Below are 57,671 nucleotides of genomic sequence, written 5' to 3'. Positions count from 1 at the left end.
ATACGCTGTCGCTGTATTGGTTCAGAATGTATCTTCCGATGGTTCTCATCAGGCTACATCTCTATTTCGCAAAGTTTTGGACTATCTGGAAGAATGTTCGTGATTTGTTCATAGGAACAGATCACGAACATATCATCTACTGATGTTCTGTTCTCTCTGAAACATCAGAGGCAGGAGGATCAACCACTAAGGGTGACGATTCGAATTCGTCATTGGGCAGATGAATCCATTTTTGCAGATACCCTTGCTGTAACAGTTCTTTTAGAAGGATCAGAAGTATAGGCGATAACACAACACCTGCAAGTCCGAAGATCGACAGGGAGATCAGCATAAACGAAAGCATCAAATAAGCAGAGGAAACACCGATGGAATTTCCTGAAATTTTAGGTTCCAACAGTTGCCGCGTCAGCATCGTCACAGCCAGTACAACAATCAAACCAATGGCAAGCGTACTGTTGCCCACGATAAACAAATAAACAATCCACGGAATAAATATCACTGGAACACCGAGCAGCGGCACCAAATCAAAGATGGCACAGATGGCTGCGATGGTAAAGGCATTGGAGGTTCCCAGAATCAACAACCCCGCATATATCAATACAAAAGTAATAAGCATCATGATCAATTGTGCCTTCATATAGGAACGGATCGTTTTGAACACGTGTGTGCGCATAAATTCATTCGCCGTTTTTAATGTTTTGGGTGTTTTGGCACGAGCAAACTTGCGCCAGGATTCAATCTCAATACTGAGAAAAAATGCTAGAATGATCGCGATCCCGAAGTTTGTAATGAATGTGGAGAATGAGCTGAGAAAGCTGATAATAAACTGTGCCCCACTGGTTACCCAGCGAGACAGGATTCCGGACAACGTAGCAAAATACTCATTTAGTTTGTCCAGCATTCCTTCAGGTAGCGCATTGGACTTTTCCTGTATGAGCAAGACCAGATTCGTGAACTCATGCTGGATCATCTCAACATACACCGGGAAATTGAGCTGAAGATCGGAAATTTGTGAAATGATAAAAAATCCTAGACCGAAGAAGGCAGCCACGATGAGCCCGAGAAACAATAATACAGATATGGCTGTTCCGGCTGTTTTGGGTAATCCTTTTCGATGAAGGAATTTGGCTAATGGCTCAATCATCCAAAAGACAATAAATGAAAGAAAAACGGGTGCAGCGATATGATACAATTTACTAAAAGCAAACATGATCACATACACGGTTAACACAAGCAGAGCGATATCAAAGACGGTGCGCCCGTACTTTTTATAAAGCGGCAACATGGGCATAGACTCCTTTACAGGCAGAAATTAGATTGTATTTATTGTACATGATAGTGGGGATTTGAGGAAATAGCATTTAATAAAAGAGCTAACTATGATAAAATTAAAGGCGGTTTATTTTAGAAAGTGCCATATGGCCGTAAATTAGCAGGAGAAGTGGGGAATCGACATCATGACAACGATGCTTCAGAGTATTTTACTGTGGTTATTGTATCTATCCTCTTTTTATGCTTTTATTCCAAGTCTGATCAGCAGACTGTTCGGATTTCGTGTGTTCAGGAGAGGGAAAAGTGAGATATACTATGCCCTGACATTTGACGATGGACCTGACCCTTTTTATACGCCCCGGTTGCTTGAACTGTTACGTAAGTACAATGTGAAAGCAACTTTTTTTGTTGTGGGAGAGCATGCGGCAAGTCATCCGGAGCTAATCAGACGTATGCATGAGGAAGGGCATTTAATCGGAATTCATAATTATATCCACAAAACAAACTGGTTGATGCGTCCACGAACGGTTCGGGATCAGATCGATCGAACAGGTCAGATCATTCAAGAAATTACAGGTGAAAAAACCTGTTATTACCGTCCGCCATGGGGCATTATGAACCTGTTTGATTTTTTCAGTAAAAAAGATCGCAAGATCATTCTGTGGTCTGCCATGTTTGAGGATTGGAAATGCAGCGTAGGTGCGGAGCAACTAAAAAAACGTATGCTGAACAAATTAAAGGGCGGAGAGGTTATGCTGCTCCATGATCGCGGCACAACCTTAGGAGCAGATGCACACGCACCAGAGCAGATGCTTGAGGCGTTGGAGGCCTTGCTACAGGAAGCCAAGCGACGTGGCTTGGAAAGTGTACGTGTGGACACGTTGATGAATGGTAGCACAATAATCGAATCGTCATCAGTGGTTTCACGGCAAGAAGTGGAACCCCGGTTGAAGCTGAAGCTGTGGAAACGTGCCGTGGTTGCTATGTGGTTAGGCTGGGAAAAGCTGTTTCACTGGGTATACCATCTGCGATCCGCTTCACCTAAAGATCCGATGCTGCATTTTCGTTCACGTGTGTACCACGGTGCACGAGTTGAGATGGAGCATGGTTATGTGATGCAGAACGGAGATCCGATTATAGAGTTACATTTTGATAATCAAAAATTATTCGAACTTGGTGTTACGTCCCGTTCAACGATGCATTTGGCTATTCGTATGATTCGTATGATGGAACAACAACTACCGGATCTGGCACAGGTTGTTGCTGCAGATCCCAAGTTACGTTCAGCAAAGGCGCTCTATGGCGTTAGCATGATTAACCGTGGTCCTGAAAAATTTGGGTTCACTGTACATGAGCTCGCACCAGGCCCGTTCAGCCTGGCTTCCAAGTTATATCTGAGGCTGTTGCTCAGCGTTATTCATCCGGCAGGCCAAAAACGCCTAAAACAGCGGACAGATCAATTGGTGCCTAAAATGATTGTGATGCCTGTCGAGGAGCTGTTGCAACGTTATGGACAGCAACACCATACAATTGCCTCAGGTGTAGCTGAAAAAGCAGAAGAAGAGGCCTTTGTCATAGAAAATGAGGTCTTAACAGAACAGAACTGAATTCATAGATGAGAACAGAATTCCCTGATTTATTGTAACGGATTTATACTCAAGTTTAATTATTCATTTGAATATTGCAATTTTTCTGAGGATATCGTTTGTACGTACTTCCAATCAAAAAAAGGATGGACTATGCCAGTGTGGCATAGCCCATCCTTTTTAGTTTTATATACTTGGTTCAGAGTACGTATGGCTTCTTCATCCAAACTAGATTTTCAGTACGCCACCGTTGCTTGCATTGGTTACAAGTTTGGAGTAGCGAGCTAGCAGACCGGTTTTGACTTTTGGTTCAAAACCTTTCCAGTTCGCACGACGAGCTTCGAATTCCTCATCGCTAATTTGCAGCTCAATCGTACGGTTGTTCAGGTCGAGTTCAATGATATCTCCTTCTTCAACAAAGGCAATTGGGCCGCCTTCTGCTGCTTCCGGAGAGATATGGCCGATACTGATTCCCCGAGATGCGCCGGAGAAACGTCCATCCGTGATCAGACCCACTTTGGCACCAAGTCCCATACCTACGATCTGAGAAGTTGGCGCGAGCATTTCAGGCATACCTGGTCCGCCTTTTGGTCCTTCATAACGAATAACCACGACATGTCCTTCTTTAACTTTACCGTTAGCAATGCCTTCAAGTGCTTGCTCCTGGGAGTCGAAGCAGATGGCAGGACCTTTGTGATATCCGCCAACAGAAGCATCAACCGCACCAACTTTGATGATAGCTCCTTGTGGTGCAAGGTTACCGAACAATACAGCTAGTCCACCTTTTTCGGAGTGCGGGTTGTCCAGCTTGTGGATTACGTTTGTATCTTGAATTTCCTGGCCTTCCACGTTCTCACGGATGGTTTTACCTGTAACCGTAATACAGTCCGCATGGATCGCGCCTGGTTTCTTGAGCAATTCATTCAGGACCGCACTTACGCCACCTGCATTGTGAACATCTTCGATGTGCAGGTCAGAAGCAGGTGCCAGTTTGGCCAGATGCGGAACACGGTTAGCAACTTCATTAATACGCTCGATCGGGTATTCAATGCCAGCTTCATGTGCAAGAGCTAGCGTGTGCAGTACGGTATTGGTCGAACCACCCATCGCCATATCCAGAGCAAACGCATTGTCGATTGCTTCTACAGTTACGATATCACGTGGTTTCAGATCCAGTTTGATCAGTTCCATCAGCTGTTTCGCAGATTGTTTAACAAACTCGCGGCGCTCAGGTGCTACAGCCAGAATGGTTCCGTTACCCGGCATAGCGAGTCCCATAGCTTCTGCAAGGCAGTTCATAGAGTTCGCGGTAAACATACCGGAGCATGATCCGCAAGTTGGACAACCAAACTGCTCAAGCTCAAGCAAGCTCTTGTCGTCGATTTTACCCGCTTGGAAAGCACCAACGCCTTCGAATACGGAAGTGAGGGAAAGAGCTTTACCATTGCTGTCACGGCCCGCTTTCATCGGTCCACCGCTTACGAATACGGTAGGGATGTTACAGCGCAATGCGCCCATCATCATACCTGGTGTAATTTTGTCACAGTTCGGGATACAGACCATGCCATCGAACCAGTGAGCAGATACAACCGTTTCTACGGAATCCGCAATAATGTCACGGCTTGGCAAGGAGTAACGCATACCGATGTGTCCCATCGCAATCCCGTCATCAACCCCGATGGTGTTGAATTCGAACGGAACGCCGCCGGCTTCACGAATGGCATCTTTAACAATTTTACCAAACTCTTGCAAGTGAACATGACCAGGTACGATATCGATGTACGAGTTACAAACCGCGATAAATGGCTTGCCAAAATCCTCTTCTTTTACGCCCGCTGCACGGAGCAAGCTCCGGTGTGGTGCGCGGTCAAACCCTTTTTTGATCATATCGGAACGCATTTTATTGGCTGACATGGTGTATTCCCCCCAAAACTATAATATTGAGCAACATGAATGGAAAAATAAATGGCAGTACATCTGTCGTTTAAATTCATCCGTACTCTAGGGCGTGTCTTGAAACCTACTGAAGTGTATCTTTTACCGCCTTTTCGCCCCTTGCTGCGTCACTTTTCCTTGACGTGCCCCGGCACGCCTGCGGAAAACTTCCTAGCTTGGAACGAAAATTCAGCAAAATCTGCTTCCTTCAGAGTTTTCAGACACACCCTAAAAAAAATAACCCGTGGGCTGGTGTCTGGCTCCCCGCAGTTTGTGAATTTCTTTGCTGCTTTAAACCCGTGAACACCCAGTTTTTCTATAGAGTCTATCACAACCATCGTCATATTTCTACAATCAATAGACATATAGAAAAGAAGCCTCATTCCATTGACATGGAGTTTGGCTTCTGAATTCATTTAAAAGCAAGGTTCGCCTTGAATGGTATATGTCTTTATAAGCTAAGATTAACTACTTCCACCTTTGCGGCCAATCTCGCGATAAAAATCTTTGCTGTGAGTTTCTGAAGTGGCCTCACCGCCTTTGCGCCCGATTTCCTTATAAAAATCTGCATCATGCGCATCTGAAGTCGCCTCACCGCCCTTTTTACCAATCGTCTGGTAGAAGCTACGGTCATGGTTTCTCGATGTAGCCTTTCCTCCTAATCGTCCGGCTTCTTCTCTACTCATCTTGCGTTCTGACGTCTGACCTTGTGCCATCACAAATCACTCCTTACCATGATAAGTTGTTTTTTGCAGCTTGTATCCTGAATTACCACAGTTTTTCCAGCCTGAAACAAAATAAATGGGATCTTCTGGGTATTAGGAGTGATCTGGAACATTATGCAGAACGCTTGAAAACACTGTGCCGGTGAAATGAAATCCGCGAAATATCCGGCTCAATGAGAGCTTTAAAGGTCTGTCGTACAAGAGGGTGAGCCAGTGTAATGGAAAACAGCACAGCAACAACAAGGATAACAGGGATAAACATTGCACTTCCCATGTAACTGTATACCCCTGACCAGATCGCAAGCCGCACAAGGAAGCCGTGCAAAAGGAAGACATACAGTGTACGGCGACCCAGATCTGTCAGTCTGGAGGTCAGGTTGGGAACCCAGGCAAGGAAAAGCGTTGCGGAGATGATCTCCAGCATGTACACGCCAAGCCGGTAAATTCCGGCATACCATTCCTGATGACCCAGTTCAGCATAAGTCTTGCTTCCAAACAGCCATCCTTGCGAGATGTTTAATTCGCCAAATGCAATATAGATCAGCAGAGCAACAGATAGGATAGCGGCTACTCTACGCCCCCAGCCTGGGAGCAGGTGAGCACGGATGGCTGCACCATAGTCATATCCAATAACAAAGAATGGCAGAAACACAAAGGTGCGGCTGCAACTGAGCCAAAAACCGTCGACAGGTAGATAACCGGCAATGACCCCCAGTGCGATAGAAGTAATCAGCCGATACACAGGTTTCCAGGAGATGGTGAGCCGGACAAGTAACCTCCAGCAGAAATGGCTGGCAAGGAACCATAACAGCAGGTACGGTGCAAAGAAGGATAGGCGCATATGAGGTGTATGAAACACGGTCGCATCCATCAAAGCATATAACGTTTGGAACAGAAGATATTGTAGTGCAATCTGTTTCAGCACGTTGCGCCCCGAGACACCCTGGATAGAAGGTTTGGCAAAATATCCGGTAACCCAAACGAACAGTGGCATATGAAACGTATAAATCCATAGAAACAATGCCTCTGCTCCGGCAAAGCGGGTAATGAGTGGTTCCAGTGCATTTCCCGCGAGTACACATACAATTAATATAAAGCGAAGATTGTAAAAGAAAGATTCCTGATCATGCTGAATCAGTATCTGTTTACTCATGATGTAGCCCCCTCGAAAACTTCGTTAGAAAAGCGATCTATGTGCATTCGTTATATACATCTGTACTAAGGTTAATATGGATTCACTCTAATGATTGTGATTTAATTCACAACAGTAAGCGTTATCTTTTCTCAAAGATGTGACAACAAAAAGAATGCTTCGGGATTGACAACGGTTGCATACGGGATGACAATGGTAGAAGAAGATGAGGTAGTCAATATTAAGGAGGAAGGCAATATGTCAACGAGTCCCTTTCAAAGCCCTGATATTATTACAYTCGGGGAGAGTATGGGGTTGCTGACGGCCAGAGATACGAGAGGGCTTGAATATGCAGCTACACTGGACAAGACATTCGGAGGAGCGGAGAGTAATCTGGCTATTGGCGTAGCAAGGCTTGGACATACCAGTGGCTGGTTTGGACGCCTCGGCAACGATCCGATCGGTAACATGATTCTGAAAGCCATTCGCGGCGAAGGTGTAGATGTATCCCGGGCCAAATTAAGTGATCATGAACCTACAGGTCTGATGATTCGTGAGAACGCTTCCGGGAAAGCCTCGGTGCATTATTATAGGAAGTTATCCGCGGCAAGTGCGATGACACCGGATGACCTTGATCCGGAATATATTGCCGGGGCCAAGATTTTGCATGTCACAGGTATTACCGCAGCCATCAGCGATTCAGGACTTTCCACGGTTGAAGCCGCCATACATATTGCCAAGCAGGCAGGGGTGAAAGTGAGCTTCGATCCGAATCTGCGTCTCAAGCTTTGGTCAGCAGAGAAGGCTCGCCCTGTATTACTGCGTTTGGCAGAACAGGCTGACTACTTTTTACCAGGTTTGGATGAGATGAAACTGTTATATAACGAAGAAAGTGATCAAAAGGTACTTGAACGCTTAGCTTCCATGAATGCAGTATGTATTGTTAAAGGCGGTCCTGATTTGACCTACGTACTTGCGGATGGTACCCTAACGGAAGTTCCGTACTTTAAAGCAGATCAGGTTCTTGATACTGTAGGGGCTGGAGACGGATTCTGTGCAGGCTTCTTAGCTGGTCTGTTAAAAGGGTACACCCCGCAGGAAGCGACCAGGCTTGGTAATTTGAACGGATCAATGGTTATCCAGGCTGTCGGGGATTGGGAAGCACTCCCGACATGGGCACAGGTCGAAGCCAAGCTGAATAATGTTGCTCACGTCGAGCGTTAAGTTCCGTTTAAATCAGGATGACTCATCTTCGTTCTTCAAAATGTAAAGTTTGTATACACAACCACCACATGGACAAGGGAGAGAATGAAATGAAGAAGCTTCAACTTTTGCAAAAGATGACGGACAATGGTGTGGTGGCAGTTCTGCGCGCAGATTCAGCTGACCAGGTCATTGCTATGGCCGAGCAGGCAATCGCGGGTGGGATCAAGGTTATTGAGATTACGATGACCGTTCCAGGTGCGCTTAAAGCGATTGAAAAATTAAGCCGCGTGTATCATTGGAATACCCAAGATCCAGAGAAATTCGCCATTATTGGAGCAGGAACTGTGCTTGAGGCGCAAACGGCGAGAGCTGCAATTATGTCCGGTGCTGAGTTTGTGGTAGGACCATCTCTTAACCCTGAGACGGTTCAGATGTGTAATTTGTATCGCGTGCCGATCCTGCCGGGTGTCATGACGATTGCTGACGTACAACGTGCACTGGAGCTTGGCGTCGATATTATCAAGCTGTTCCCTGGAAATCTGTATGATCCTTCGATTATCAAAACGATGAAAGGCCCTATGCCACAGGCGAACTTTATGCCTACAGGCGGAGTGTCTTTGTCCAATCTGGGCGAATGGATCAAAGGTGGAGCTGTAGCTGTCGGGATTGGATCTGATCTGACGTCAGAAGCTGTGAAGACGGGAGATTTGAGTCATGTCCGCCGCAAAGCGGAACAATATATGGAAGCTTATCGCAAAGCCAAGGCTGAATAAAGTTTCAAACATGGAGGGGAGCCTGGCACAAGCAGGCTCCCGCTTCCATAAGCCGCGGTATTTGCGGAAGTGTAGAAAGGTGAATGATGTTGAGAAATCGTTATAATACGGGGCGCAAGAAGAGGGGCATTGGCAAGTTTCTGCTCGTACTTCTGGCGCTCATTGTCATTGGTTGCGGATATGTTGCATGGAAGCTGTTTACGCCTTACGGGCCTCAGGAGGCTGCCCAAGCTGCGATGGAAACATCGGGCGGAGTTACTGTCAGTGAGCAGGAGAAGTGGATTGATTTTAAGCCGGATAAACCTAAAGCAGGTGGAAAAAGTGTGCTTTTCTATCCTGGCGGTTTAGTGAAACCGGAAAGTTATGCGCCTCTTGCTCATAAACTTGCTGCAGCTGGTCATCATACCATTATTGCTAAGATGCCTTTCAATTTGGCTGTAATTAAGCCTAATTTAGCCGATGATATTTTGTCAGCCTACCCGGAAGAGAAGTTTGTCATGGGTGGTCACTCGCTGGGAGGCTCCATGGCTGCACGATATGTAGTAGCACATCCTGATGTCCTTCAAGGCATTTTTTTCCTGGCATCCTATCCTGATCAAAAAGGAAGTGTGCAGAAGCTGGGTATTCCGGCGTTATCCATTCTCGGCACGAATGATGGCGTGGTGAATATGACCAAGTATCAGGAAGGACGCATGTATTTGCCACCAGATACCGTGTATTACACCATTGAAGGAGGAAACCATGCTCAGTTTGGTGACTACGGTCATCAAAAGGGAGACGGTGAGCCCACAGTCAACGAAGAGGACCAGTTGAAACAGACGGCCAAAACGTTATTATCCTGGTTAGATACGATCAAGTAGTCTAATTTCAGCGGAGGTGAAGGTGAGTGGCTTTCCTACAGGTGCAGGGAAAGAATATCCTCTGCAGGGCAATTCTGTTTGACAAAGATGGAACCTTGCTGGATTTTCTTCAATTATGGGGGCCTTGGGCTGAGAGTATGCTCATGCAAATGCAAGTATGGATGCGAGAACGTGATGCCTCCTTTACCGTGGAACTCGAACATGTGCTTGGTACGGTTCATGATTCGGAAGGTTATCTCAGCGGCTACGATGTGCAAGGGCCGCTCGCCATTGCAACTGTAGATGAATGTAACGGCTGGCTGGCAGGACAGCTCTATGCTGCCGGTACGCCATGGAATGAAGCCATTACAACGATACGCCGGTTTTCAAGCATAGCGATGAAGTCTGTAAGAGCGCGGAAATCCGCTGAACCTATGCCTGGATTACTGGACTTACTGCAACGTTGTAAGGAAGCAGGCATTCAGCTTGCAGTGGTGACTTCCGACAGTACATCAGCGGCTGAAGCACATCTGGACTGGATGGGCATTCGTTCCTTTTTCAGTACAATTGTAGGCTGTGACCGGGTAAGTCGTGGCAAACCCGATGGGGAATCATTCCTGCTAGCTTGCCGGGAATTATCTGTTCCGCCTCATGAGGCTGTAGTCATTGGAGATAGCAACGGTGATATGCAAATGGGACGCCATGCAGGAGCAGCATATTCATTGGGGTACTGTCCGGAATTGAATCAGGGCGCGCATTTACATGACGCTGATGTCGTATTACGTCACTATGATGAATTAAGTGTTTTATTATAGATGCTGTTCTGTGTTCGTATAATTTAAGGGAAATCAAAGGAGGAGAGAGAGGATGAATGAAACAGAGCAACTGGCTGCCTGGATTCAGGAGAGTTCACGCATTGTTTTTTTCGGAGGAGCCGGAACTTCAACGGAAAGCGGGATTCCCGACTTTCGCTCGGCAGCAGGACTGTATCAGACAGAACAGCACTCCCCTTATCCTCCGGAGGAACTGTTAAGCCGACATTTTTTTGATCAGCATGCTGATATTTTCTATGACTTTTACCGTGGGAAAATGCTTCATCCCGATGCGGAACCGAATGGCTGTCACCGTTTACTCGCCAAGCTGGAGCAAGAGGGCAAACTTCATGCTGTCATTACTCAAAACATAGATGGTCTACATCAAAAGGCAGGCAGCAGTCACGTGCTGGAGCTTCACGGTTCGGTTCATCGCAATGCTTGTATGGATTGCAAACAGTTCTATTCGTTGCATGACATTATTCAATCCAAAGAGGTTGTACCTCGCTGCACCTCATGCGGCGGCGTCATCAAACCGGATGTCGTACTATACGAAGAAGAACTGGATCAGACAACGTTATATCATGCCATCGATGCCTTGTCTTCAGCAGATTTACTGCTGGTAGGAGGAACATCACTGACAGTCTATCCGGCGGCTCAATTGATTACGTATTTTCAAGGAAAACATACCGTTCTGCTTAACGCCACACCAACCGCTTACGATCATCGTGCAGACTTGTTGATTACAGAGCCCATTGGAGAGGTAATGAATAGGGTAGAACAACTTCTGCGCTAAAAAATGGACTGAATTACTGCATCCTCGGGCTAAGGCTTGGATCCGGATGTGCGAACCTGTAGAAAGAAGGGATTCATAATGGTCTATGTAGCTGCTGATACACGCTATGAAACGATGAAATATAACCGCGTGGGACGTTCGGGCCTCAAGCTGCCAGCGATTTCACTCGGACTGTGGCATAATTTTGGTGGAATTAACAGTGTAGAGAATGGACGCAACATGATTACACGTGCGTTTGATCTAGGCATTACACATTTTGATCTGGCAAACAATTATGGCCCACCTGCAGGCTCAGCAGAGCAGATGTTTGGCCAGGTGCTGGCTCAGGATTTGAAATCTTACCGCGATGAATTGATTATCTCCACCAAAGCCGGATACTATATGTGGCCTGGGCCTTATGGTGAATGGGGTTCTCGCAAATACTTGATTTCCAGTCTGAATCAAAGTCTGACTCGAATGGGACTAGATTATGTGGATATATTTTATTCACATCGTTATGATCCGGATACGCCGCTTGAAGAGACGATGATGGCACTCGATCATATTGTCCGTTCAGGCAAGGCACTCTATGTTGGCATTTCCAATTATCCTGCTGAGCAAACGAAACAGGCGGCCGAGATACTGAAAAGCCTGGGTACACCGCTGCTGATTCATCAGCCAAGGTACTCCATGCTGGATCGCTGGATTGAGGATGGGCTTCAGGATGTGCTAGATGAGTATGGAGCAGGTAGTATTGCGTTCTGTCCATTGGAGCAAGGTGTGCTCACGAACAAATATTTGAACGGCATTCCGGAAGATTCCCGCGCCAAAGGGCCTTCTGTATTTCTGAATGAAAATAATATTTCTCCAGAAACACTGCGTAAGGTACGTGCCCTGAATCAGATTGCGGCAGCCCGCGGACAGAGCCTCGCCCAGTTCGCACTGGCATGGGTACTGCGCAATGGAAGAGTCACGTCTGCGTTAATTGGCGCAAGCCGTCCGTCTCAGATTGAAGAGAACGTAGCTGCGCTTAGTCAGCTGGAGTTTTCCACAGAGGAACAGGAACGGATTGAGTCGATTTTGCGACCGGAGTCTACGAACAAAAATAAGGATTAGAACCTGTCCCATATGTGGGGAGTGTTCAGAAATAAATCATACACAAAAGGTGCATCTTAGCCATAAAGGCAAGATGCACTTTTTCATTTTAAACAGGTGGTCCTAATTCAGTTATTCCGTTTTTTGTTCATACTTACGATGTGATATGATCCTCTCTTTTATGTGAATAAGTGGTTTACGTACCCTTTGAAGGTGACGGACGCGCAAGCAGTTTGTCCCGGTAGAGGCTTGGTGCCTCCCCGTGGAATCGTTTGAACTGTTTGGAAAAATATAAGGCATCGGGCATACCCACAGATGCGGATACTTGCTCGATAGACAAGTCTGGACGTTCCCGCAGCAATTGACGTGACTTGTCGATCCGAAGTTTCAACAAATAGGTTACAGGGGTGAGTCCGGTTTCCTGTTTGAAAATTCGTGAAAGATATGCACGGTTATATCCTAGGCTCTCCGACATTTGTTCAATGGATACGGGGTAAGCGTACTGCGTGGACATATATTGAATCATCTGTTTCACCGTGCGCCGTATGGAGGATTCTCCTGATGTCAACGGTTGCCCTTCGGAAAGGTGATTCTGAGCCTCAGCTAAAATCATATACAGTGTACCTAGTGAGGTATAATGGGCACTTTCCTTACGCTCGGCAAAAGCATCCTGCATGACGGACAACCAATTGGATATGTCACACGATGTACCAGCGTGAAAAACAGATTTCTCGGGCCTGAACCCGGCCTGTGCGACATGCTGTGCCGCTTCACTGCCTGTAAAGGCAATCCAGCGGTATTGCCACGGCTTGCGGGCATGGGACTGGTAGCTTACCAGTTGGCCCGGATGGATCAAAAAACAATCACCTGCGGCGAGATCGTAGGTGTGCCGTTCCGTACGGAACGTGCCGGCTCCCTTTTCTACATAATGCAAAAGATAATAATCATATAACTTCGGTCCGAGCGCGTGTCCTGGAAGGGTCTGGCTTGCACCGGCAAACAGGACATGCAATCCCCCTTGGTTGTGATAGACGGGATTCGAGGCAACGGAATAACTAAGTGCTCCGCTTTTGCCTGTGGGTGTTTCCTGCTGTGAGGAACGGAGGCTGGACGAATTGCTAATGTTATGGGATGTTTCAGCCGCGTTAGCTTTGGATTCCTTCATATATGTTCCTTCTTTCCATGATATCAAGCCTCAGTCATTAAACTCATTATAGGATTAAAGGTCACATTTATCCATATGAATCACACATGGTTTCATTTCAAGAGAGATCGCTCCATTGTATAATAACATTAAGAAAACCACAACAAAGAGGCGAGGTGCATCAGCTTTGAATGCAACTGATTTGCAACAAAAGTTTATTGAGAAGTACGGAGAAAGTGGAGCGGACATCCGTGTGTTCCATGCCCCTGGGCGTGTGAACCTGATCGGTGAACATATCGACTATAATGGTGGTTATGTGCTCCCGGCCGCGCTAGAGTTTGGTACAACGTTACTCATTCGTGAACGTACGGATAACCAATTACAGCTGGCTTCCACCAATATGGCTTACGAGGGAACTCTGGACATGACCTCCATTGGTCAGGAGAGAACGGGAGAGTGGACGGACTACCCGGTAGGTGTCATGGCACAACTGCAGGGGAAAGGTGTCCAAGTGACAAGGGGGTATGATTTCCTATACCATGGCGAGATTCCGAATGGCGCAGGACTTTCCTCATCAGCATCTCTGGAGGTTCTCACCGGGTATGCGCTTCAATCCATGGAAGGGGTACCCGACATTGACACCGTGCAGCTTGCGCTTTTGTCCCAGAAAGCAGAGAATGAGTTTGTTGGTGTCAACTGCGGTATCATGGATCAGTTTGCTGTAGCCAACGGGGCTAAGGATCATGCGATTCTCCTGATGTGTGATACGCTGGAGTACGAGAAGGTTCCTTTCCGTACAGGTGCTTACAAATTGATTATCGGGAACACAAATAAACGTCGTGGTTTGGTCGATTCGGCATACAATGAGCGGCGCTCCCAATGCGAGCAGGCACTTGCCATTTTGAAGGAACAGCTGCCTGCACTGAATTACCTGGCTCAATTGAAGCCGGAGCAGTTTGATACCTTACAGGATCAGATCAAGGATGAGAAAGTCAGACAACGTGCTCAGCACGTTGTGGAAGAAAACGCGCGTGTGCTCTCCTCAGTCGAGGCTTTGCGGAACGACGATCTGCATACGTTTGGACAATTGATGAATGCTTCGCATGAATCGCTGCGTGACTTGTATGAAGTTAGCTGTAGCGAACTGGATGTTATGGTGGAAGAAGCTCAGCGGATTCCAGGGACATTAGGGGCACGTATGACGGGTGCTGGTTTTGGCGGATGTACGGTGTCTCTGGTGCATGAGAAGGATGTTGAACGTTTTGTGAGTGAAGTCGGAGCAGCGTATGAAGCACGTACGGGTCTCAAAGGTGATTTCTATGTGTGTGGAGTAGGCGAAGGTGTTAACGAACTCAAGGAGGCGAAGTAAAATGGCAATTTTGGTAACAGGTGGAGCAGGATATATTGGTTCGCATACGGTGGCAGCATTGCTTGAACGTGGCGAAGAAGTCGTTGTACTGGATAACTTGCAAACAGGACATCGCGAGGCATTGCTGGGCGGTAAGTTGTATGAAGGTGATTTGCGTGACAAGGAAATCTTGACGAAGCTGTTTGCGGAAAATTCAATTGATGCCGTCATTCACTTTGCGGCGAATTCGCTGGTTGGCGAGAGCATGAAAGAACCTGCTAAATACTACGATAATAACGTATTTGGCACACTTTGCCTGCTGGAAGCGATGAATGCAGCGAATGTACGTCGAATCGTCTTCTCTTCTACAGCAGCAACCTACGGGGAGCCGGAGAAAGTGCCAATCGAAGAGAGTGACCGTACAGAACCTACGAATGTTTATGGTGAAACCAAATTGATGATGGAGCGCATGATGTCCTGGTTCGACAAAGTGCAAGATATCAAATACGTTTCCCTGCGTTACTTCAATGCAGCCGGTGCACACGAAAGTGGCAAAATCGGTGAAGATCATCAGCCGGAAAGTCACTTGATTCCGCTTGTATTGCAAACTGCACTGAAACAACGTTCGCATATCGCCGTATTTGGTGATGACTATGCAACAGAAGATGGCACATGTGTCCGTGACTATATCCACGTTAGCGATCTGGCTGATGCGCATCTGCGTGCAGTAGATTACCTGCGCAAAGGGGAGAACAGCAACGTGTTCAACCTGGGTAACGGCACTGGATTCTCCGTGAAACAAGTGATCGAAACAGCGAAAAAAGTGACAGGCTTGGATATCCCGGTTGTTCAGGAGCCACGTCGTGCAGGTGATCCGGCTGTGCTGGTGGCATCGTCTGCGAAAGCCAGATCTGTTCTGGGATGGAATCCGAAATGGACAAATCTCGAAGATGTGATTCAAAGCGCATGGAACTGGCATCAATCCCGTCCAGAAGGCTACGGAAAAAACTAGGAGGCGAACATCTTATGTCACAGACTCAACCTGGAGCAGAGGCCACAGAGCGTACACCCGAGCAGCAGGAAGCACTGCATGCCATTGAGCGTCTGGTTGCATTTGCCTTACAGAAAAAACTGATTGAGGAAGCGGACTATGATTATAGCCGCAACCTGCTGATGGAACAGTTCGGATTCTCGGAGCCATACGCCGGTGAACTTGATACATCAATCCCTGATAGTCCGCAGACCATGCTGGACACGTTAATTGATTATGGATATACCATTGGACTTATTCCTGAAAATAGCGACACGTTCCGTGACCTGCTGGATGCAAAAATTATGGGTCATCTGATGGCACGCCCATCAGAAATTGTGCGTGCTTTCCGCCATACGGAGCAGGCGGAAGGCATTGAGGCGGCAACATCGCAATTTTATGACTTGTCCATTAACTCGAACTACATCCGAATGGATCGCGTATCCAAGAATGTCTATTGGACACGGGATACCGCTTATGGCGAGATGGAGATCACGATCAACCTTTCGAAGCCGGAGAAAAGTCCGAAGGAAATCGCTATGGCGAAGCTGCTTCCCCCTCCGGTATATCCGAAATGTCAGCTGTGCCGTGAAAATGTAGGTTATGCTGGTCGTGTGAATCACCCGGCTCGCCAGAACCTGCGTGTCATTCCGCTACAGCTTAACAATGAGCCGTGGTTGTTCCAATACTCACCGTACGTGTATTACAATGAGCACTGCATTATTTTCCATCATGATCATGTGCCGATGAAACTGACGAAGGATACCTTGCGCAGACTGCTTGCTTTTGTTCAGGAATATCCACATTACTTTATCGGGTCTAACGCTGATCTTCCGATCGTGGGCGGTTCGATTCTGACCCATGACCACTTCCAGGGTGGACGTCATACGTTTGCCATTCAAAACGCACAGCCAGAGGCGGTCTTCCGTCACGCGGATGCACCAGGGCTGACACTTAGCCTTGTGAAATGGCCGATGTCCGTGATGCGTCTGCATTCACATGATCCTGCGGAATTGCTAGAAGCAGGTAACGCGGTCTACGAAGCATGGAAAGTCTACAGTGACTCCGCAGTAGAGATCGAAGCATTTAGTGAGATCGATGGGGAAAAGGTACCTCATAACACGGTAACACCGATTGTTCGCCGCAGTGCGGATGGTGGGTTTGAGATGGACCTCGTTTTACGTAACAACCGTACAAATGACGAGCACCCAGAAGGCATTTTCCACCCACACCGCGAGATGCATCATCTGAAAAAAGAAAACATCGGCTTGATCGAAGTCATGGGGCTGGCTATTTTACCGGGACGTCTTAAAGAAGAACTGGATGGTATTGCTGACATCTTGGCGGGAAATACAGAGCTTGCTGAAGCCGCCCAGGCAACAGATCATGAACTGAACAAACATTTACCGTGGACAGAAGAGTTGAAGCAGGAGCATGGCTCCAGCTTGACGAAGGAAGAAGCGGTTGCACTTGTACAACAGCAGGTTGGTTTGAAATTTTCTGAAATTCTTGAGCATGCAGGTGTGTACAAACATGATGAAGCAGGACGTCAGGCATTCCGCCGGTTCGTTAGCAGCATGGGGTATACCGAGTAAGAAGATCATTTGGCATCCGTTCAATAGCGAACGGGTGCTTTTTGGTATGGATTGAGGTGTATAATGGAGTAAGGAAACGATAGAAGAATAGAGTAGAACGAAGAACAATCCAATACATAGGAAAAAGGGGACATTCATATGGAAAAGCAGCCGCTTAATCTTTCATTTATTTCAGATGCCAAGGAACTTAAAAGCATGGTTGGAGAATCCAGCGAACGTGTCCGTAACAAAGTAATACCATTTGTCGATTCGCATGTTCAGAATTTTATCACGAAGTCACCGTTATTTTTCTTGTCCACTTCGGATCAGGGTGGGAAAAGTGATGTATCTCCGCGCGGGGATGAATCCGGATTCGTTCGTGTATTGGACTCGCATCGATTAGTTTACCCGGAACGCCCAGGAAATCGACGGATCGATTCCTTGTTGAACATCTTGTCAGATCCAGGGGTAGGTATGTTATTTGTAATCCCAGGTTTGAATGAAGTACTTCGTATTAATGGAACAGCTCGGATTACAAAGGATGAAGAATTTATCACAAGCATGAACTGGGAAGGTAAAACGATTGGAGCAGCCGTCATTGTTGAAGTCGAGGAATGTTTCATCCATTGTCCGCGGGCTTTCAATCAGGCAGGGCTGTGGGACGCCTCAACTTGGGCAAAATCGGAAGAATTGCCATCCGTCAATGAGCTTTTTCAGGCACATTTGAAGATTAACGGCTTGAACTAAAGTGAGCAGCTATCGATTTGTTTTTCTGTAAAAGGGGTACTATAATTGAGGTTGCACTAAAAATTAAACTCCCTTGGAGGCGATTATAGATCATGAGATCTTTTCAATTTTATAACCCAACTCGTCTAATCTTCGGTAAAGGCCAGCTCGAAGCGCTGAAAACCGAAGTGCCGAAATACGGCAAACGGGTTCTGCTTGTATATGGCGGTGGAAGCATCAAACGTAGCGGACTGTATGATCAAGTACTTGGTTTGCTCAAGGAAATCGGAGCAGAAGTAACGGAGCTCGCAGGTGTAGAGCCGAATCCGCGTCTTTCTACTGTTCACAAAGGGGTAGACCTTTGTAAAACGAATGATATTGAGCTCATCCTGGCTGTTGGTGGCGGTAGTGTGCTCGATTGTGCCAAAGCTATTGCCGTTGGAGCGAAATACGATGGGGATATGTGGGACTTTGCACAGCGTAAAGCTGTTGCACAAGACGCACTTCCACTCGGCACAGTGCTTACCATGGCAGCAACCGGTTCAGAGATGAACTCCGGTTCCGTAATCACAAACCAAGAAACACAAGAGAAACTGGGATGGGGCAGTGCGCATTCTTTCCCTGCATTCTCCATTCTTGATCCTGTAAATACATACACGGTACCGAAGGATCAAACGGTATACGGTATGGTGGACATGATGTCTCACGTATTGGAGCATTATTTCCATCTCGATCCGAATACACCTGTTCAACTCGGCTTCTGCGAGACGATTTTGCGTACAGTTATGGAAGCAGCTCCTCGTTTAGTGGATGACCTAGAGAACTACGAACTTCGTGAAACGATTCTGTATTGCGGAACGATGGCGCTTAACGGTGTGCTGAACATGGGACTTGCAGGAGACTGGGCAACGCACAATATCGAACATGCGGTATCAGCAGTTTATGATATCCCGCATGGAGGCGGCCTTGCAATTCTGTTCCCGCACTGGATGAGACATAACCTTGATGTGAAGGTAGATCGTTTCAAACGCCTTGCGATCAACGTGTTTGACGTGAACCCTGAAGGTAAATCCGACAGACAGATTGCCGAGGAGGGCATTGATGCGCTCAGCAAGTTCTGGACATCCATTGGTGCACCAAACCGTCTGGCTGACTATGATATTGATGACAGTCAGATCGAGGTTATGGCGGATAAAGCGATGCTGTTTGGGCCGTTCGGTAACTTCAAAAAGCTGCAGCGTGAAGATGTGGTATCCATTTACAAAGCCTCGCTATAGTTGAAATGAGAAGCTTGGCATGAAAGCTTAACATCCATTGGAAAATACGGACATAAACGCAAGTCTCCTTTTGGAGGCTTGCGTTTTTTATATTGGACTATTGTGAATACTTCTGTCATTCCGAACCTTGAGTTTGCATGGACAAGAGAAATGGAGCATTCCTGAATATTATATTGCTAATACCCATTAGCGGTTCCTCAAGACATCTAAGGAAAGATTTTGAAACATTTTGCCTGGATGTACGTATTTATTTACATGTGGAATGCACAGTTGGGAGAATTTGCAGCAGAGAGAGGAGGAAGAGGGGATGGAAGCAATCTATTGGGGATGTCTCATCGGAGGTGCTGTTTTTGCTATCGTTAGTCTGGTGCTGGGTGACTTGATTGACGGTTTGCTCGACGGTGCTTTCGAAATGCCTGGTGTTGATTTTTTTAAACCTGTTGTACTGGCGGGTTCCATCACTGCTTTTGGTGGAGCGGGCATATTACTGACGCGGTACAGCTCTCTTAGTGTGACGTCGAATCTGATCTTATCCCTGTTGATCGGTATTGCTGCAGCCATGCTGGTATTCTTTGCATATATCAAGCCGATGCGTAACAGCGATGTTTCTATTGGTTTTTCTATGAAAGAATTATCCGGAAAAATCGGAGAAATCACCATTCCGGTGCCGGAACAAGGGTTTGGTGAAGTGATGATCCGTTTCGCTTCCGGTAGTACAACTCAAACGGCGTCCAGTTTTGAACAGCTCCCCATAGCGGCGGGAGCGCGAGTGGTCGTCATCGATGTGGTGGATGGCGTATTACGCGTATCGGAGTGGGAAGAAAACGTACTTAATGAAGTCTAATGTCACAACAGAAATGTAAAGGTTGAAGAGCCTTGACGGTGGAAGAGGTTCAAATACTTACGAGATAAGGGGAGAGATGTGAATGATTGAAAATTTGGATTGGGATGTATTGTTGATTCCTGTAATTGTGGTGGGAGTTATTCTGATATTGGGTTTGGCTTTCTGGGCCAGATATAAGACGGTTGGGCCAGATGAAGCCATGATCGTGACAGGTTCGTTTCTTGGAAATAAAAATATATCGGATGACGACTCAGGTCGTAAAATTAAAATTGTTCGTGGCGGCGGTGCATTTATCCTGCCGGTGTTCCAGCAATCCGAGTTTATCTCATTGTTATCCCACAAGCTGGATGTCTCCACTCCTGAGGTATACACGGAACAAGGTGTTCCGGTAATTGCTGATGGTGTAGCCATTATCAAGGTCGGGGGTGCTGTTGAGGACGTTGCTACGGCAGCCGAGCAATTCATCGGGAAACCTGTAGAAGCGCTGAGAAGCGAAGCACAGGAGGTGCTAGAGGGGCATTTGCGGGCCATCCTCGGTACAATGACGGTGGAAGAAGTGTATCGGAACCGGGATCGATTTGCGCAAGAGGTTCAAGGCGTAGCAGCTAGAGATTTGAAAAAAATGGGACTGCAGATTGTCTCTTTCACGATCAAAGATGTCCGTGACAAGCAGGGCTACCTTGATGCATTAGGTAAACCAAGAATTGCAGCCGTGAAGCGGGATGCCGAGATTGCTGAAGCGGAAGCGATGCGGGATGCACGTATTCAGAAGGCAAACGCGGAAGAACAGGGTCAAAAAGCGGAGTTGCTGCGTGATACCAATATCGCCGAGGCTGCCAAAGAGAAAGAACTGAAAGTGGCGACATTTAAGCGGGATCAGGATACTGCAAAAGCGGAAGCCGATCAGGCCTATCACATTCATGAAGCTCGTGCTAGACAGACCGTAGTGGAAGAAGAAATGAAAGTTGAACTCGTACGTAAAGAACGGGAGATTGACTTGCAAGCAAAAGAAATTATCGTACGCGAGAAGCAGTATGATGCGGAAGTGAAGAAAAAGGCCGAAGCAGATCGTTATGCAGTCGAGCAGGCAGCGGAGGCTGACAAAGCGAAAAGAATGCGTGAAGCCGATGCAGTACAGTATTCCATTGAAACACATGCCAAGGCTACAGCTGAACAAAAGCGTCTGGAAGGTCAGGCTATGGCGGACGCGGAACTTGCCAAAGGTACAGCAGATTCAGAAGTTATTCGTTTACGTGGTCTTGCAGAAGCTGAAGCGAAAGAAAAACTGGCAGAAGCATTCCAGAAATTTGGTGAAGCAGCAGTACTCGATATCATCGTCAAAATGTTGCCTGAACTTGCTGGTAAAATTGCTGAGCCAATCTCGGCTATTGATAAGTTGACGGTAGTAGATACAGGTAAAGGCGAGGGGGCTACACGTGTCAGCAACTACGTTACGGAACTGATGGCTACTGCACCTGAGATGTTGAAAAGCGTGTCAGGTATCGACGTGGAGCAGCTGATCAAAGGGCTGACCAAACCGAAAACAGCTACACCAGTGGCTGTGCCATCGAGTGAAGCTGTAAAAGAGACGTCACCTATTATCGAGAGCTTTGTGGAGCGTAGCGATAGTAAAGAGTAAGAAATGGTAGCGTAATTACATGGCTGGTCTATTGACCTTAAGGCGAATTTTTGTTACTTTTTAAGCGAGACGTCCGGCGCGGTTTGCCCGCTCCGGATGTTTTTTTGATTTAGTTTGAAGATGTGTCAGACACATCCAAGATGGTGTGAAAAAAGAGGTGCAAAAATGAGCAGCCTGCATGTAGCTAAAGCGCTAAATAATAATGTAATTATTGCACAGCATCCTGAGCATGGCGAGGTTGTTGTCATCGGCAAGGGGATCGGCTTTAATCGGAAGCCGAGTGATGGCATCCCGCTGACCGCTGTGGAGAAGATGTTTATTTTGAAGAACCAGCAGGAACAGGAGCAGTACAAACAGCTTCTTCCGCAGGTAGATGAAGCTTTGATCGAGATTATTAATGAAGTCATCACGTATATCGCCGAGCGTACAGACGTTCAGCTTAATGAACATATTCATATTGCCTTAACAGATCATATCTCATTTGCGCTAAAACGCAAAGAACAGGGGATTGTCATTCAAAACCCGTTTTTATATGAAACAAGGGAGATTTACCCGGAAGAATACCGGATGGGTGAATATGCAGTTCGTCTAATTAAGGAAAAAATGGGTGTGGACCTGGGGCAGGATGAGATTGGTTTTGTGGCTCTGCATATCTACAGCGCGATGACGAATCAGAACATTTCCCAAGTGCGAGAGCATTCTCAATTAATTACGGATTTGGTAAACCTGGTTGCAGACCAACTGGACTATTCTTTTGAAACACAGTCACTGGACTATTCCCGTCTGTTAACTCATCTTCGGTTTGCTTTGGAGCGCATACGCCGTGGAGACAAAGTGGAAGAGCTGCACAAGCTCGATTCTTTGCTCAAATTGGAATATCCCGAAATGTACTCGCTTGCATGGAAGCTGACCAAAGTGATGGAAAAACGCTTGAAATTGCCTGTGTATCCGGCAGAAGTTGGTTATCTAACGATACATCTGCAACGACTGAATCAGCGGAAAGAAGAAGAGAATAAGTGAAATCATGTCAGAAATTTTAACAAAATTACGTTTTTCTCTGTAAAGGCTTGCAATGCGTTTGAAGTGGTGCTACAATGGTGACCGTAATCAAGCAACTGAATAAACATAAGCGACGTGTTACTGACTCGATCAGGCATGAGTTAATTAGAGTGTGATTGTTCTACCTTATTAAGGGTATGCTATACCCTAAGGTTGGCACAGCTCACTTTTATTAGTTCATGCCTTTTTTGTGTTCCCTTGCTTGCATCACGACATACACATTTGAAATTGAAAGGAAGAATACAACGCCATGTTTAAGAAGCTTTTTGGTGTATTGCAAAGAGTAGGTAAAGCTCTCATGTTGCCTGTAGCGATTCTTCCAGCCGCAGGTTTGCTGCTCGGAATCGGTAACATGTTGGTGAATCCAGATTTCTTGCAATATGCGACTGCGCTTGATACCCCTTGGGTAAACTCGATTGCAACTATTATGATGAATGCAGGTCAGATCGTATTTGACAATCTGGCATTGTTATTTGCTGTAGGGGTGGCAGTTGGACTTGCTGGTGGTGAAGGTGTTGCAGGACTTGCAGCGATCATCGGTTACCTAGTTATGAATGTGACTTTAGGTTCTGCGGTAGGTGTTACGCCTGCTATGATCGGCAAAGTACCTGGGTATGCAAGTGTCCTGGGTATTCCTACATTAAGCACAGGGGTGTTTGGGGGTATCATTATTGGTATCGCCGCAGCACTGTGTTACAATCGGTTCTTCAAAATTGAACTACCATCTTACCTTGGATTCTTCGCAGGTAAACGTTTTGTTCCTATTGTCACTTCAGTAGTTTCCCTGCTGTTAGGGTTGCTGCTCGTGGTCATCTGGCCACCAATCCAGAACGGATTAAATGCTATTTCTCACTTCATGGTAGATACCAGCCCGACCTTGTCGGCCTTTATCTTCGGTGTTGTAGAACGGTCACTGATTCCGTTTGGTCTGCATCACATTTTCTACTCCCCATTCTGGTTTGAATTCGGTGAGTATGTGAACAAAGCGGGTGAAGTGATCCGCGGAGACCAAAAAATCTTCTTCAGTCAGTTGCGTGATGGTGTAGCGTTGACTGCGGGAACGTTCCAAGTGGGTAAATTCCCATTCATGATGTTCGGTTTGCCAGCAGCCGCACTTGCGATGTACCATGAAGCAAGACCTGAGCATAAAAAATATGTTGCGGGTATCATGGGTTCAGCTGCACTGACATCATTCCTGACAGGGATCACAGAACCACTTGAGTTCTCTTTCCTGTTCGTAGCACCGATTTTGTTTGCGGTACACTGTATCTTTGCTGGTCTGTCTTTCATGACGATGCAATTGCTTGATGTCAAAATCGGGATGACCTTCTCAGGCGGTTTCATTGACTTCCTGATCTTTGGTATCATTCCAAACCGTACACCATGGTGGGACGTTATTATCGTCGGTTTGATTCTTGCTGTGATCTATTACTTCGGATTCCGATTGATCATTCGCAAGTTCAATCTCAAAACACCTGGACGTGAGGAAGCATCTGCGGAAACAGCATCCGGCGGTTCTTCAGGTTCCACGGACGATCTGCCTCACAATATTCTTGAAGCCTTTGGCGGTAAGGAAAACATTAAACATCTGGATGCATGTATTACTCGTTTGCGGATTGAAGTGAATGAGAAATCAAATGTACAAAAAGATCGTTTGAAACAATTAGGTGCATCTGGTGTGCTTGAAGTGGGTAATAATGTTCAAGCCATCTTCGGAACACGTTCCGATACGATTAAGTCCCAAATGCAAGATATCATTGCAGGGCGTACACCTGCGCCGACTCCAGCTGCTGATGTTAAACCTACTCCTGAAGAGGAGAAAGCACAGGGAGAACAAGGTGAACGCATTGTAGCAGAGGATATCGTGATGCCAGTCAATGGTGAGCTGATGGATATTACGAATGTACCTGATCCGGTCTTTGCTGAAAAAATGACAGGTGACGGGTTCGCCATTTTGCCACATGACGGAACGATTACTTCTCCTGTGTATGGTAAAGTATTTAATGTATTTCCAAGCAAACATGCCGTGGGCATTATGTCTGACGGTGGTAAGGAAGTGCTTGTTCATATAGGTGTGAATACGGTGAAACTGAAAGGTCAAGGTTTCAACGTACTGGTTCAGGAAGGGGACCTGGTATCAGCAGGTCAACCGATTATGGAAGTGGACCTGGAGTATGTGAAAGCCAACGCTCCATCGATCATTTCTCCTGTCATCTTCACCAACCTGCCAGAAGGCTCCACCGTCACTTTGAAAAAGAGTGGCGTGCTCAAAATTGGCGATCAGCCGATCATTGAGATAAAATAAGAACTGTTCCAACGATGGCAAGCAAGTGTAAATATATGCAATGCCTAAACTAAACTACTGAAAGCGAGATGATTGTAATGCAACAAACATTCAGAATTACAGACGAAGATGGTATCCACGCACGTCCGGCAACTGCCCTGGTTAATACAGCAAACAAATTCAAAGGTGCTGAATCCTTCGCAGAAGCTAACGGCAAAAAAGTAACATTGAAATCCATTCTGGGCGTTCTTTCCCTCGGTCTGGAGCAAGGTGACACCATCAGCATTATCGTTGAAGGTGAAGGCGAAGCTGAAGCACTTCAAGCTTTGACAGATGTTATGGTGAACGAAGGGTTGGGCGAAATTAATGCTTAATGTTTCCGGGATCGCGGCTTCGGCGGGTATTGCTATCGCCAAGGCGTTTATCTTGGAGCATCCTGACTACTCTGTAGAAAAACGCCAGATTAACGACGTTGACGCAGAGATCGCTAAACTTGACTCAGCGCTGGGTAAATCCCGCGCTGAGCTTGAGGCGATCAAAGAGCGTACTTTACAAGAGCTTGGCGAGAAGAAAGCGGAGATTTTTGCATCACATTTGCTTATCCTAGATGACCCGGAACTGATTGATCCGGTGAAAGCGAAGATTGCTGATGACATGATCAATGCAGAATTCGCATTGAATGAAACAGCTTCCCAGTTCATCTCGATGTTCGAAAACATGAAGAGTGCATACCTGCAAGAGCGTGCTGCGGATATGCGTGACGTTACGAAGCGTGTGCTAAATCACTTGCTTGGCATCGACTTCATGAGCCCGGCTGAAATCAGTGAAGAAGTGATTGTGCTTGCAGAGGATTTAACACCTTCTGACACAGCCCAATTGAACCGCCAATATGTTAAAGGTTTCGCGACCAACATTGGTGGACGTACTTCTCACTCGGCCATCATGGCTCGTTCCCTTGAGATTCCGGCTGTTGTTGGAACGAAAGACATCCTGGCTCAAGCGAAACAAGGAGACCTGATCATTGTTGATGGTCTGGATGGTCAAGTCCTGGTTAACCCTACGGACGACGTCGTTGCTGAATACCGTGCCAAACAGGAACAGTATGATGCACAGCGTGCGGAGTGGAGAAAACTGCGTGACGAACCAACCGTAACGGTGGACAACGTTCATGTGGAACTGGCTGCAAACATCGGTACACCGAATGATGTAACAGGTGTATTGGAGAATGGCGGCGAAGCGGTAGGTTTGTACCGTACCGAGTTCTTGTATATGGGCAGAGACAAGCTTCCTTCCGAGGATATTCAGTACAATGCTTACAAAGCGGTACTTGAAAAAATGGAAGGCAAACCTGTCGTAGTTCGTACACTCGACATTGGCGGAGACAAAGAGCTTCCTTATCTGGATCTGCCAAAAGAAATGAATCCATTCCTCGGCTTCCGCGCAGTTCGTCTGTGCTTGGACCGTCTGGATATCTTCCGTACCCAATTGCGTGCGTTGCTGCGTGCAAGTGTACACGGAAACTTGCGTGTCATGTTCCCAATGATCGCAACACTGGGTGAATTCCGTGAAGCCAAAGCTGTCCTGCTCGAAGAGAAGGACAAGCTGGTTGCTGAAGGTATCGCTGTTTCTGACAGCATTCAACTCGGTATCATGGTCGAAATTCCATCAACAGCTGTAATGGCGGATCAATTCGCCAAAGAAGTGGACTTCTTCAGTATCGGTACCAACGATCTGATTCAGTACACGATGGCTGCTGACCGGATGAACGAGCGTGTATCTTATCTGTACCAACCATATAACCCAGCCATTTTGCGTTTGGTCAAAATGGTTATCGATGCAGCGCATCGTGAAGGTAAATGGGCTGGCATGTGCGGTGAGATGGCAGGAGACGAAACAGCAATTCCATTGCTGCTTGGTCTTGGACTGGATGAGTTCAGCATGAGTGCAACTTCCATTCTGCCAGCGCGTAGCCAAATCACCAAATTGTCCCGTGCGGACATGCAGGAACTGGCTGCCAAAGCTTTGGAAATGCAAACCGCTGAACAAGTCGTTGAACTCGTTCAAAGCATTCAAGCGTAATTTTGCCGGAGCTTCCTCCGGATTTGAGGTCTTTCTTTTTCCGATAAAGGCTGCATTGATGCAGCAATATTGCCGGTGTCCACGATCCAGTGGGGGCCGGCTTTTTTTGTTGACGTGCGAAACAATGGCTGGTGTTACAAATGTTATAGAAAGATAAAGAAAATCCCCTTGTGAGAATGAGAGAATGCCTCATCATACATAAGGGGATTACATAGATAGCTTGCGCTTATCATCGGATTATTCTTATGAACAAGGAGATCCAGAAATCGGGGGATGACAGTCATTGTAAGGAAGGGTTGTCATCGAAGCAGAATGTGTAAAAAATAGTTTAACTTATTTAGCTGCAAGCACAGTTTAATACAGGTTTGCGTGCTGCGGTCGTTTCATCGAGACGAGTTACCGGCGTGCCGTACGGAGCATTAAGCACCAATTCCGGTGTTTCTTCTGCTTCTTTGGCAATACGGATCATTGTATCAATAAATCCGTCGAGCGTTTCTTTGCTCTCGGTTTCCGTTGGCTCAATCATAATGCACTCCTCAACATTAAGAGGGAAGTAGATGGTTGGTGGGTGATAGCCAAAGTCCAGCAGGCGTTTGGCTACATCCAGTGTACGCACACCGTATTGTTTCAGACCCCGTCCTGACATGACAAATTCATGTTTGCATACACCCGGATACGGAATTTCGTAATGAGGTGCCAGACGAGCCATCATATAATTGGCATTCAACACAGCGCATTCGGATACACGGCGCAGACCCTCCGGTCCATAGGTACGAATGTAAGCATAGGCACGAACCAGGATGCCGAAGTTGCCATAATAAGCTTTGACCCGGCCAATCGATTGAGCTCCTTCGTAATCCAGATTGTATGCGCCCTGATCATTTTGAACAACCATCGGTTTAGGTAAGAACGGAATCAGGCGGCTTTTGACACCGACAGGTCCAGCACCAGGGCCACCACCACCGTGAGGCGTGCTCATCGTTTTATGCAAGTTCAGATGTACCACATCAAAGCCCATATCGCCGGGACGTGTGATGCCCATAATGGCATTGGAGTTAGCACCGTCATAATACAACAGTCCGCCAGCATCGTGCACGATGGAAGCAATCTCTTGAATATCCTTTTCAAACAAACCGAGCGTGTTTGGATTGGTCAGCATGAGCGCTGCGGTATCTGAACCGACTGCAGCACGCAGTGCATCCAGATCGACCAGACCGTCGGCGCGGGACGGAATGGTGACCGTTTCGAATCCGGCTACGGTTGCGCTGGCCGGGTTCGTGCCATGAGAGGAATCGGGCACGATGACTTTGGTACGCAGTTCACCACGGCTTTCGTGATAAGCCCGGATCATCATGAGTCCAGTCCATTCTCCATGTGCGCCAGCAGCAGGTTGCAGGGTGACGGCATCCATACCTGTCAGACCTGCAAGATCATTTTGCAAGGTGTGGAGTAATTCGAGAGCGCCTTGCAGGCTTGATTCATGCTGGTATGGATGGATTTTAGCAAAACCGTTGTAACGTGCTACATCTTCATTGATCTTCGGATTGTATTTCATCGTACAGGAACCGAGTGGATAAAAGCCGTTATCTACCCCGAAGTTGCGGCGGGATAATGCCGTATAGTGACGAATAACATCAACCTCGAATACTTCCGGCAACGCTGCCGCTTCCGAGCGCAGCATTTCCCGGGGAATCAACGCGTCAGCATCCTGACGGGGAACATCACATTCCGGCAAGGAATAGGCCACACGCCCAGGACTGCTCAATTCGAAAATCAGACTTTGTTCTGGAGCCGCGGACGGTGCGACTTGCGGACTGGTTGAGGTTCCTTGGGCTTGTGAGTCCATTCCAGTCTGCTGATTGACTGACTGATGTAGGTTAGATGTTTCCGGTGAAGTACCCGCAATGTTTGCTTTTGTAGTCATTTCCTGAGTCACAGCGATCCCTCCAATACACGTGCGAATTCATCGATCTCTTCTTTGCTGCGTCGCTCAGTAACAGCAATGAGCATATGTCCAGCAAGTTCCGAATAATCACGTCCGAGTTCGTAACCGCCGATGAAGCCTGCATCCAGCAGCTTCAGCTGAAGAGCATCCACATCGGTTCCTTCAGGGAGGTGGATGACGAACTCGTTAAACGTAGGGGCGGTAAAAGTGAGGCTCACTCCGGGAATAGCTGTTAACATATTTCGTGCATAGTGACTCTTCTGCAAATTCAGATCAGCAACATCAATCATGCCTTGTCTTCCCAGGGTAGACATATAGACGGAAGCACTAAGTGCTAATAATGCCTGATTTGAACAGATGTTGGACGTCGCTTTTTCGCGGCGAATGTGTTGCTCGCGGGCTTGCAGCGTCAGCACGAAGCCACGTTTGCCGTTGCGATCGGTCGTCTGGCCGACGATTCGACCAGGAATTCGGCGCATGTGAGCCTGAGATACTGCGAAGTATCCGCAAGTGGGTCCGCCGAGCGAAGCGGCGATTCCGAGGGGCTGTGCATCGCCTACAACGATGTCGGCTCCCAGCTTGCCTGGGGCTTCCAGCAAACCCAGCGACAGCGGGTTGGCACTCACCACGAGCAGTCCTTTGTGCGTGTGCACAAGGTCGGCGGCATGCTTTACATTTTCCACGGCACCGAAGAAGTTCGGGCTTTGAATCATAACCGCCGCAGTATCGTCCGAAATGGCCGCTTGCAGCGCATCCCAATCGGTAACCCCATCTTTATAACCAATCTCTACAATCTCAAGACTTAAGCCGTGTGCATACGTCTGCAGTACTTGGCGGGCTTCCGGGTGGACGGTGCGAGATACAATAAGCTGTTTGCGACGGGTAGCAGCGGCGGCAAGATTGCCTGCTTCTGCAAAAGCTGTTGCACCGTCATACATACTCGCATTGGCTACCGCCATACCTGTCAACTCGCAAATATACGACTGAAATTCAAAGATGGCTTGTAATTCTCCTTGGCTGATCTCAGGCTGATAAGGGGTGTAGGCGGTGTAAAACTCCGAACGGGAAATGACATGGTTTATGACAGAAGGGATGTGATGGTCATAGATGCCTGCGCCAAGGAAACTGGCATGTGTCTCAAAGTTGGCATTGGAGCCAGCCTGTTTAGACATATGGCGTGTTAATGCGTATTCGTCCAGCTTGGAGGAGACAGGCAGCTCGCCCTGATAACGAATCTCCTTCGGGATATCTTTGAATAAATCTTCAAGCGTATCCACGCCGATCGTGGTCAGCATTGCGCTCTGGTCTTGTTCTGTCATGGGGATGTAGCGGTGCTTGCTCATGCTTGCTCAGCTCCTTGGATAGGTGTCTTTAACGTACGTGTCCGTTTATGAAAAGGAGTCTTGACGACCTCGGCTTTTAGCTTTTTGCCACGAATCTCGATCTCCAGCGGAGTGCCTATTGCAGCATGCTTACTGTCAATTAGGGCGAGGCCTAGATTGCGCTTCAAGGTTGGGGACTGTGTACCTGTTGTCACTTCACCAATCTGAACGCCGTCCGCATATATCGGGTAATGTGGCCGCGGAATGCCGCGCTCCAGCACTTCGATGCCAATCAGCTTGCGGGCAGGGCCGTCATTTTTTTGCTGTAATAAAGCTTCGTGTCCGATAAAAGGCCCGGCGTTCAGTTTCACGAACATGCCAAGCCCAGCCTCCAGTGGAGAGATAGTGGGTGACAGCTCCTGACCGTACAAAGGCAACTTCGCTTCGAATCGCAGCGTATCACGCGCACCAAGCCCTGCTGGAACGAGGCCTACATCAGCACCGGCTTCCATCAGTCCGTTCCATACGAGAGCTGCCTGATCTGCTGCAACATATAGTTCAAAGCCATCTTCTCCGGTGTAACCGGTTCGTGATAGCAGCAGCTTTACTCCGCATACCTCGGCATGCTGTACGAAGCGGAACGGTTCGATGGAGCTTGCATCCACCTCTGAACCTGTAGCCTTCGAGAGAATATCGACCGCTAAAGGGCCTTGAAGCGCCAGCAACGCTGTTTGCTCGGAATCATTGGTCATGTTCACGCCAGGTATAATGTGCTCTTGCAACCATGCCCAGTCTTTGTCGATATTGGAGGCATTGACGACCAACATGTAGTGTTGCTCCGCCAGTTTGTAGATCAGCAGATCATCTACTACACCACCATCGGGATAACACATCAGCGTGTATTGTGCCTGACCTGGTACAGTTGCGGTCACATCGTTGGTCGTCATGGTTTGTAAAAAGGCTTCCGCCTGTTCACCCGTTACGGTGAATTCGCCCATATGGGATACATCGAACAGCCCGGCGCGCTCGCGCACGGCTCCATGCTCTTTTTGAATACCGCTAAACTGCACGGGCAACTCCCAACCGCCAAAATCAATGCAACGCACACCTTCATATTGTGCATATAGGGGGAAGAGTGGTGTTCTTAACAAATCGGACATCCAATCACCTCGTCATGGGCCTTTAGCGGGCCGAGTATAGAAAAGAGAATCTGTTAACCGGGTTTCAATTCAATTCCGTCATGTAACAATTAAAGTAACAAGTAAAGTCATAAGTATTTGATTAGTCGTTTATAAAGGCACGTTGCTAGGTAGACGATTCTAAATCCTGCAATTCATTTTTTGGGAAAAAGGAAAAGGACAGGCCAAAGAACCGGCATGCCAAGTAGCACGCTGTATTCTTAGGCTCTGTCCCTTGTACCTGAGAGTTACCCCGCCGTTTATGCAGACAGGTTTCCCCTTGGGTGATCATAACATCCGTATAGGACGATTAGATGCTCTCCAGAGTTGCGTCCTGTAAAAGTCCTTTTGCCTGAGAGATTCACCCCCGCTTGTCGGTGGTTTACTCCTTCGGCGCCGCCTCATGCACATCCCCAAACCGGGTGTACGGGCAATCTCTCCCTTTACATTCATCCGCGGTTCATACGTAGTCCAATTAACTTCAGTTGCTCTTCTCATTAAAACGTGAATCTTACGGTGATGTCAAGAACAATATCATTAAAATTTTGTAAAATACGAATGTTTAATGTTATATTTTCATTAATGTTCGTTTATTTTAAAAGATTGCGCTTACTATTCTAATATTCACCATTATATGCAGAAAGAGTAGTGTGAGGTTACACACGGTGAGGTGTCGAAATTGAAATAAACTGTGAGCTAACTTGACATTTGAATCTGAAATATCATACGCTATTGTTTGGGAAAAAGGTGAAGGTCAAAGAACGCATGCACTCATTAATGAAAAGCGAGGCGGATATCGATGAGCGAATTGAGAAATGATTTCCTGTACAGTAAAGAGCACGAATGGGTGCAAACCGTAGGGGAGGATACCGTACGTATTGGCATTACCGAGTTCGCACAGCATCAGCTGGGTGACATTGTGTTTGTAGAATTGCCTGATCTTGAAGCGGGTGTAAAGGCAGAAGACAGCATCGGTACGATTGAATCCGTCAAAACGGTGTCAGATCTGTTCTCACCCGTCAGCGGCACCATTGTTGCAGTGAATGAAGCTTTGCAGGACTCGCCAGAACTGGTGAATAGCTCTCCTTATGAAGAAGGCTGGATGATCGAAATCCGTGTCGATGGAGATGTAAAAGCTGCATTATCCACATTGCTGAATGCGGATGCTTATCTTAAACATACTGAGGAATAGAATTCGATTGGATCGTCGAGTTGATTTGTACTTATTGACATATATATAATCTCATTTGAATATAAAAATCCTGTTCTTTAAACCTGCGTGAGCTATGGAGCTTGCGCAGGTTTTTTGCTGTTTTTTTACGCATATTGGAGGGGATTGAATAGGAGTGACATAGCATCATGCATAAAAAAATTGCAAACGGACCAAGCTATTTTATTACTTTGCATGTTGTATATGAATAAAGTCATAGGCAAGAAAATCCTTGTGTATCAACGGGTTGAGCATATATTCCTAATTAAAATCGACTACATAATCCAATGTTGTCATCAATGTTCATGACGAAAGTACGCTTTCATTTGATTGAACAGGAAGGGTTTCTCGCTTAGGATTACAGCAGGGGATCAATGATACCCCTTTCATACGAAATAATGACTTGATTCAAGGAGGATAAACCAATGAGTAATTTGGATCAAACATCCAATTCCAAAGGTGGGTTACGTGTTGGTGTGCAACGCTTCGGACGATTCCTGAGCGGTATGGTCATGCCTAATATGGGGGCATTTATTGCTTGGGGATTAATTACAGCGATGTTTATTAAAACAGGATGGTTTCCGAATGCGACAATAGAGCAGCTTGTAGGTCCAATGATTACTTATTTACTGCCGCTCTTGATCGGTTACACCGGGGGGACGATGGTGCATGGCACACGTGGTGGTGTCGTCGGGGCAATTATGACCATCGGTGCCATTGTCGGAACGGATATACCAATGTTCCTCGGGGCCATGATTGCGGGGCCTTTCGGTGCATGGGTCATCAAGAAGTTCGATAAATCCATTGAGGGTAAGATCAGAGCTGGTTTTGAGATGCTGGTCAACAATTTCTCGGCAGGAATCATCGGCGGTATTTTGAGCATCATTGCTCTGCTCGGTATCGGGCCGGCAGTAGAGGCCATTAGTAAAGTGTTGTCTGCTGGCGTACAGGGTTTGATGAACCTGGGCTTGCTACCACTCGTCAATCTGATCATTGAACCGGGTAAAGTATTGTTCCTGAACAATGCCATTAACCATGGGATCTTAACACCAATTGCAACAGATCAGGCAAGAGAATTAGGTAAATCCGTTCTTTACATGCTTGAGTCTAACCCGGGACCGGGACTAGGTATTTTGCTCGCTTACTGTTTCTTCGGTCGTGGAATGGCGAGATCATCTGCACCTGGTGCGGTGGTCATTCATTTCTTTGGCGGGATTCATGAGATTTACTTCCCTTACATTCTAATGAGACCCATTCTGATTCTGGCAGCCATAGCCGGCGGTGTAGCGGGTACATTAACGTTCATGCTAACTGGCGCAGGACTGGTATCGGCACCATCACCAGGCAGTATCATTGCCTATTTCCTGCTGACACCCAAAGGTGGATATATTCCAATGCTTGCCGGGGTTATCGTGGCAGCGGTGGTTTCCTTCCTGATTGCCTCTCTGCTCCTCAAAACCGGCAAACAGAAGGAAGAAGATCTGGAAGCGGCCTCCAGCCGAATGAAAGATATGAAGAGCCAGGGCAATACAGCAAATGCAGCCATCACAGCGGATAACTATGAAGCGAACAGAGTAGCAGATATCGCAACTTCCGTTGCATCCAAGGCAAAAGCAGATGTGAAAAAGATTGTTTTCTCCTGTGATGCAGGTATGGGTTCGAGTGCAATGGGTGCTTCGATTCTGCGCAAAAAAATGAAAACCGAAGGAATTGACGTTGCTGTAACCAACACAGCAATTAGTGAAATTCCGCAAGATGCAGACGTTGTTATTACGCAAAAAACACTAACGGATCGTGCACGTTCAGTAGCACCAAATGCAGAGCATATATCCATTGACAACTTCCTAAAAAGCCCGGAATACGATGCGCTTGTTGAACGTTTGAAGTAAAAGGGAGCAGACTGCGAACCAGCTTCAAATAAGGGCAGCCGTTTTCCCAGAGCCGGAGGCTGAGATATGAGTATTACCAAAAGACAACGTGAAATCGTGGAATTCCTGTTGGAGCATCCCCATGAAATCACGGCGGGTGAAATTGCGGTTGAAGTAAAAGTGAGTACACGTACCGTGCATCGTGAGCTGTTGATGATCGAACAGTGGCTTGAACCGCTTGGTATGCGATTGGAAAAAAAGTCGGGAACCGGAATACGTATTGATTCCGGTTCAGATGACCTCAGTGCATTACGCCAGAAACTGGAGGGTAATGAATATGTAGAGTTTACGCCTGAAGAGCGTAAGCTCTTCATGCTTTGCATCCTGCTGGATGAAGCTGAACCGGTTAAACTGCTCGCTCTCGCTTCGGATCTGAAAGTGACCGTTTCGACGGCCACCACCGATCTGGACGATCTGGAATCACGTATTCGGCAGGCGGGTCTGAAGCTTGTTCGAAGGCGAGGCTATGGTGTCAAAATTACCGGAAGTGAAGCGATTCATCGCAGAGCCATTGCAGCGCTTGCTTTGGAAGTGCTAGATGAGTCGGATCTCTTTGGTAGACAGCCTGAGCAAGGAGGTTCCATCGTTAATCAAAAATTGCTCAGCATGATCGGTCACAGCGATGTGCTTACCATTGAAAATGCATTGTGGCAGCCGGATATCGAATGGCTTGAAAAGATACCCGAACGGCAGTACATGAAATTGCTCATTCAGTTATCGGCTGCTGTGGTTCGGATACGTAAAGGTTTTAATATAGAACGTTCTTCGTCAGGTGCTAAAACGGCTGAAGGCACTGAAATCGTGGCGGTGCAGCATGAACAGAGAGTGCCAGCTTTCATGGCTTCGCGACTCTGTAGCGTCCTATCCTCACAGCTTGAAGTCAGCTTCTCGGATGAGGAGCAAGCCTATTTTCACCAATTGCTTACGGAGACAGAGCAGCAGATTCATTCTTCACGACTGCTCCCGATCGATGATCTGATTCTGATGGACAGAGTGCATTCACTTACGGACCAGATGCAACAAAGAACAGGTTATACCTTTCATGAAGACCGTTTGCTACGGGAAGGATTAATTGCACATATGGTGCCGGTTATGGAGCGACTTGAAGGGCATCAGATGATACGTAATCCACTGCTGCAACAGATTCGCAAGGATTATGACACCCTTTTCGAACAGGTGAAAAGGTCCGTGTTAAAGGCTTGGCCCGGGGCGGAAGTTCCGGATGAGGAGATCGGTTTTCTAGTCATGCATTTTGGTGCATCCATTGAACGGTTACGAGCGCTGAAGCAGGAAATTCGAGCCATCGTTGTATGCAACAGTGGCATCGGCTCCTCGCGCATGTTATCCAGTCGGTTGTCCAAGGAGTTTCCGGAGATTCAGATTATAGACAGTGTCTCCTGGTACGAAGCCGCGCGAATGCCAACCGAAGAATATGATCTGGTGCTGTCTACGGTCGATTTACCGATGGAGGAAGATCAGTATTACAAGGTCAGTCCGCTATTGACAGCCGAAGAAAGTGAGCGCTTGCGACATTTTATTAAAAATACAACGTTACAGCGGCAGCAGCACCGCAAATCCCGTGACACAGGCAATGAGACAACTACTCGTAGGATCACCGATGCGGACGGAATGGAAGCAACATTGCTTGAAATTGTACGGATTATCGGTATGTTCCAGGTACATGCGATGGATAACACTCATCATGATTTTGCACAAAGTGTGCTTGGGATGTGTAAGGTTGCACATCGCTCAGGCATATTGAAAGACCCGGGCGAGGTTGCCAAGTTACTTGAGGTTCGTGAATCGATGGGCAGTCAGAAGATTCCCGGGACGCGGCTGGCTCTTTTCCATACACGAAGCGAGAGTATTTACAAGCCGTCCATCAATCTTTTTCAACTAGAGGAACCTCTGCTTCGAACCGTGGAGGACCCGGAAGGTGTCAGTCATGTATTACTGATGCTGGGGCCAAAGGAGCTGTCCAAGGAAAGCCTGGAGGTGCTCAGCGAGATTAGTGCACTGCTGCTGCAAGAAGAGATGATTACACTGCTGGGCAAAGGGAACAGGGATGAGATTATTCATTACCTGTCCCGTGAACTGGTTGGATTTTATCGCAGTAAAAATGAAATTGGAGGTCTATAACATGAGTATGTTAACAACAGATAAAGTCATCATGAATGCGACGGCTCAAGATAAATACGAAGCGATTCGTATGGCAGGACAGATTTTGAAAGATGCAGGCCATATCACTGCGGATTACATTGACAAAATGATTGAGCGTGAAGAGATCGTATCCACTTATGTCGGCAATGGACTAGCTATTCCGCATGGTACAAAAGAGTCCAAAGCTTTCATTCTCTCCACCGGAATTTCGGTGATTCAGTTCCCGCAGGGGGTTGATTTTGGAGAGGAAAAAGCTTACATGGTCATTGGCATCGCGGCACAGGGCGGCGAACATATGGAGATTTTAACGAGCATTGCGGTGATCTGTGCCGAAGAAGAAAATATGGAAGCACTGCGTTATGCGAAAACCGCTGAGGAAGTAATCACCATTCTAGAAAGTGAAATGGAGCTATGAAGGCCCTCCACTTTGGCGCAGGTAACATCGGACGCGGATTTATTGGCTTGATTCTGTCCCGTGCCGGATATGAAGTGACGTTCTCGGATGTAAATCAGGAATTGGTGAATGCTCTTCGGGAGCGTGGGGAGTACACCGTAGAGCTTGCCAATGAAAGCAAAGATCAAGAGAACGTAACCGGAGTAACAGCCGTTGATGGACGAGAGTTGCAGACGGTTGCTAAGGCCGTAGCGGAAGCTGATCTGGTTACAACCGCAGTTGGTGTAGGCGTGCTGAAGCATATTGCACCAGGAATTGCAGAAGGTCTGGAGCAAAGAAGACGTGCAGGTTCTGTACAAAAGCCGCTGCATATTATCGCTTGTGAAAATGCCATCGGTGGAAGCGCACAGCTGAAAGAGCATGTGTATGCTTTGCTGGATGAGCAGACTCGCACGTTTGCTGATGAATATGTTTACTTTCCAAATTCAGCCGTAGACCGGATTGTCCCCATCCAGAATCATGAAGACTTGCTGCATGTTCAGGTGGAGCCTTTTTATGAGTGGGTAGTGGATCGCTCTCAGATGGCGCCTGCATTCAAACCAATGGATGGTGTCGTTTATGTGGATGATCTGGAACCGTATATTGAGCGCAAATTGTTTACTGTAAATACAGGACACTGCGTTGCGGCATATATCGGTTATGTGCACGGGTATGATACCATTCAGAAGGCCATTGCTGATGAAAAAGTAAAATCCATTGTATACGGGGCATTGCAGGAAACGGGTCAGCTGCTGGTAAAACGCTTTGGCTTCAACCCGGAAGAGCATGAGCAGTATATTGTGAAAATATTGGGACGGTTTGTTAATCCTTATCTGACCGATGAGGTAACCCGTGTGGGGCGTTCGCCACTGCGCAAGCTCTCCCCGAATGATCGTCTCGTGCGCCCGGCGCTTCTGGCGCATGCGGAAAACATGCCGGTGACACATCTCGCCATGGGCATGGCGGCGGCCTGCAAGTTTGATGTGTCTGATGATCCTGAAGCGATAGAGCTGCAAAGCATGATTCGCGAAAAAGGCGTCGCAGCAGCACTATCACACTGTACTGGTATGGATGAGAACCATCCGGTACTGGTGGAGGCAGTGAAGCAGTACCGTCACATGTAATTGGTTAGTATAACAGTATCGAAGTCTGGCAAAGTATATTGAAGTCTAGCGGGGGACACCACTAAGGCTGGGCGTTAGCAAGATTCTCTATCGGTTTATACAGAAATATAGATGAAAATATAGATACTAAATTGTAATTACGAACTTAATACTCAAATATAAAGAAACCATTCCTTCAAATTAATGATGCAGTTCCATTTGAGAGGGAATGGTTTCTTTTATTTTTCGATCCCAGTTACATTTGGCTCTTCATATCGCTTTTAGCGAATAAGAGCTGATTGAGCTGGTTATAGCAAAATAGTTACTCGGGCTCACGTACATAGTTCTCCAAACATTGCTGACAAATGCATGACTTGCCGCGTTGCTCGGCTGGAATACGCTCAAACACACCTTCGGGAAAGGAGGCATGGCCGCACCAACATTCCGAATGTGGTTTACCTTCAGCATAGGCACAACCGTTGCTTTCTCCACAAAGTGGACATATCAGAGCATTGAGCGATTGGCTAGGAGTGCTGTCCTGTTGATCAGACATTGCCTATCTCCCTCCTTTTCATTGTTAAACAATCCGGGCAATGACCTTTTGTTGATTTCAGTATAACAAATACATTAGTTTTGCTCCCACCTTTTATAATCGTGACTTGCTCCGTCTGCACCGCAAGTACTCGTAAGAGGGTAACGTATGCACAGTTTGATTTTTTAAATGCATGGGCGTGCCTTTATTTTTCCGGTGGTAGCTCAATTTGTAATCCCTCTACATGTTTGCGCCCCATAAGTTTGCGTTTTTTGCGGTTTTCTTTGCTTTCCAACACAATGTCGAGATCATAATTGCCTGGATACAACTCATCAGCAGAGATGTGCAGACGCAGACGTTTCTTATGAATTTTTAGTTTGCGTCCTCGAATCATGACTCCGATCTGTCCGCGGTTGTCCTCTTCTTCACTTACTATGCCTGCCTGATCCAGATAGGCGACGTAGACGCGGTCTCCTTTACGAAAAGCACGTACTGGTTCTGGTGCCGGATCGGAGACGGAAGCCTTATCGTTTGAAGAGTTAGTCTCATTTGGGACGGCCTTACGCACATCTTGTTCTATAGATTCAGTGTGTTCCATAGAGACAGACAAGGTAGCGTCGCGATGTTCACTATCTGTTTGTGATTGCGGTTCTTCTGCAACATCTTGCAACTTGTTCTTCGTGAGAGCTTCACTCACAACAGACTTGGATCGATCGATGATATGTTTGGGCATACCCAGCTTCAGCGCGATGGAATATGCATAACTTTCACCAGCTTCCCCGATTCGAAGTTGATATAAAGGCTGGAGAGAGACGGTATCAAACTCCATACGTGCATTTTCAAATCCAGATGTGGCTGAGGCAAAATGTTTAATTTCCCCGAAATGTGTTGTAGCCACAACGGTTGCTCCGCAGCGATGCAATTCCTCCAGCATGGCTATGGAGAGTCCCACACCTTCACCAGGATCTGTGCCTGACGCCATTTCGTCAATAAGCACAAGCGTGGAAGGATTTGCCTGATCCAGGATGGTAATCATATTCCGAATATGTGCCGAGAATGTGCTGAGTGCCTGTTCAAGACTCTGACCATCGCCGATATCCACTGCGATCTGTTCATACACAGCCATCTCACCTCCCTCATGCACAGGAACAAGCAGTCCGGATTGCATCATCAGCGTTAATAGCCCCAGTGTCTTGAGTGCGACGGTTTTGCCGCCTGTGTTCGGACCTGTAATGATGAGGGACGAGTAAGTGTATCCGATGGAAAAATCAAGCGGGATCATTGACGGCCCCATCAGCGGGTGTCTCGCTCGTTGCAGGTTAACTCTACCGTTGCTGTTAACGCGTACGGATCGCCCGTCTATAGCTGCTGCATATTTTGCTTTGGCAAATAGGAAGTCCAAGACACCAACGGTTTCCGTATTTAAGGCAATCTCTCGGCTGTAAGACTCGGTTAGATCAGTTAGGTCGCCAAGAATTTTCATCTCTTCTCTGGATTCCTCTGCCTGTAATGAAATAAGTTCCATCTGTAGACCTGTCAGCTCGGCAGGTTCGATATAGACGGTTTGGCCGCTCCCTGATTCGTCAAGTACACTGCCTTTGACATGTTTGCGGAATTCTTTTTTGATGGGCAGTACAGTTCTCCCATTTCGCTGACTCACGACTTGCTCCTGCATTATCGAACGGTGTTTGCTAACCAGAGAATCCAGCTTGCGTTTCATGCGTTCCTCGTTCACACTCATTTTTTTTCGAATGCGAACAAGTTCCTTGCTCGCTTGATCCTGAATGCGACCACTGTGGATACAGCGTTCGATCTCGCTTCGCAAGGATTCCATAAGGATCATGGAGGATGCATAACGACTAACGATGGGAGCAACGCCAGATTTGCTATCCATATACTTCATTAGTTGTGCGCAGCTGCGGAGAAACTGAGCAAGATGGCTAAAGTCACGTTCACTGAACAGATACCCGGTACCGAGCAGGTCGATGATGGTCTCCATTCCTTCCAGCGAAGGAATAGGCACACTCGCTCCGAAACGGACAAGAGCTGTTGCTTCTGCGGTTTCGTCCAGGCGCATCTGAATCAGATGTGCATCAGTCATTGGTTTAAGTTCCCGGGCGTATCGCTTGCCCAGATAGGAAAGGGCGCAGTCTGCAATGTTTTTCTGAATATGATGGAAGCCAAGACTGGTCAGAGTTTGTTCGTTTGAACTCTTGATATTTGCCGTCATGTTATGGTTATCAGGGTTGGTATTAATGTTCATTACTAAATCTCTCCTTCATGTAAAATGTTTTTGTTGTGCTTATATAAATTGAGCTATTCATTTACACGGAAACGAAGAGGACAGAAAAGACCTGGAGAAGCGGAGCGTTCGCCTTTATCATCAGATTTTATCCTTTCTAAAAGGGAATCAAGAAAATCTGGGGATAACAGCGATTGGAAGGTTATTCTGTCATCGGAGTGCATGTGTGAATAATCTTTAGTTCAATTTATATAGTCAAAAATATTCCTCATGGAAAACACAAAAAGGGCGGAGAATGAACAAACGTCATTCTCCGCCCTGAACGTATGGGAAAGCAAAGTCCAATTAGGGTCTGAACAAAAAAATCCGCGCTGAACACAGCGCGGAAATAGACCCGGACATAGGCAATCCCGGAGGCGATGTTTGATTCCGCTGTTCTTAACTAAGTACAGGGTTCTGGCGCATCATGAAACACACGTATGCCATAACGGCAAAAGTGTCACAAGAGGCCAAACTCCTGAATATGAAACTTGATTAGTTAAGAACGCTCACCGACATCAAAATCTCTCCTTCGACCTGAGGAATATACAAGTAATATAAACTGGAAATCAATGCAAGTCAACAAATCTGAATAAAGAGGTGGACTTGATTATGAATGGGTTTTAAAATAACAATAGTAATTTAATCCAATGTAAGCGATTTTATTAAAAGGGAGATGCTCTTCTTGCCTAAATATCTACTGCGTCTGCTCTGCTTTACGATGATTCTTGGGGCCTTGCCAGTCATTGTGATTGGTTCCGTCTCGTATACGATTGCTTCCCGTGATATTGAACAGAAAGTTCGCGAGAGTAATCTTCAGATACTACATCAGACTCAGATGCGAGTGGAACAAGTATTGCGAAGTTTACAATTGTCCTCGATCCAATACGTTAATTCACCACTGGTGCTACGGGCAATGAAGCAACCGCTGGATAGTAGTGAATTTCAGGAAATTCGTGATTTGACATCCGGTTTCAACAATCTGCAGGCGGTCACAAGTATTGATCAGGCTTACCTTGTAAATCTGGAAAAAGACTGGGTCGTATCGATGCGTTCATTCGGCAAAATCAATGATTTCAGCATTCGAGATCGAATCGGAACTTATCTTACATACACCAACAGTTTGTTCTGGGTGACTCAGAATAAAAGTTCCTCCAAAGAGAGTGTACCTGTATCTGCTGGCATGGGTGAGGCTTTAACGGAACAGGCCCCTAGCTTGATCTCTTCGGATAATGTAGTCAGCATGGTTTTTAAAATTCCGATGGTGCCCACAAATGTGAAACCAAAAGGATTTCTTGTCATCGATATTGCGGATGCAGAGCTGAGCAGCTTTTTGAGCCGGAATCCGAATTCAGGTGATTTGTACGTCCTGGATAAAGACCAGAAGTACTTTCTGAATGACACGAATTATGGGAATAAATACGATCTGTTAAACCAAGATATTCAGGAGAAGGTTCAGACAACGGGGGAAGCACAAGGTTTTTACAGTGCAGAAGTGGATGGCAAACCCGTAGCCGTCAGCTACAGGCAGTCTCCGCTAAATGGCTGGTTATACGTATCAGTCGTGTCACTTGGACAGATTACTGCCCAGTCGCAAAAGATTGCAGTGGTGACCGGGGTGGCAACATTAATTATGTTATTGGTGACAGGGCTCGTGGCCATATACGGTAGCCAGCGTATGTATTCACCGATCTCAAGACTGCTGCAATTTACGAAAGGTCTGGATTCGCCGCTACCTCCTGCAGGACGCCGTCAGGATGAATTTATCTATATTGAGGAACGCTTGTCTACCCTGTTCAGTTCGGAGAAAACGATGCGTGAGCAGATGAAGGGGCAGCATGTGCATCTTCAGGAGTTTTTTATGACCAAACTGCTGACCGGCAAAATATCGGAAGAGGATTTCAGATATCAGGGCGAATTGTATGATTTCCCGACGGGGTGGTCGCATCTGGGTGTGCTTATGCTTCAGATTGATACGCTTGAAGGCACGAGATATGAAGAACAGGATCGGGATTTGCTGTTGTTTGCAGTCAACAATATGGTTGGTGAACTGCTACCTTCCGAAATCCGGTTTACACCGGTCATGCTCGATGATGCGCAGGTTACCGTGCTTGCTTCTGAACTGAATGATGAGATGCAGCTGAAGGAATGGATGCATACACAGGCCGATTGGATTCGTGAACGGGTTGTAACCTATCTGAATCTGCCGGTAAGCATAGGTATTAGCCGGACTTATTCCAGCATTGGAGATACGCCTAGAGCCTATCAGGAGAGCAAGGAAGCGTTGCAAGGCAGAGTCAGCTTGGGGAGTCGAATTATTTTACATTATGAGGATATCCAACCAAGAGGTCAGATGGAAGCTGCACTGTATACGCAGTTACGAATGATTGAAGATCAATTGGCTTCAGCGCTCAAACAGGGAGACGAAGAAAAAACAGATATCTATTTTACACAATATTTAGGATTACTGGCGGATAAAAAACTACATTTCAGCGAATATCCGGTCATCATGGTACAGTTATTGTCACGGGTATACCAACTTGTGCAAGAGCAGGGCGGAGATGTGGCAGAAGTACTTGGTGAGAAAGCTTCCATGGGATACTTGCTGAAATTATCTACACTGGACGAGATGACGGGTTGGTTCCGCAAGCGATTGTTTCTGCCTGTGATTCGTTTTTGGAAGGAACGGGAGGAGTCGCAATATATGAATATCGCCCGCCGGATGATTCGACTGATCGAGGAAAGGTATGATCGAGACTTATCGCTGGAGGCTTGTGCCGAGGAATTGAACTTTCATCCTGTCTATCTAAGCCGGGTCTTCAAGAAGGAAGCGGGCGTTAATTTTACAGAATATCTTGCAGAGTACCGCATGGAAAAAGCCAAAACATGGCTACAGACGACAGATTTGAAAATATCGGAAATCGCCGAAAAATTAAATTACACGAACCCGACAGCTTTTATCCGTACATTTCGCAAAATAACTGGAACAACTCCCGGCAAGTACAGGGAGCAGCAACGATAGAGAACAAGGCCTGCTCTGCCCACCATGGCAGGCAGGCTTTTTGCATTCAATTTACGGTTGTTCAAGGCGCAGTAGCAGCTTGTAAGCCAGAGTTAAACCAGGAACATTCAGGTTGAAAGTAGTTCATTTCGTGTTTAACCAGCAATTCCAATAACGCTACAACCCGTGATACATAAGGAAAAACAAGAGGCTAAAACGAGACGATAGCCAGTGATTCGATTATCCGCCACAATGGAGACATGAATTCAGGAAGTGATCTTTTGTAATCGTTTCCAACGTGGGGAGGAAGACACTATGAAAGCCGAAACGGCGGCTCGGACACGGCCCGCTACCCGCAGTGACAAAAACCTGCTGTGGAGGGATATCATCAAAAACCGGTGGCTGTACATTATGCTGATTCCGGGAGTGCTTTACTTTGTTATCTTCAAATACATACCGATGTATGGCATTACGATGGCTTTTCAGGATTACACGCCGTACAAAGGCATCCTGGGAAGCGATTGGGTAGGCTTCAAGCACTTCCAGCGTTTCTTTGGTGAACCGCAGTTCTGGACATTATTTAGAAATACATTTTTGCTTGCAATTTACAATCTGGTTTTCTTTTTTCCATTGCCGATCGTGCTGGCTTTGATGATGAATGAGGTTCGGCGTGAGCGATTCAAACGTTTTGTACAGACATTGGTTTACGTTCCCCATTTTGTTTCTTGGGTTGTTGTGGTAGGTGTGTTCTACATGCTGTTTACGACAGAAGGTGGTGCAATCAACGAACTGCTCTATAACCTCACGGGACAAAAGATTGCTTTCCTGCTTGAACCAGGATGGTTCCGTACGATGATCGTAGGACAATCCATCTGGAAAGAGGTAGGATGGGGTACTATTATCTTCCTGGCTGCACTCTCTGGTGTAGACACACAGCTCTACGAGGCTGCTCGTATTGACGGGGCCAACCGCTGGCGTCAAACGTGGCACATTACATTGCCGGCGATTCGTAGTACCATCATCATTTTGCTGATTCTGCGTCTGGGTCACTTCCTGGATACAGGCTTCGAACAAATCTTCCTGATGCTGACACCTACCAACCGTGACGTGGGCGAGGTATTTGATACCTACGTTTACACGAAGGGGCTTACCCAGGCACAGTACAGTTATAGTGCTGCTGTCGGATTGTTTAAGTCGGTTGTCGGACTGGCGCTAGTGCTTGGTGCCAACACGTTAGCCAAAAAATTCGGGGAGGAAGGCGTCTATTGATGCACACAAGCAGACGCTCTTCATCAGACAGGAGTGAACATTCAGATGCAACAGGATAAAACATGGGGCAATCGGATCTTTGATTTTGTGAATCATGGCTTGCTGTTCTTGATTGGTATCGTAACCGTAATCCCGTTCATTTATATTTTGGCTGTCTCGTTTACTAGCCCGCATGAAGTGGCTAAGGGCGGATTCATTCTTTTTCCAAAAGAATTCTCATTGGCAGCCTACCGATACATTTTTTCCACGGATACATTGATTCGCAGTCTCGGTGTATCGATCTATATTACCGTTGTTGGTACACTGATTAACTTGTTATTTACATCACTTATGGCTTATCCGTTATCTAGAAAGTATTTGCGCGGACGCCAGCCGATTCTGCTGGGTGTATTGTTCACAATGCTGTTCAGCGGAGGGATGATTCCCACCTACTTTGTCGTAAAATCCCTGCATCTAACCGATACACTCTGGTCTTTGATGCTGCCAACAGCAATCAGTGCGTTCAACCTGATCGTACTCAAAAACTTCTTCCAAGCCATCCCGGATGAGTTGGAGGATGCAGCCAAAATCGATGGATGTAACGACGTTAGTGTTTTGTTCCGCATTGTGTTGCCGCTGTCGATGCCAGCGATGGCTACCTTTTCACTCTTTTATGCCGTGGCACACTGGAACAGTTTCTTCAGTGCCGTCATCTACATCAACGATAGTGAAAAGTGGCCGGTACAGGTGTGGCTGCGTGAAATTGTCATTTTGGCACAGAGCCGAATCGGAGATACGAGCATTGAAGAAACGGAAATTCAGCCGCTTACGATTCGCATGGCCGTTATCGTATTCTCGACTATTCCGATTATGCTGGTCTACCCATTCCTGCAAAAGCATTTTGCCAAGGGAGTGATGCTCGGTTCGGTAAAAGGTTGATCCGTGTAGCATTTGGTGTGAACCGTATTACTGAATTGTGAACATCGTTCCATGATTGAGATTGCAGATGTGAAAAGTTATAAGGTTGTTAGATTTTAAAGCTGTGACTGTATATCAAAAAGGGAGGTTTTCATTAAATGGAGGCAACAAAAAAGAAAGCCGTAGCTGTTCTAAGTACACTGGCTCTGGTGACCGGTTTGCTGGCAGGATGCGGATCAGATGAGGGTAAGGCTGCTGAAGGCGGCGTGCAGAATGTATCTATCGCTATTGCGCAGGTGGGTGATGTGCCCAGCAAGGGAAATGATGTACAGAAAAAAATCGAAGAGTACACAAATACCAAGCTCGACATTCAGTGGATTCCGGCATCTGCGTACAATGACAAAATTAATGTCATGATTGCCTCCAGCGATATGCCGAAAATCGTAAAGGTGCAATATAACCCAACGGTAACGAATGCGATGCGGAATGACGTGTTCTGGGAAGTCGGACCATTGCTGAATGATTACAAAAACCTTTCTGCCCAAAATGGGCGTTTCTTTGACAACATCAAGGTTAACGGAAAAATTTACGGCGTGCCGGTATTCTCTGATATTGCACGGGCAACCGTTATTTACCGCAAGGATTGGTTCGACAAGTTAAATCTGAAAGTACCAACAACGCCGGATGAATGGTATGAAACGATCAAGACGTTGTCTACTTCCGACCCGGATGGCGATGGACAGGCGAATACGTTTGGATTGATGTTGTTCAAAAAGTATAACGAAGATCAGTATTCCTTTACGACTCGCCTTGGTGTAAGTTTTGGCGCACCGAACAAATGGAAGGTTGAGAGTGACGGCAGTTTCACACCAGAATTTATGACACCGGAATATATGCAGGTGCTGGATTTGCTGAAACGTTTGTATGAAGAGAAGTTACTGAATCAGGACTTCGCTGTATTTGATTCAACAGAAGCGGAGAAAAAGTATGATTCCGGCGTTGTAGGCATGCGTGTTGGTGTGGCACAGAACGGTAAAAGCCAGCAGGAACGTCTGTCCAAAAATAATCCGGACGGCGTCGTTGATATTGCCGGTCTGCTTGGGCCGAATGGTGACCGTGTAGCCGGCCAGACAGGAAACTCAGGCATTCTGGCTTTCCCGAAAGCAACAGTAAAATCGGAAGAAGAGCTGAAAGGCCTTCTCTCGTTCCTGGATAAACTGATGGACCCGGAGATGGCAACGCTGTTAATGCGTGGTATGGAAGGTAAACACTACACCAAAGTCGGAGACAACGAAGTGGAAATGAGTGATTTCGATGCCTTCCAGCGTGAAGTGAAGCCATATCGGGATAATTTCCCTTACGTTGATGGTTACAATGTACCTAAACTGAAGGACACCGAGCTTGGAGAAAAAGGAACAGCATTAGTGAAGGAATTGGCAGAACATGCTGTGCCAAACCCTGCTTTGACGTTGTATTCGCCAACTTATGGTGACCGCGGAGCGGATCTGGATCAGGTGATTGCTGATGCACAAACCAAGTATATTATGGGTAAGATTGATCAAAGCGGCTGGGAAAAAGAAATTGAGAATTGGGCTAAAGCAGGCGGAACCAAAATCCGTGAGGAATATGCTGAGGATTACAAAAAACAGGCTCAATAAGGAGCGAAACCGGAGGTTTGATCATGAAGGAAACATTACAACATACACCTATGCGCATGGCCGACCAGTTTATGGAAAGTTATCGCAGCCATGAGCTGTATGCGACTTGGCATTATGAGAACGGTTGTCTGCTCAAAGCACTGGAAGAACTCTATGCTCGTACAGGTGAACAGAGATATTTTGATTATATTCAGGAACTCATGGATCATTACATTCAGGAAGACGGGTCAATCCGTTCCTATACGGTTGAGGAATATAATCTGGATCAGATCAATCAGGGGAAATCGTTATTTTTCCTGCTGGAGAAAACGGGTCAGGAAAAGTATCGCAAAGCTTCTGAGCTGCTGATGACGCAACTGAAAGGACAACCGCGCACAAGTGAGGGCGGATTCTGGCACAAAAAGATCTATCCATTCCAAATGTGGCTGGATGGATTGTACATGGCTACACCTTATCTGACTCAATATGGAGCCGTGACTGGTGAAGAGAAGTGGTTCGACAAGGCTGCTCTGCAACTGCTGTTGGTGGAAGCGCGAACGCGTGATCCACGTAGCGGCTTGCTCTACCACGCATGGGACGAGAGCAAAGAGCAACGCTGGAGCTCCGGAGAGACAGGATGTTCACCACATGTCTGGAGCCGGGCTGTGGGTTGGTACGTGATGGCCGTTGTAGATACACTGGATTATTTACCAGTTGATCATGAGCAGCGCGGACAGATTATCGGTATTTTCGAACGGCTCGCAAATGCACTTGTCCATGTACAGGATCAGCAGACCGGATTGTGGCCGCATCTGCTGGATCAGCCAGGACGGGAGCGGAATTATCTGGAGGCATCGGGAACCTCAATGTTTGTGTACGCATTTGCTAAGGGCGTGCGTAAAGGGTACTTGAGCGGAAAGTTCAAAGCCATTGCCGAAAAAGGATACCAAGGTCTGCTGCAGCATTTGCTGCAAACCGATCAGGAGGGTGTGCTTTCCCTGACACAGTGCAATGGGGGGGCTGGCCTTGGAGGAACTCCGTATCGTGATGGGTCCTACGAGTATTATGTAACTGAATCGATTCGGATCAATGATCCAAAATCGGTTGCTCCGTTTATTTTGGCGGGGGTAGAGATGGAACTGGCATAATGCCGGTTCTTTTCTCCAAAGTGTTATGATAGCGCATACATTATGGGGTTGAAAGGCATCTACGATTGAGGAATGAGGGCAAGTTCGCTGAACAATAGGTTATCCAAAAGGAGAGATGGTTCATGAGTCCAAGAAGTCCAAAACGTTCAAAGCGTCCTATGTTTCGCGTGGGGAGCTTCGTTATTGTTGGTGCGATGTCTGCCGGTTTGCTGGTTGGATGTGGGGGAGAAAAAGCTCCAGCCGCTGGGGAAGGCAAAATGCCCATCTCCATTTCATTGATGCAAGTGGGTGATGTACCAACTAAGGACAATGCAATCGAGAAGAAGATTGAGGAATACACGAATACCGATGTAAACGTGCAGTGGATTCCGCAGTCGGCGTTCGACGACAAAGTCAATGTCATGGTGGCATCAGGGGAGATGCCAACGATTATGCGTGTCAATTATGTACCTACAACTTTTAATGCTGCCAAGACAGGATTGTTCTGGGAACTCGGGCCTTATCTGAAGGATTACAAAAACTTGTCCGCCCAGTCGGAGGCTCATTTTAATAACATCAAGATTGAAGGTAAGATCTACGGTATTCCGAATTTCCGGGATATCGGACGAACGGCAATCGTTTATCGGAAAGATTGGTTTGATAAGCTGAAGCTGGATATCCCGAAAAACCTGGATGATTGGTATGAGGTCATGCGTTCCATCCGTAAGGACGACCCGGACGGCAATGGCAAGGAAGATACGTATGGTGCGCTGTTATTCAAAAAGTATAACGAGGGTGTATCCTCGCCGCTGACCCGGATTGCTGTAAGTATTGGTGGAGTGAACAAATGGGGTGTGGACGATGCAGGTAAATTGACTCCAGAGTTCCTTACTACTGAATATGTGGATACGATGAAGTTGTTCAAGCGATTGTTTAATGAAGGACTGATTAATAGTGATTTCCCTGCACTGGACCCATCAGATGCGGACAAAAAAATGGATTCAGGTCTCGTTGGCATGAAACTGAATGGTGTCGCCCAGAACGGGAAATCGTCACAGCAGCGGCTTACACCCAACGCACCGGGTGGTGTCATTGATGTAGCGCCGTTCCAGGGGCCAGATGGCATTCGTATTGCAGGTGAGCCTGGAAACTACGGTATGCTTGTCATTCCGAAAGCATCTGTCATTGATGAAGAGCAACTCAAAAAGGTACTTACGTTCCTGGACCAACTAATGGACGAGGAACTCAGCATGCTGCAACTGCGTGGATTGCTCGATGTACATTATGCCAAGACCGCTGACGGTAAAACGGAACTGAAGGACTTTGATGCTTATCAGCGGGAGGTCAAACCATATCGTGATAATCTGCTGAGTGTTGAGGGGTACAATGTGCCTGAACTGGTTGATGTTCCTATTGGTATGAAAGGCACAAAAATGGCTCGGGAGAACGAACAATATGCGATTGCTAATCCTGCACTTACCCTCTCTTCTGTAATCTACACGGAGCGTGGTCAGGAACTGGATCAGATGATCTGGGATGCGCAGACCAAGTACATTATGGGCAAGATCGACGATGCTGGCTGGGAGCAAGAAATTGCTAATTGGAGAAAAGCAGGCGGTGACCAGCTGATCACTGAACTGGAAGCATCATATAAAGAATTGAACGGGAAATAAATGAGAGTGTAATAAAAAAAAGGTTGATTTCATGCAAAGGATGGGTTTATTCTATAAAAGAGTAGAAATTCCATAATTTAATAAGTGAGACCACACCTTAAAGAATAAGGCTATGAATCTGCGGATTCATGGCCTTTTTTTGTTTTTTTAGGATAAAGAGTAGGTCTCAAGGAGGGGGGATAGTCACCTTAGAATCATGGGGAGGTATGAAAATGATACCAAAATACCAGTTATACATGGTAGAATATTGATTATAATTCCAAATTTAGGTTTTTAATTTTGTTTAATAAGCATGTCAGTCGTTTGAGCAAATCAAATATCCCCATACTAAGGTACATAGGAGCGTGAACAGATTGAAGATGAAGCGAGTGGTTCAAGGGAAGAAGAAAAGAAGATTTGTTTATATGATGAGGTTCTTGACAGCAGCCATGATGGCAGGTACATGTTTTTCTCTTGGAATGGGGTCTGGGCAGTGGATAGCAGCGGCGAGTGCAGCTGGAGTGAACGACAGTGCACTCAGTCGATTCAGCGATATCAAAGGGCACTGGGCTCAGGCAACGATTGCCAAAGCATATGAGAAAAGATTGATTTCGGGCTACCAGGATGGGACATTTCGTCCAAATGGTAAGATAACTCGCGGGGAATATGCTGCAATTCTTGCTCGTGCGACCAGAATCGAGAACGTTCAGGGACAGGAACAGATTTCCTTCACTGATCTTCGGGGGCATTGGTCTGAACCAGCAGTGCGTCAACTGGTTGCACAAGGTTTTATTGACACTGGTGATTATGCAGGCGGCTTTAAGCCTAATACCGAGCTGACGCGTTATGAAATGATGAAGTGGATTGCAAACGGACTCAGTAAGTCGGACAGCAGTTTTCAAGATGCTTTTAATGATACGAAGAACACTTTACTGCCTACACCCGAAGTAAACCGCGGAACAATCCGTAATGAACAGATTCCGTATCTTGCTCTAGTGCGTGGAACAGGCATTGTAGGTGGATTTCAGGATGGTACATTAAAACCGGCAGATCCGACGACTCGGGCAGAGGTTTCCGCTATTTTGCTTCGCTACATGGACGTGGAAGGCACGAATGCTTCAAAGTACAGTGACCTGAACGAGATGCGAGAAGTGGGCACGACAGGTACGAATTTAACGACGATTAGTAATTATTTTTATACTAAAAAATCTGTTAAAGTGAGTGATATTTCTAAGGATGATATAGAACTGTCGAACAAATCTGGAGTATTGAATCTTCATAGATTTATAGTTGTAAAGGTTCAGGGTGGGAAACCAGAAGGGGTTTATAACAAACTTTTTGTTGAGCCAGATGTTCGAGTTGGAAACTATTATTTAACATTTGCTAACTTATCTTTCATTTCGAATACTGAAAAGACAGATTTAATCACTTATAGTGGTGGGTTAGATAGTGGGTTGTTGAGTTTCAGACGATTAGAGCTAGAGTTTGCTAAAAATAATGGATTCGTAACCATACCTGACAGTCCTAAAACTTTTATTACCAAAGGAAAGAAAGTTAGGTTTTGGACTAGATCAACTTTAGACTTTAAAAATGGAATTTATCATATCACCTCTAAAAATATAGGAGAATTGAAAATACAAAATATGTACTACTAGTGAGGTGATTTTATACCCATGAGGGGACGAATACGCTTTTCAGTATTCAAATATCTAAAAAAAGTATTTACATTATTAATTATAATCTATGGTCTAACAGGACAATTAAGTAATCAATATGTAAATGCTGTAGAACTTCCATATGGACCAAAATCAATGCAAAGCCCTGTTCTAAAAACTGTTCAATCTGCAAAGAGGATTGCTACTCCAGGCGTGTATTGGTATCAAATGGGTGATGGACGTTTTAGAGCTGATCATAGGGGTGGCCCAACGTATTCACCGAATGCTGGAAGTTGTTCGATCCCCTTCCCTGCTGTAAAAGAGGTACCTGATAGTGTTGATTTTTCTAATTGGCAAGCACGTTCTTGGCCTCAATATAACGGGAATGATTTAACATCCTCTAGTTTTAAAGAAATAAGGATTAGAAGCGTAGAATATAAAACTTCATCTGAGCAAAAAACTTATACTGGTTTGGGCACAACTCAAGTTACCCCTCCGAGTACGATTGTGGGAATTAGAACTTTGACAGGTGGAAAACACGAATGGACCACTAATGATCCTTTTGATAATGGTGGGAGAACAAGTGCTGGTTGTCCAAAACATAAAGTTGCCTATAATACTCCAATGGATGTCATTTGGGAGGGTGATCTAGAGGAAGAAAAAGAAATCGACGTTACACCTGATTCTACCCTCACAATTGGCCAGACCAAACAGATGGTAGCCAAAGTCAAGACAAAAGGCTATGGCTCCACAACATGGGGTCAAGGTGTTGATGTATCTGGCAGGGAGACAGAGATTAAATGGTTTTCTTCAGACGAAACGGTGGCTAGCGTTGAACTGAAGACAGGTATGTTAAAAGCGGAAAGTCCAGGAACGGTGACAATACGTGCAATCTGGAACAACGGCACATATCTTATTTCAGATACAGCTACGGTTAAGGTGACATCCGAGCCAGGACTCGTGGTGAATCTGCCGAATGCCTGTAAATCCAGCGCAAAACTCCTACAGGCAGAGGCGGTACTTACCAAATCGGATCGAAGTATTCATAAATTGACGATGCATCCCAAATTGACGTGGAGTAGTTCGAACTCTGCTGTGGCAACAATCGGTGCCGATGGCAAAATTACAACAAAAGGCATTGTGGGTACTACGATCATAAAAGCTCATTTCTTGGATACTACCCAGCGTATAGATGAGAAGGATGAACAGGAGCTTGAGGTCAAGGATTGCTCTAATGGTGGAGATGGAGGAGACACGGGCGGTGAAGATCCAGGAAACGATCCTGCGAATGCTTGTCCGGTGAGCATCAGTCCACCAAGTCGAGGCGCAGTACTTGAAGCTAAAGTGATGGATCCTTCGGTTCGAGCTATACTCAAAGCCGACATCCGGGGTGCTGAGAAGTTTGATGTGACAAGAGGTATCCCAACGTCGGAAGATCTGTATGCAAATGTTTTCGCCAAAGGGTATTTGTTTCAGCACCGATGGGTTAACATGACGGGCACAGTGACCTATGATGTTAAAGTCAAGAAGGTGTATCACAAAACGTGGACCATTCCAGGACGTCCATCTAGCGGCAAGGGGGATCCAGGCACACAACCAGAGCCCAAAGAACGTGATGTGCCAGGTGATCAATCCATGCGAGTAACAAGGGGTTATAGCTACTGGCAGATTGATAACTTGGAGGTCTACCAATTAAATGAAGCTAAAGTTTCTAACTATGCGCTTGGTGGTTACGGAGGTATGGTTACGCTAACACCAAATTCATACACACCTCCAACTTTACAATCCCTGACGGATACTGCTGTGCAGAGCCATGTCAAACCCTCGCCATGCCGTGAGATTGATCTGGGTACCCAGACTGTCCCGGGTGGTTCCACTGAACCGCCTACGCCAATGGAAACTTCACTTTTTCAAGCAGAAGCAGAATCGGTGGTTCAGGAGAATACGGTTAACAATGACAAAGTGATTTTTAATAATGAAACTATAATGGATGCTGGCCCAGTCCAGAAGGAAGCTCCTAGACCTGGAATGATTCCGCAACCTCATATGATCGGGGATGATGTGTTATATCAGAATAGATTAACTATTCAGAACACATTGATCAATAAAGCCGATCAGCCCACCACAGGTGAAGTGGCATACGGACTACTGCCTGAGAACGTAAACGGTGGACAAGATCAGCGGTTTGCAATTCCCGGAATCAATCCGGTCACGGTACATACACCTGTGGTTAACTATGCATGGGTGTCAGATGACCAGCCGCATAATCAGAAAACAACGCCAGATCCGACTCGATCGGCATTGATTCTGGAGCGTCCATTCCTGGTGCGCATCCCCACGTCAGGACAGCATCTGGATGCCTCTCGTTATCCGGGGTACGGAGATCGGGATTACGCCAAATATTTTCGCAGTAAACAGGTGCGTTTTCCGTTCGATGTCTACACAGATGGTAAAAGTAACTTTGTTCCAGCCAACAGCTGGATTGATATTCCGGTCAATCAGCTGGACACCTCTTTTGTGCTTCCTGTGTGGATTGATGAAGGAAAATATCAGATTGAGTTCCGTAACATGGCAGAAAATGCACCCTTGCCGTTTACAGAACAACCAGATGCCAACACAGATCTGACGCATCATGTTGCTGTGGATACGGTAGCTGTGGAGGTCATTGGGCGATTGTATGATTTTCGAATCACAGATATCGCGGACTATCATTGGGAGAAGGTGTTTCGTCAAAGACCAGGAAGTCCCGAGCCTACGGGCGTCAACTACTGGACAGGAACAAACGAAATTGATGGAGATCCGAGGGGGAACTTGGCTCCGTATGTTTTGCCGATTCGTCCAGGTAGCCATCCCGTGCAGGGATTCCGCAATGCTGCTGTGAAGACAGGTTACCACTTCAAATTTGATGTGAAGACGAAGGGCAATATGTTCGGTAAACAGGATGGTATCCGAATCACGCCAACTTTCTTTTTTGTAAGTAAAGACGGGACCAAGAGACAGGAAGTGGATCTGTACTATCATCGTGGACGAGAACAACTTATTCGTATTGGATCGGAACAAGACACGGAGAAACGTTATGTTATCCTGAACGCAAGGCTACGGAACGTACCTGGAACAGAACTCGGCGATACAGCGCGTTATCAGTACACTCATCAATGGACAGCGGAAGAGCGTAAATTGCATACGTTGGAACAGGCGATGGTTCGGTTCGTGACCCAGACTTCATTTCACAAAACCTGGACAGGACGTTACAACTGGATGATTCTTCCGTCACAAATTCGTACACTCATCGGCCCCAAAACTGATCTTCCTTCTGGTGTGGATGTATACCGGGCGAATGCCGCCATACAGCGCTGGTACGGAGAATATAGCTTACCGGCTGATGTATATGCTGTACCGAAAGACACAAATTTGGAGCGTCTGGCACGTGGAACTCTACTGGATGATAAGGCCCCTATATTCCTGCACGATGGGTATATCGTCGTGAATTTTAATCTGGAAACGTTACAAAATGGGAACGCATTTGCGCCTCATCTGCAATATATCCACGCACCATTAATGAATCAGTGGAAACTGGAGGGTTTTAACGCGAGTCCACTGGATGGTCAGGGAACAAGGCTGGTGAGGGACGGAGATGTGGTATGGTATCATGCCGATCAATCCAGCCGTGATGATTTTCAATCTCAGGTGCCTCATTAAAGAAGAGACTGGTTGGGAATTGAAAGTTTATTGAACATGTGAAGCAGAATTGATGAGTTTCCACATCACTTCTGCTTCTTTTTTTGTGAGCGCATTATGCTTGGCCCTAGGAACGGGTATAAAGGGTAAGGAGCACTTGTTTTTTTATACACACTACGCTCTGCGAAAGGGGAAAGGTTATGATTGACGATGTTCAGCAACAAGAGCAGACAGCCGGGGAATCGAGCACAGCCTCGGACTTGAATACATACGAAGAGGAGGATCTGGGTGTAACCCTTGGACCGGATTTCTGTTCATTCAAGGTTTGGGCTCCAAATGCGTTTCAAATGGAATTGCTCCTGTACCCACCCCTCACAGGTGGAAATCCCGATGACATCCCGAACTTATTGAAGCAGAGCACCATCCCAATGCATTTCGGTGAACAGGATGTGTGGGTTTTAGAAGTGGAAGGGGATTTACGAGGTTATCGTTATATGTTCAAGCCAACCTTTGCCGATGGAACTTCAACAATTGCGGTTGATCCTTACGCGCGAGCCGTAACCATGAATGGAGAAATGGGTGTCATCGTGGACATGGAAGAGACTCACCCTGAGGGCTGGCAACAGGATGAACGTCCCGATTTGAGTCATCCCACGGATGCTGTCCTGTATGAGGTACATATTCGGGATTTTTCCATTCATGCTTCTTCCGAGATTGCGAACAAAGGAAAGTACCTGGCTTTCACGGAGACCGGGCTTCGAGATGCGGTAGGCAATACGCTTGGAATGGATCATTTGGTTGAGCTAGGCATTACGCATGTACACCTGCTGCCTGTATTTGATTTTGCTACGGTAGACGAGTCGAATGTTGATGATGATCCCAAGGATGCTTCTAACTATAACTGGGGTTATGATCCGCTGCATTACAATGTGCCGGAAGGCTCCTATGCAACGCGTGCCGATGATCCTGAAACGCGAATCCGTGAATTCAAGTCGATGATTCTTGCGCTTCATCGTAAAGGGATAGGTGTCATTATGGATGTGGTGTACAATCATACATTTAATACAGCGGAGAGTTCTTTTGAAAAGCTGGTACCGGGATACTATTATCGTCAGCATGCCGATGGAACGTATAGCAATGGTTCAGGAACAGGCAATGAAGTGGCAACGGAAAGAGCCATGGTTCGCAAATTTATTATCGATTCGGTGCGTTTCTGGGCAGAGGAATATCATGTGGACGGGTTTCGCTTTGATCTGATGGGGCTGATCGATATTATCACCATGAAACAACTCGCATCTGAGCTTCATACTCAGGTATCCCCTTCCATTTTGTTATATGGTGAGCCTTGGGGGGCGATGGAATCTCCCTTGGGTGATGAGATGACATTGAAGGGAACACAGCGTGGAGCAGGATTTGCAGTGTTTAATGACAATTTTCGCGGTGTCATTAAAGGAGATAGTGATGGAGACGGCAAAGGATTTGCGACAGGTGAAGATGGGAAAGAAGCGG

At 46.6% G+C, this 57,671-nt stretch carries 44 protein-coding genes and 2 riboswitches (2 of these 46 only partly in view); of the genes, 33 read left to right on the top strand and 11 right to left on the bottom strand.

Going from position 1 to position 57,671, the window contains the following annotated elements; all coding sequences use genetic code 11:
• A protein-coding gene (locus tag AB4Z30_RS07040) for a peptidoglycan D,D-transpeptidase FtsI family protein (RefSeq protein WP_441924679.1) crosses the window boundary here: on the top strand, positions 1-103 show its end. 1,742 nt of this gene lie to the left of the window's left edge; the window shows 103 of its 1,845 coding nt (coding positions 1,743-1,845); its start codon lies off the left edge, out of view; the stop codon is at positions 101-103.
• Positions 104-136: 33 nt separating this feature from the next.
• Here the strand turns inward: AB4Z30_RS07040 and AB4Z30_RS07035 are convergent, their stop codons facing one another.
• Positions 137-1,285, bottom strand: coding sequence for an AI-2E family transporter (locus tag AB4Z30_RS07035; protein WP_441924677.1), 1,149 nt, complete (start codon positions 1,283-1,285; stop codon positions 137-139).
• A gap of 172 nt (positions 1,286-1,457) precedes the next feature.
• Between AB4Z30_RS07035 and AB4Z30_RS07030 the strand changes: the two genes are divergently transcribed.
• Entirely contained in the window at positions 1,458-2,879 is a 1,422-nt protein-coding gene (locus tag AB4Z30_RS07030; RefSeq protein WP_441924675.1) for a polysaccharide deacetylase family protein, read from the top strand.
• A 207-nt stretch (positions 2,880-3,086) separates the two neighbouring features.
• On the opposite strand, the gene ilvD is transcribed toward AB4Z30_RS07030, so the two are convergent.
• The 4 genes from ilvD to AB4Z30_RS07010 form a co-directional block, all read right to left on the bottom strand.
• Positions 3,087-4,772 carry a dihydroxy-acid dehydratase gene (ilvD, locus tag AB4Z30_RS07025; protein ID WP_441924673.1) on the bottom strand — a complete coding sequence of 562 codons (1,686 nt, stop codon included), beginning with the start codon at positions 4,770-4,772 and terminating at the stop codon, positions 3,087-3,089.
• A gap of 149 nt (positions 4,773-4,921) precedes the next feature.
• Positions 4,922-5,209: a hypothetical protein gene (locus AB4Z30_RS07020; protein WP_441924671.1), complete on the bottom strand. Its 288-nt coding sequence runs from the start codon at positions 5,207-5,209 to the stop codon at positions 4,922-4,924.
• Between the two features lie 48 nt (positions 5,210-5,257).
• Complete coding sequence (locus tag AB4Z30_RS07015; RefSeq protein ID WP_441924669.1) at positions 5,258-5,509, bottom strand: KGG domain-containing protein; 252 nt, start codon at positions 5,507-5,509, stop codon at positions 5,258-5,260.
• A 121-nt stretch (positions 5,510-5,630) separates the two neighbouring features.
• Positions 5,631-6,671, bottom strand: coding sequence for an acyltransferase family protein (locus AB4Z30_RS07010; protein WP_441924667.1), 1,041 nt, complete (start codon positions 6,669-6,671; stop codon positions 5,631-5,633).
• Between the two features lie 237 nt (positions 6,672-6,908).
• Here AB4Z30_RS07010 and AB4Z30_RS07005 point away from each other — a divergent pair, with 237 nt between their 5' ends.
• The 6 genes from AB4Z30_RS07005 to mgrA all read left to right on the top strand — a co-directional run bounded on the left by AB4Z30_RS07005 (position 6,909) and on the right by mgrA (position 12,171).
• Positions 6,909-7,874 (top strand): sugar kinase, encoded by a 966-nt coding sequence (locus tag AB4Z30_RS07005; protein ID WP_441924665.1) that lies wholly within the window; start codon positions 6,909-6,911, stop codon positions 7,872-7,874.
• A gap of 89 nt (positions 7,875-7,963) precedes the next feature.
• A complete protein-coding gene (locus AB4Z30_RS07000) occupies positions 7,964-8,629 on the top strand; it encodes a bifunctional 2-keto-4-hydroxyglutarate aldolase/2-keto-3-deoxy-6-phosphogluconate aldolase (RefSeq protein ID WP_090915508.1) in 666 nt (221 codons plus the stop codon).
• 83 nt (positions 8,630-8,712) lie between these two features.
• Entirely contained in the window at positions 8,713-9,489 is a 777-nt protein-coding gene (locus tag AB4Z30_RS06995; RefSeq protein ID WP_441924663.1) for an alpha/beta hydrolase, read from the top strand.
• Positions 9,490-9,515: 26 nt separating this feature from the next.
• Positions 9,516-10,283, top strand: coding sequence for an HAD family hydrolase (locus AB4Z30_RS06990; protein WP_441924661.1), 768 nt, complete (start codon positions 9,516-9,518; stop codon positions 10,281-10,283).
• Positions 10,284-10,335: 52 nt separating this feature from the next.
• Positions 10,336-11,076: an NAD-dependent protein deacylase gene (locus tag AB4Z30_RS06985; RefSeq protein ID WP_441924659.1), complete on the top strand. Its 741-nt coding sequence runs from the start codon at positions 10,336-10,338 to the stop codon at positions 11,074-11,076.
• A 78-nt stretch (positions 11,077-11,154) separates the two neighbouring features.
• The gene (mgrA, locus tag AB4Z30_RS06980; protein ID WP_441924657.1) at positions 11,155-12,171 is read left to right on the top strand and encodes an L-glyceraldehyde 3-phosphate reductase; all 1,017 of its coding nucleotides are present in this window, start codon (positions 11,155-11,157) and stop codon (positions 12,169-12,171) included.
• A 175-nt stretch (positions 12,172-12,346) separates the two neighbouring features.
• Here mgrA and AB4Z30_RS06975 read toward each other — a convergent pair whose 3' ends face one another.
• Positions 12,347-13,315 (bottom strand): AraC family transcriptional regulator, encoded by a 969-nt coding sequence (locus AB4Z30_RS06975; protein WP_441924655.1) that lies wholly within the window; start codon positions 13,313-13,315, stop codon positions 12,347-12,349.
• 166 nt (positions 13,316-13,481) lie between these two features.
• On the opposite strand from AB4Z30_RS06975, the gene AB4Z30_RS06970 reads away from it, so the two are divergent.
• From AB4Z30_RS06970 to ptsP, 11 genes are all read left to right on the top strand, one after another.
• The gene (locus AB4Z30_RS06970; protein WP_441924653.1) at positions 13,482-14,663 is read left to right on the top strand and encodes a galactokinase; all 1,182 of its coding nucleotides are present in this window, start codon (positions 13,482-13,484) and stop codon (positions 14,661-14,663) included.
• A 1-nt stretch (position 14,664) separates the two neighbouring features.
• Entirely contained in the window at positions 14,665-15,654 is a 990-nt protein-coding gene (gene galE, locus AB4Z30_RS06965) for a UDP-glucose 4-epimerase GalE (protein WP_090915498.1), read from the top strand.
• 14 nt (positions 15,655-15,668) lie between these two features.
• The gene (locus tag AB4Z30_RS06960) at positions 15,669-17,267 is read left to right on the top strand and encodes a UDP-glucose--hexose-1-phosphate uridylyltransferase (RefSeq protein WP_441924651.1); all 1,599 of its coding nucleotides are present in this window, start codon (positions 15,669-15,671) and stop codon (positions 17,265-17,267) included.
• 138 nt (positions 17,268-17,405) lie between these two features.
• Positions 17,406-17,993 (top strand): MSMEG_1061 family FMN-dependent PPOX-type flavoprotein, encoded by a 588-nt coding sequence (locus tag AB4Z30_RS06955; RefSeq protein WP_441924649.1) that lies wholly within the window; start codon positions 17,406-17,408, stop codon positions 17,991-17,993.
• Positions 17,994-18,085: 92 nt separating this feature from the next.
• Positions 18,086-19,249, top strand: coding sequence for an iron-containing alcohol dehydrogenase (locus tag AB4Z30_RS06950; protein WP_441924647.1), 1,164 nt, complete (start codon positions 18,086-18,088; stop codon positions 19,247-19,249).
• A gap of 307 nt (positions 19,250-19,556) precedes the next feature.
• Complete coding sequence (locus AB4Z30_RS06945; protein ID WP_441924645.1) at positions 19,557-20,093, top strand: protease; 537 nt, start codon at positions 19,557-19,559, stop codon at positions 20,091-20,093.
• Between the two features lie 82 nt (positions 20,094-20,175).
• Positions 20,176-21,732 (top strand): flotillin family protein, encoded by a 1,557-nt coding sequence (locus AB4Z30_RS06940; RefSeq protein ID WP_441924643.1) that lies wholly within the window; start codon positions 20,176-20,178, stop codon positions 21,730-21,732.
• A gap of 165 nt (positions 21,733-21,897) precedes the next feature.
• A complete protein-coding gene (gene glcT, locus AB4Z30_RS06935; RefSeq protein ID WP_441924641.1) occupies positions 21,898-22,752 on the top strand; it encodes a glucose PTS transporter transcription antiterminator GlcT in 855 nt (284 codons plus the stop codon).
• Positions 22,753-23,041: 289 nt separating this feature from the next.
• Positions 23,042-25,096, top strand: coding sequence for a glucose-specific PTS transporter subunit IIBC (gene ptsG / locus AB4Z30_RS06930; protein WP_441924639.1), 2,055 nt, complete (start codon positions 23,042-23,044; stop codon positions 25,094-25,096).
• A 77-nt stretch (positions 25,097-25,173) separates the two neighbouring features.
• A complete protein-coding gene (locus AB4Z30_RS06925) occupies positions 25,174-25,449 on the top strand; it encodes an HPr family phosphocarrier protein (protein ID WP_036617010.1) in 276 nt (91 codons plus the stop codon).
• A complete protein-coding gene (gene ptsP / locus AB4Z30_RS06920; RefSeq protein WP_441924637.1) occupies positions 25,442-27,154 on the top strand; it encodes a phosphoenolpyruvate--protein phosphotransferase in 1,713 nt (570 codons plus the stop codon). The genes AB4Z30_RS06925 and ptsP overlap by 8 nt, the downstream gene beginning before the upstream one ends.
• Positions 27,155-27,491: 337 nt before the next feature.
• Here ptsP and gcvPB read toward each other — a convergent pair whose 3' ends face one another.
• The 3 genes from gcvPB to gcvT form a co-directional block, all read right to left on the bottom strand.
• The gene (gene gcvPB, locus AB4Z30_RS06915; protein ID WP_441924796.1) at positions 27,492-29,000 is read right to left on the bottom strand and encodes an aminomethyl-transferring glycine dehydrogenase subunit GcvPB; all 1,509 of its coding nucleotides are present in this window, start codon (positions 28,998-29,000) and stop codon (positions 27,492-27,494) included.
• 86 nt (positions 29,001-29,086) lie between these two features.
• Positions 29,087-30,442, bottom strand: a complete 1,356-nt coding sequence (gcvPA, locus tag AB4Z30_RS06910; protein WP_441924635.1) for an aminomethyl-transferring glycine dehydrogenase subunit GcvPA — start codon at positions 30,440-30,442, stop codon at positions 29,087-29,089.
• Entirely contained in the window at positions 30,439-31,581 is a 1,143-nt protein-coding gene (gene gcvT, locus AB4Z30_RS06905) for a glycine cleavage system aminomethyltransferase GcvT (RefSeq protein WP_441924633.1), read from the bottom strand. The genes gcvPA and gcvT overlap by 4 nt, the downstream gene beginning before the upstream one ends.
• Positions 31,582-31,825: 244 nt before the next feature.
• Positions 31,826-31,926: riboswitch (glycine riboswitch) on the bottom strand.
• A 3-nt stretch (positions 31,927-31,929) separates the two neighbouring features.
• Positions 31,930-32,052, bottom strand: a riboswitch (glycine riboswitch).
• 346 nt (positions 32,053-32,398) lie between these two features.
• Between gcvT and gcvH the strand changes: the two genes are divergently transcribed.
• The 5 genes from gcvH to AB4Z30_RS06880 all read left to right on the top strand — a co-directional run bounded on the left by gcvH (position 32,399) and on the right by AB4Z30_RS06880 (position 38,454).
• The gene (gene gcvH / locus AB4Z30_RS06900; RefSeq protein ID WP_441924631.1) at positions 32,399-32,791 is read left to right on the top strand and encodes a glycine cleavage system protein GcvH; all 393 of its coding nucleotides are present in this window, start codon (positions 32,399-32,401) and stop codon (positions 32,789-32,791) included.
• Between the two features lie 443 nt (positions 32,792-33,234).
• A complete protein-coding gene (locus tag AB4Z30_RS06895; RefSeq protein ID WP_441924629.1) occupies positions 33,235-34,698 on the top strand; it encodes a PTS mannitol transporter subunit IICB in 1,464 nt (487 codons plus the stop codon).
• A gap of 66 nt (positions 34,699-34,764) precedes the next feature.
• A complete protein-coding gene (locus AB4Z30_RS06890; protein WP_441924627.1) occupies positions 34,765-36,876 on the top strand; it encodes a BglG family transcription antiterminator in 2,112 nt (703 codons plus the stop codon).
• Position 36,877: 1 nt separating this feature from the next.
• Positions 36,878-37,312, top strand: coding sequence for a PTS sugar transporter subunit IIA (locus AB4Z30_RS06885; protein ID WP_441924625.1), 435 nt, complete (start codon positions 36,878-36,880; stop codon positions 37,310-37,312).
• Positions 37,309-38,454 carry a mannitol-1-phosphate 5-dehydrogenase gene (locus tag AB4Z30_RS06880; protein ID WP_441924623.1) on the top strand — a complete coding sequence of 382 codons (1,146 nt, stop codon included), beginning with the start codon at positions 37,309-37,311 and terminating at the stop codon, positions 38,452-38,454. Before AB4Z30_RS06885 ends, AB4Z30_RS06880 begins: the two co-directional genes overlap by 4 nt.
• 301 nt (positions 38,455-38,755) lie before the next feature.
• Here AB4Z30_RS06880 and AB4Z30_RS06875 read toward each other — a convergent pair whose 3' ends face one another.
• Positions 38,756-38,986 (bottom strand): cysteine-rich CWC family protein, encoded by a 231-nt coding sequence (locus tag AB4Z30_RS06875; protein WP_441924621.1) that lies wholly within the window; start codon positions 38,984-38,986, stop codon positions 38,756-38,758.
• A 184-nt stretch (positions 38,987-39,170) separates the two neighbouring features.
• Positions 39,171-41,228: an endonuclease MutS2 gene (locus AB4Z30_RS06870; RefSeq protein WP_441924619.1), complete on the bottom strand. Its 2,058-nt coding sequence runs from the start codon at positions 41,226-41,228 to the stop codon at positions 39,171-39,173.
• Between the two features lie 703 nt (positions 41,229-41,931).
• Between AB4Z30_RS06870 and AB4Z30_RS06865 the strand changes: the two genes are divergently transcribed.
• The 9 genes from AB4Z30_RS06865 to pulA all read left to right on the top strand — a co-directional run.
• Positions 41,932-44,268: a helix-turn-helix domain-containing protein gene (locus AB4Z30_RS06865; protein ID WP_441924617.1), complete on the top strand. Its 2,337-nt coding sequence runs from the start codon at positions 41,932-41,934 to the stop codon at positions 44,266-44,268.
• 294 nt (positions 44,269-44,562) lie between these two features.
• Entirely contained in the window at positions 44,563-45,516 is a 954-nt protein-coding gene (locus tag AB4Z30_RS06860; RefSeq protein WP_441924615.1) for an ABC transporter permease, read from the top strand.
• 45 nt (positions 45,517-45,561) lie between these two features.
• Entirely contained in the window at positions 45,562-46,434 is an 873-nt protein-coding gene (locus tag AB4Z30_RS06855; protein ID WP_441924613.1) for a carbohydrate ABC transporter permease, read from the top strand.
• A gap of 137 nt (positions 46,435-46,571) precedes the next feature.
• Positions 46,572-48,071, top strand: a complete 1,500-nt coding sequence (locus AB4Z30_RS06850) for an extracellular solute-binding protein (protein WP_441924611.1) — start codon at positions 46,572-46,574, stop codon at positions 48,069-48,071.
• A gap of 23 nt (positions 48,072-48,094) precedes the next feature.
• Positions 48,095-49,198 carry a glycoside hydrolase family 88/105 protein gene (locus AB4Z30_RS06845; RefSeq protein WP_441924609.1) on the top strand — a complete coding sequence of 368 codons (1,104 nt, stop codon included), beginning with the start codon at positions 48,095-48,097 and terminating at the stop codon, positions 49,196-49,198.
• A 122-nt stretch (positions 49,199-49,320) separates the two neighbouring features.
• Positions 49,321-50,850, top strand: a complete 1,530-nt coding sequence (locus AB4Z30_RS06840) for an extracellular solute-binding protein (RefSeq protein WP_441924607.1) — start codon at positions 49,321-49,323, stop codon at positions 50,848-50,850.
• Between the two features lie 359 nt (positions 50,851-51,209).
• Entirely contained in the window at positions 51,210-52,484 is a 1,275-nt protein-coding gene (locus AB4Z30_RS06835; RefSeq protein ID WP_441924794.1) for an S-layer homology domain-containing protein, read from the top strand.
• 522 nt (positions 52,485-53,006) lie between these two features.
• Positions 53,007-56,183 (top strand): DUF5704 domain-containing protein, encoded by a 3,177-nt coding sequence (locus AB4Z30_RS06830; RefSeq protein ID WP_441924605.1) that lies wholly within the window; start codon positions 53,007-53,009, stop codon positions 56,181-56,183.
• 179 nt (positions 56,184-56,362) lie between these two features.
• Positions 56,363-57,671 carry the 5' portion of a type I pullulanase gene (gene pulA / locus AB4Z30_RS06825; RefSeq protein WP_441924603.1) on the top strand. The gene runs 872 nt beyond the window's last position, so only the first 1,309 of its 2,181 coding nucleotides appear in the window; the start codon lies at positions 56,363-56,365; the stop codon falls past the right edge of the window.

This window comes from Paenibacillus sp. 2TAF8, assembly GCF_052114825.1.
In the GTDB taxonomy this organism is placed as follows: Bacteria; Bacillota; Bacilli; order Paenibacillales; family Paenibacillaceae; genus Paenibacillus.
This window is presented reverse-complemented; position numbering and strand designations above follow the sequence as displayed.

Excerpts from the sequence above, each read along its gene's own strand:
- AB4Z30_RS07035 (WP_441924677.1), bottom strand. The coding sequence starts at position 1,285 with ATGTTGCCGCTTTATAAAAAGTACGGGCGCACCGTCTTTGATATCGCT.
- AB4Z30_RS07030 (WP_441924675.1), top strand. The coding sequence starts at position 1,458 with ATGACAACGATGCTTCAGAGTATTTTACTGTGGTTATTGTATCTATCC.
- ilvD (WP_441924673.1), bottom strand. The coding sequence starts at position 4,772 with ATGTCAGCCAATAAAATGCGTTCCGATATGATCAAAAAAGGGTTTGAC.
- AB4Z30_RS07020 (WP_441924671.1), bottom strand. The coding sequence starts at position 5,209 with ATGAATTCAGAAGCCAAACTCCATGTCAATGGAATGAGGCTTCTTTTC.
- AB4Z30_RS07015 (WP_441924669.1), bottom strand. The coding sequence starts at position 5,509 with ATGGCACAAGGTCAGACGTCAGAACGCAAGATGAGTAGAGAAGAAGCC.
- AB4Z30_RS07010 (WP_441924667.1), bottom strand. The coding sequence starts at position 6,671 with ATGAGTAAACAGATACTGATTCAGCATGATCAGGAATCTTTCTTTTAC.
- AB4Z30_RS07000 (WP_090915508.1), top strand. The coding sequence starts at position 7,964 with ATGAAGAAGCTTCAACTTTTGCAAAAGATGACGGACAATGGTGTGGTG.
- AB4Z30_RS06995 (WP_441924663.1), top strand. The coding sequence starts at position 8,713 with ATGATGTTGAGAAATCGTTATAATACGGGGCGCAAGAAGAGGGGCATT.
- AB4Z30_RS06985 (WP_441924659.1), top strand. The coding sequence starts at position 10,336 with ATGAATGAAACAGAGCAACTGGCTGCCTGGATTCAGGAGAGTTCACGC.
- mgrA (WP_441924657.1), top strand. The coding sequence starts at position 11,155 with ATGGTCTATGTAGCTGCTGATACACGCTATGAAACGATGAAATATAAC.
- AB4Z30_RS06975 (WP_441924655.1), bottom strand. The coding sequence starts at position 13,315 with ATGAAGGAATCCAAAGCTAACGCGGCTGAAACATCCCATAACATTAGC.
- galE (WP_090915498.1), top strand. The coding sequence starts at position 14,665 with ATGGCAATTTTGGTAACAGGTGGAGCAGGATATATTGGTTCGCATACG.
- AB4Z30_RS06960 (WP_441924651.1), top strand. The coding sequence starts at position 15,669 with ATGTCACAGACTCAACCTGGAGCAGAGGCCACAGAGCGTACACCCGAG.
- AB4Z30_RS06955 (WP_441924649.1), top strand. The coding sequence starts at position 17,406 with ATGGAAAAGCAGCCGCTTAATCTTTCATTTATTTCAGATGCCAAGGAA.
- AB4Z30_RS06950 (WP_441924647.1), top strand. The coding sequence starts at position 18,086 with ATGAGATCTTTTCAATTTTATAACCCAACTCGTCTAATCTTCGGTAAA.
- AB4Z30_RS06945 (WP_441924645.1), top strand. The coding sequence starts at position 19,557 with ATGGAAGCAATCTATTGGGGATGTCTCATCGGAGGTGCTGTTTTTGCT.
- AB4Z30_RS06940 (WP_441924643.1), top strand. The coding sequence starts at position 20,176 with ATGATTGAAAATTTGGATTGGGATGTATTGTTGATTCCTGTAATTGTG.
- glcT (WP_441924641.1), top strand. The coding sequence starts at position 21,898 with ATGAGCAGCCTGCATGTAGCTAAAGCGCTAAATAATAATGTAATTATT.
- ptsG (WP_441924639.1), top strand. The coding sequence starts at position 23,042 with ATGTTTAAGAAGCTTTTTGGTGTATTGCAAAGAGTAGGTAAAGCTCTC.
- AB4Z30_RS06925 (WP_036617010.1), top strand. The coding sequence starts at position 25,174 with ATGCAACAAACATTCAGAATTACAGACGAAGATGGTATCCACGCACGT.
- ptsP (WP_441924637.1), top strand. The coding sequence starts at position 25,442 with ATGCTTAATGTTTCCGGGATCGCGGCTTCGGCGGGTATTGCTATCGCC.
- gcvPB (WP_441924796.1), bottom strand. The coding sequence starts at position 29,000 with ATGGACTCACAAGCCCAAGGAACCTCAACCAGTCCGCAAGTCGCACCG.
- gcvPA (WP_441924635.1), bottom strand. The coding sequence starts at position 30,442 with ATGAGCAAGCACCGCTACATCCCCATGACAGAACAAGACCAGAGCGCA.
- gcvT (WP_441924633.1), bottom strand. The coding sequence starts at position 31,581 with ATGTCCGATTTGTTAAGAACACCACTCTTCCCCCTATATGCACAATAT.
- gcvH (WP_441924631.1), top strand. The coding sequence starts at position 32,399 with ATGAGCGAATTGAGAAATGATTTCCTGTACAGTAAAGAGCACGAATGG.
- AB4Z30_RS06895 (WP_441924629.1), top strand. The coding sequence starts at position 33,235 with ATGAGTAATTTGGATCAAACATCCAATTCCAAAGGTGGGTTACGTGTT.
- AB4Z30_RS06890 (WP_441924627.1), top strand. The coding sequence starts at position 34,765 with ATGAGTATTACCAAAAGACAACGTGAAATCGTGGAATTCCTGTTGGAG.
- AB4Z30_RS06885 (WP_441924625.1), top strand. The coding sequence starts at position 36,878 with ATGAGTATGTTAACAACAGATAAAGTCATCATGAATGCGACGGCTCAA.
- AB4Z30_RS06880 (WP_441924623.1), top strand. The coding sequence starts at position 37,309 with ATGAAGGCCCTCCACTTTGGCGCAGGTAACATCGGACGCGGATTTATT.
- AB4Z30_RS06875 (WP_441924621.1), bottom strand. The coding sequence starts at position 38,986 with ATGTCTGATCAACAGGACAGCACTCCTAGCCAATCGCTCAATGCTCTG.
- AB4Z30_RS06870 (WP_441924619.1), bottom strand. The coding sequence starts at position 41,228 with ATGAACATTAATACCAACCCTGATAACCATAACATGACGGCAAATATC.
- AB4Z30_RS06860 (WP_441924615.1), top strand. The coding sequence starts at position 44,563 with ATGAAAGCCGAAACGGCGGCTCGGACACGGCCCGCTACCCGCAGTGAC.
- AB4Z30_RS06855 (WP_441924613.1), top strand. The coding sequence starts at position 45,562 with ATGCAACAGGATAAAACATGGGGCAATCGGATCTTTGATTTTGTGAAT.
- AB4Z30_RS06850 (WP_441924611.1), top strand. The coding sequence starts at position 46,572 with ATGGAGGCAACAAAAAAGAAAGCCGTAGCTGTTCTAAGTACACTGGCT.
- AB4Z30_RS06845 (WP_441924609.1), top strand. The coding sequence starts at position 48,095 with ATGAAGGAAACATTACAACATACACCTATGCGCATGGCCGACCAGTTT.
- AB4Z30_RS06840 (WP_441924607.1), top strand. The coding sequence starts at position 49,321 with ATGAGTCCAAGAAGTCCAAAACGTTCAAAGCGTCCTATGTTTCGCGTG.
- AB4Z30_RS06835 (WP_441924794.1), top strand. The coding sequence starts at position 51,210 with ATGAAGCGAGTGGTTCAAGGGAAGAAGAAAAGAAGATTTGTTTATATG.